The organism is Sphingobium aquiterrae, assembly GCF_037154135.1.
Taxonomy (GTDB): domain Bacteria; phylum Pseudomonadota; class Alphaproteobacteria; order Sphingomonadales; family Sphingomonadaceae; genus Sphingobium; species Sphingobium aquiterrae.
Genome location: NZ_JBANFL010000023.1, coordinates 1 through 57,433, shown reverse-complemented (window position 1 = coordinate 57,433; position 57,433 = coordinate 1). Strand labels below are relative to the sequence as shown.

General features: G+C 67.0%; 49 protein-coding genes and 1 tRNA gene (1 of these 50 cut by a window edge). 26 read left to right on the top strand and 24 right to left on the bottom strand.

From position 1 onward, the window contains the following. The 6 genes from WFP78_RS20075 to WFP78_RS20050 all read left to right on the top strand — a co-directional run. Positions 1 to 1,595, top strand: the 3' portion of a protein-coding gene (locus WFP78_RS20075) for a DNA translocase FtsK (RefSeq protein ID WP_336966152.1). It extends 721 nt beyond the left edge of the window; the window shows 1,595 of its 2,316 coding nt (coding positions 722-2,316); its start codon lies off the left edge, out of view; it ends in the stop codon at positions 1,593 to 1,595. A gap of 460 nt (positions 1,596 to 2,055) precedes the next feature. Continuing rightward, positions 2,056 to 2,697, top strand: coding sequence for a LolA family protein (locus WFP78_RS20070; protein WP_336966151.1), 642 nt, complete (start codon positions 2,056 to 2,058; stop codon positions 2,695 to 2,697). Between the two features lie 329 nt (positions 2,698 to 3,026). Next, entirely contained in the window at positions 3,027 to 3,824 is a 798-nt protein-coding gene (gene xth / locus WFP78_RS20065; protein ID WP_336966148.1) for an exodeoxyribonuclease III, read from the top strand. A gap of 13 nt (positions 3,825 to 3,837) precedes the next feature. Continuing rightward, positions 3,838 to 4,923: a GTP cyclohydrolase II gene (gene ribA, locus WFP78_RS20060; protein ID WP_419723010.1), complete on the top strand. Its 1,086-nt coding sequence runs from the start codon at positions 3,838 to 3,840 to the stop codon at positions 4,921 to 4,923. Beyond that, a complete protein-coding gene (locus WFP78_RS20055; RefSeq protein ID WP_336966144.1) occupies positions 4,920 to 5,426 on the top strand; it encodes a L,D-transpeptidase family protein in 507 nt (168 codons plus the stop codon). The genes ribA and WFP78_RS20055 overlap by 4 nt, the downstream gene beginning before the upstream one ends. A gap of 99 nt (positions 5,427 to 5,525) precedes the next feature. Beyond that, complete coding sequence (locus WFP78_RS20050) at positions 5,526 to 5,702, top strand: hypothetical protein (protein WP_336966141.1); 177 nt, start codon at positions 5,526 to 5,528, stop codon at positions 5,700 to 5,702. Positions 5,703 to 5,824: 122 nt separating this feature from the next. On the opposite strand, the gene WFP78_RS20045 is transcribed toward WFP78_RS20050, so the two are convergent. After that, positions 5,825 to 8,605, bottom strand: a complete 2,781-nt coding sequence (locus tag WFP78_RS20045; RefSeq protein ID WP_336966140.1) for a [protein-PII] uridylyltransferase — start codon at positions 8,603 to 8,605, stop codon at positions 5,825 to 5,827. Positions 8,606 to 8,706: 101 nt separating this feature from the next. Beyond that, positions 8,707 to 11,358 carry a DNA mismatch repair protein MutS gene (mutS, locus tag WFP78_RS20040; protein WP_336966139.1) on the bottom strand — a complete coding sequence of 884 codons (2,652 nt, stop codon included), beginning with the start codon at positions 11,356 to 11,358 and terminating at the stop codon, positions 8,707 to 8,709. Between the two features lie 174 nt (positions 11,359 to 11,532). Between mutS and WFP78_RS20035 the strand changes: the two genes are divergently transcribed. Beyond that, positions 11,533 to 13,791: an NADP-dependent malic enzyme gene (locus WFP78_RS20035; RefSeq protein WP_336966138.1), complete on the top strand. Its 2,259-nt coding sequence runs from the start codon at positions 11,533 to 11,535 to the stop codon at positions 13,789 to 13,791. A gap of 179 nt (positions 13,792 to 13,970) precedes the next feature. On the opposite strand, the gene WFP78_RS20030 is transcribed toward WFP78_RS20035, so the two are convergent. Beyond that, positions 13,971 to 14,483, bottom strand: coding sequence for an outer membrane protein assembly factor BamE (locus WFP78_RS20030; RefSeq protein ID WP_336966137.1), 513 nt, complete (start codon positions 14,481 to 14,483; stop codon positions 13,971 to 13,973). 223 nt (positions 14,484 to 14,706) lie between these two features. Between WFP78_RS20030 and WFP78_RS20025 the strand changes: the two genes are divergently transcribed. Together WFP78_RS20025 and WFP78_RS20020 are read left to right on the top strand one after the other, a co-directional pair. Next, positions 14,707 to 15,222, top strand: coding sequence for a ubiquinol-cytochrome C chaperone family protein (locus WFP78_RS20025; RefSeq protein WP_336966136.1), 516 nt, complete (start codon positions 14,707 to 14,709; stop codon positions 15,220 to 15,222). An 8-nt stretch (positions 15,223 to 15,230) separates the two neighbouring features. Continuing rightward, on the top strand, positions 15,231 to 15,824 hold the full coding sequence (locus WFP78_RS20020) for a YceD family protein (RefSeq protein WP_419723011.1): 594 nt from the start codon (positions 15,231 to 15,233) through the stop codon (positions 15,822 to 15,824). Positions 15,825 to 15,912: 88 nt separating this feature from the next. Here WFP78_RS20020 and WFP78_RS20015 read toward each other — a convergent pair whose 3' ends face one another. Further along, the gene (locus WFP78_RS20015) at positions 15,913 to 18,921 is read right to left on the bottom strand and encodes a TonB-dependent receptor plug domain-containing protein (protein WP_336966134.1); all 3,009 of its coding nucleotides are present in this window, start codon (positions 18,919 to 18,921) and stop codon (positions 15,913 to 15,915) included. 235 nt (positions 18,922 to 19,156) lie between these two features. Here WFP78_RS20015 and dinB point away from each other — a divergent pair, with 235 nt between their 5' ends. Continuing rightward, the gene (gene dinB, locus WFP78_RS20010) at positions 19,157 to 20,257 is read left to right on the top strand and encodes a DNA polymerase IV (RefSeq protein ID WP_336966132.1); all 1,101 of its coding nucleotides are present in this window, start codon (positions 19,157 to 19,159) and stop codon (positions 20,255 to 20,257) included. Between the two features lie 44 nt (positions 20,258 to 20,301). On the opposite strand, the gene WFP78_RS20005 is transcribed toward dinB, so the two are convergent. After that, on the bottom strand, positions 20,302 to 21,063 hold the full coding sequence (locus WFP78_RS20005) for a DUF1134 domain-containing protein (protein ID WP_336966130.1): 762 nt from the start codon (positions 21,061 to 21,063) through the stop codon (positions 20,302 to 20,304). A gap of 463 nt (positions 21,064 to 21,526) precedes the next feature. Here WFP78_RS20005 and WFP78_RS20000 point away from each other — a divergent pair. After that, positions 21,527 to 21,618 (top strand) — tRNA-Ser (locus tag WFP78_RS20000). 63 nt (positions 21,619 to 21,681) lie between these two features. Here WFP78_RS20000 and WFP78_RS19995 read toward each other — a convergent pair. The 5 genes from WFP78_RS19995 to WFP78_RS19975 form a co-directional block, all read right to left on the bottom strand. Beyond that, complete coding sequence (locus WFP78_RS19995; protein ID WP_336966128.1) at positions 21,682 to 23,229, bottom strand: bifunctional aminoglycoside phosphotransferase/ATP-binding protein; 1,548 nt, start codon at positions 23,227 to 23,229, stop codon at positions 21,682 to 21,684. Between the two features lie 9 nt (positions 23,230 to 23,238). Further along, positions 23,239 to 23,748 carry an Hsp20/alpha crystallin family protein gene (locus WFP78_RS19990; RefSeq protein ID WP_336966126.1) on the bottom strand — a complete coding sequence of 170 codons (510 nt, stop codon included), beginning with the start codon at positions 23,746 to 23,748 and terminating at the stop codon, positions 23,239 to 23,241. Positions 23,749 to 23,792: 44 nt separating this feature from the next. Then, complete coding sequence (locus WFP78_RS19985) at positions 23,793 to 23,993, bottom strand: hypothetical protein (protein WP_336966124.1); 201 nt, start codon at positions 23,991 to 23,993, stop codon at positions 23,793 to 23,795. Between the two features lie 69 nt (positions 23,994 to 24,062). After that, positions 24,063 to 25,073, bottom strand: a complete 1,011-nt coding sequence (locus WFP78_RS19980) for a zinc-dependent alcohol dehydrogenase family protein (protein ID WP_336966122.1) — start codon at positions 25,071 to 25,073, stop codon at positions 24,063 to 24,065. A 16-nt stretch (positions 25,074 to 25,089) separates the two neighbouring features. Then, positions 25,090 to 25,650: an HdeD family acid-resistance protein gene (locus WFP78_RS19975; protein WP_336966121.1), complete on the bottom strand. Its 561-nt coding sequence runs from the start codon at positions 25,648 to 25,650 to the stop codon at positions 25,090 to 25,092. Positions 25,651 to 25,827: 177 nt separating this feature from the next. Here WFP78_RS19975 and WFP78_RS19970 point away from each other — a divergent pair, with 177 nt between their 5' ends. Then, positions 25,828 to 26,865, top strand: a complete 1,038-nt coding sequence (locus tag WFP78_RS19970; RefSeq protein ID WP_336966119.1) for a zinc-dependent alcohol dehydrogenase family protein — start codon at positions 25,828 to 25,830, stop codon at positions 26,863 to 26,865. 33 nt (positions 26,866 to 26,898) lie between these two features. Here the strand turns inward: WFP78_RS19970 and WFP78_RS19965 are convergent, their stop codons facing one another. After that, the gene (locus tag WFP78_RS19965; protein ID WP_336966117.1) at positions 26,899 to 27,573 is read right to left on the bottom strand and encodes a murein L,D-transpeptidase catalytic domain family protein; all 675 of its coding nucleotides are present in this window, start codon (positions 27,571 to 27,573) and stop codon (positions 26,899 to 26,901) included. A 41-nt stretch (positions 27,574 to 27,614) separates the two neighbouring features. On the opposite strand from WFP78_RS19965, the gene WFP78_RS19960 reads away from it, so the two are divergent. Then, positions 27,615 to 28,784 carry a L,D-transpeptidase family protein gene (locus WFP78_RS19960; RefSeq protein ID WP_336966116.1) on the top strand — a complete coding sequence of 390 codons (1,170 nt, stop codon included), beginning with the start codon at positions 27,615 to 27,617 and terminating at the stop codon, positions 28,782 to 28,784. A 65-nt stretch (positions 28,785 to 28,849) separates the two neighbouring features. Here the strand turns inward: WFP78_RS19960 and WFP78_RS19955 are convergent, their stop codons facing one another. Next, positions 28,850 to 29,536 carry a response regulator transcription factor gene (locus tag WFP78_RS19955; protein ID WP_336966115.1) on the bottom strand — a complete coding sequence of 229 codons (687 nt, stop codon included), beginning with the start codon at positions 29,534 to 29,536 and terminating at the stop codon, positions 28,850 to 28,852. Between the two features lie 108 nt (positions 29,537 to 29,644). Further along, positions 29,645 to 30,694, bottom strand: coding sequence for a lysylphosphatidylglycerol synthase transmembrane domain-containing protein (locus WFP78_RS19950; RefSeq protein WP_336966114.1), 1,050 nt, complete (start codon positions 30,692 to 30,694; stop codon positions 29,645 to 29,647). Positions 30,695 to 31,003: 309 nt separating this feature from the next. On the opposite strand from WFP78_RS19950, the gene mgtA reads away from it, so the two are divergent. Continuing rightward, positions 31,004 to 33,577 carry a magnesium-translocating P-type ATPase gene (gene mgtA / locus WFP78_RS19945; protein WP_336966112.1) on the top strand — a complete coding sequence of 858 codons (2,574 nt, stop codon included), beginning with the start codon at positions 31,004 to 31,006 and terminating at the stop codon, positions 33,575 to 33,577. On the opposite strand, the gene WFP78_RS19940 is transcribed toward mgtA, so the two are convergent. Further along, complete coding sequence (locus tag WFP78_RS19940; protein WP_336966111.1) at positions 33,574 to 34,923, bottom strand: ATP-binding protein; 1,350 nt, start codon at positions 34,921 to 34,923, stop codon at positions 33,574 to 33,576. The genes mgtA and WFP78_RS19940 overlap by 4 nt on opposite strands. Positions 34,924 to 34,926: 3 nt before the next feature. Further along, entirely contained in the window at positions 34,927 to 35,652 is a 726-nt protein-coding gene (locus WFP78_RS19935; protein ID WP_336966109.1) for a response regulator transcription factor, read from the bottom strand. 149 nt (positions 35,653 to 35,801) lie between these two features. On the opposite strand from WFP78_RS19935, the gene WFP78_RS19930 reads away from it, so the two are divergent. From WFP78_RS19930 to WFP78_RS19920, 3 genes are all read left to right on the top strand, one after another. Then, positions 35,802 to 36,206 carry a hypothetical protein gene (locus WFP78_RS19930; protein ID WP_336966107.1) on the top strand — a complete coding sequence of 135 codons (405 nt, stop codon included), beginning with the start codon at positions 35,802 to 35,804 and terminating at the stop codon, positions 36,204 to 36,206. 108 nt (positions 36,207 to 36,314) lie between these two features. Then, entirely contained in the window at positions 36,315 to 36,770 is a 456-nt protein-coding gene (locus WFP78_RS19925; RefSeq protein ID WP_336966105.1) for an EF-hand domain-containing protein, read from the top strand. Positions 36,771 to 36,775: 5 nt separating this feature from the next. Further along, positions 36,776 to 37,582 carry a sterol desaturase family protein gene (locus WFP78_RS19920; RefSeq protein WP_336966103.1) on the top strand — a complete coding sequence of 269 codons (807 nt, stop codon included), beginning with the start codon at positions 36,776 to 36,778 and terminating at the stop codon, positions 37,580 to 37,582. A 28-nt stretch (positions 37,583 to 37,610) separates the two neighbouring features. On the opposite strand, the gene cysN is transcribed toward WFP78_RS19920, so the two are convergent. The 4 genes from cysN to WFP78_RS19900 form a co-directional block, all read right to left on the bottom strand. Further along, entirely contained in the window at positions 37,611 to 39,584 is a 1,974-nt protein-coding gene (gene cysN, locus WFP78_RS19915; protein WP_336966101.1) for a sulfate adenylyltransferase subunit CysN, read from the bottom strand. A gap of 142 nt (positions 39,585 to 39,726) precedes the next feature. Next, positions 39,727 to 40,629 (bottom strand): sulfate adenylyltransferase subunit CysD, encoded by a 903-nt coding sequence (gene cysD, locus WFP78_RS19910; protein WP_336966100.1) that lies wholly within the window; start codon positions 40,627 to 40,629, stop codon positions 39,727 to 39,729. Beyond that, the gene (gene cysQ, locus WFP78_RS19905) at positions 40,626 to 41,429 is read right to left on the bottom strand and encodes a 3'(2'),5'-bisphosphate nucleotidase CysQ (RefSeq protein WP_336966097.1); all 804 of its coding nucleotides are present in this window, start codon (positions 41,427 to 41,429) and stop codon (positions 40,626 to 40,628) included. The genes cysD and cysQ overlap by 4 nt, the downstream gene beginning before the upstream one ends. Positions 41,430 to 41,641: 212 nt before the next feature. Further along, positions 41,642 to 42,532, bottom strand: a complete 891-nt coding sequence (locus tag WFP78_RS19900) for a prephenate dehydratase (RefSeq protein ID WP_336966095.1) — start codon at positions 42,530 to 42,532, stop codon at positions 41,642 to 41,644. Between the two features lie 172 nt (positions 42,533 to 42,704). Between WFP78_RS19900 and WFP78_RS19895 the strand changes: the two genes are divergently transcribed. Beyond that, a complete protein-coding gene (locus WFP78_RS19895; RefSeq protein ID WP_336966093.1) occupies positions 42,705 to 43,334 on the top strand; it encodes a cytochrome c family protein in 630 nt (209 codons plus the stop codon). A gap of 41 nt (positions 43,335 to 43,375) precedes the next feature. After that, complete coding sequence (locus WFP78_RS19890; protein ID WP_336966163.1) at positions 43,376 to 43,957, top strand: GNAT family N-acetyltransferase; 582 nt, start codon at positions 43,376 to 43,378, stop codon at positions 43,955 to 43,957. 139 nt (positions 43,958 to 44,096) lie between these two features. Here the strand turns inward: WFP78_RS19890 and ppa are convergent, their stop codons facing one another. Both ppa and WFP78_RS19880 read right to left on the bottom strand, forming a co-directional pair. Next, positions 44,097 to 44,645 (bottom strand): inorganic diphosphatase, encoded by a 549-nt coding sequence (ppa, locus tag WFP78_RS19885; RefSeq protein WP_336966091.1) that lies wholly within the window; start codon positions 44,643 to 44,645, stop codon positions 44,097 to 44,099. Positions 44,646 to 44,665: 20 nt separating this feature from the next. Continuing rightward, entirely contained in the window at positions 44,666 to 46,621 is a 1,956-nt protein-coding gene (locus WFP78_RS19880; RefSeq protein WP_336966090.1) for a M61 family metallopeptidase, read from the bottom strand. Between the two features lie 143 nt (positions 46,622 to 46,764). On the opposite strand from WFP78_RS19880, the gene hisS reads away from it, so the two are divergent. From hisS to WFP78_RS19850, 6 genes are all read left to right on the top strand, one after another. Next, on the top strand, positions 46,765 to 48,108 hold the full coding sequence (gene hisS / locus WFP78_RS19875; protein ID WP_336966088.1) for a histidine--tRNA ligase: 1,344 nt from the start codon (positions 46,765 to 46,767) through the stop codon (positions 48,106 to 48,108). Further along, positions 48,108 to 49,199, top strand: coding sequence for a peptide chain release factor 1 (gene prfA / locus WFP78_RS19870; RefSeq protein ID WP_419723009.1), 1,092 nt, complete (start codon positions 48,108 to 48,110; stop codon positions 49,197 to 49,199). Before hisS ends, prfA begins: the two co-directional genes overlap by 1 nt. A 121-nt stretch (positions 49,200 to 49,320) precedes the next feature. Next, on the top strand, positions 49,321 to 50,145 hold the full coding sequence (gene prmC, locus WFP78_RS19865) for a peptide chain release factor N(5)-glutamine methyltransferase (RefSeq protein WP_336966086.1): 825 nt from the start codon (positions 49,321 to 49,323) through the stop codon (positions 50,143 to 50,145). 257 nt (positions 50,146 to 50,402) lie between these two features. Next, positions 50,403 to 51,299 (top strand): DUF4167 domain-containing protein, encoded by an 897-nt coding sequence (locus WFP78_RS19860; protein WP_336966085.1) that lies wholly within the window; start codon positions 50,403 to 50,405, stop codon positions 51,297 to 51,299. 188 nt (positions 51,300 to 51,487) lie between these two features. Further along, positions 51,488 to 52,915, top strand: a complete 1,428-nt coding sequence (locus WFP78_RS19855; RefSeq protein ID WP_336966083.1) for a DUF4139 domain-containing protein — start codon at positions 51,488 to 51,490, stop codon at positions 52,913 to 52,915. An 11-nt stretch (positions 52,916 to 52,926) separates the two neighbouring features. Then, positions 52,927 to 54,477 carry a DUF4139 domain-containing protein gene (locus WFP78_RS19850; protein WP_336966081.1) on the top strand — a complete coding sequence of 517 codons (1,551 nt, stop codon included), beginning with the start codon at positions 52,927 to 52,929 and terminating at the stop codon, positions 54,475 to 54,477. Here WFP78_RS19850 and WFP78_RS19845 read toward each other — a convergent pair. Both WFP78_RS19845 and WFP78_RS19840 read right to left on the bottom strand, forming a co-directional pair. Next, entirely contained in the window at positions 54,453 to 54,854 is a 402-nt protein-coding gene (locus WFP78_RS19845; protein ID WP_336966079.1) for an acyl-CoA thioesterase, read from the bottom strand. The two genes, WFP78_RS19850 and WFP78_RS19845, sit on opposite strands and share 25 nt — an antisense overlap. Further along, entirely contained in the window at positions 54,844 to 55,143 is a 300-nt protein-coding gene (locus WFP78_RS19840) for a hypothetical protein (protein ID WP_336966077.1), read from the bottom strand. Before WFP78_RS19840 ends, WFP78_RS19845 begins: the two co-directional genes overlap by 11 nt. Before the next feature lie 84 nt (positions 55,144 to 55,227). Here WFP78_RS19840 and WFP78_RS19835 point away from each other — a divergent pair, with 84 nt between their 5' ends. Then, a complete protein-coding gene (locus WFP78_RS19835) occupies positions 55,228 to 55,656 on the top strand; it encodes a CBS domain-containing protein (RefSeq protein WP_336966076.1) in 429 nt (142 codons plus the stop codon). Between the two features lie 87 nt (positions 55,657 to 55,743). Here WFP78_RS19835 and WFP78_RS19830 read toward each other — a convergent pair whose 3' ends face one another. Beyond that, positions 55,744 to 57,228, bottom strand: coding sequence for a lipopolysaccharide biosynthesis protein (locus WFP78_RS19830; protein ID WP_336966074.1), 1,485 nt, complete (start codon positions 57,226 to 57,228; stop codon positions 55,744 to 55,746). Positions 57,229 to 57,433 lie beyond the last annotated feature (205 nt).

Sequence of the window (57,433 nt, the reverse complement as noted above, 5' to 3'; positions counted from 1 at the left end):
AGCCGCCGATCACCATCCAGACGCCCAAGCCCGCGCCCGCCCAGCGGGAGATGGCGCCGGTATCGCGGCAGGACGACCTGTTCGGCCACAGCTCGCTGCCCTCGCCCGACCTGCTTTCGCCGGTGCCGCCGTCGCAGGGCGGGAAGATCGACAAGGCCGGGCTGGAACGCAATGCCCGCCTGCTGGAAAGCGTGCTCGACGATTTCCATGTGAAGGGCCACATCACCGAGGTGCGCCCCGGCCCGGTCGTCACCATGTACGAGTTGGAGCCCGCGCCGGGCATCAAGGCGAGCCGCGTCATCGCGCTGGCCGACGATATCGCCCGCAACATGTCGGCGCTTTCGGCGCGCGTCGCGACCATCCCCGGCCGCACCGTCATCGGCATCGAGCTGCCCAATGCGAAGCGCGAAGCCGTGGTGCTGCGCGAGATGATTACCAGCGAGCAGTTCGCGCAGGATGCGCAGCTGCCGATCATCCTGGGCAAGAATATCTCGGGCGAGCCGATCATCGCCGATCTTGCGCCGATGCCGCATCTGCTGATCGCGGGTACGACCGGGTCGGGCAAGTCCGTCGGCCTCAACTGCATGATCCTGTCGCTGCTCTACCGCATGACGCCCGATCAGTTGCGCCTCATCATGATCGACCCCAAGATGCTGGAACTGAGCATCTATGACGACATCCCGCACCTGCTCTCGCCGGTGGTGACGGAACCGCAAAAGGCCATTCGTGCATTGAAATGGGCGGTGGAGCAGATGGAGGACCGCTATCGCATGATGGCATCCATCTCCGTGCGCAACCTTGCCAATTATAACGAGAAGGTCCGCGCCGCGAAGGCGAAGGGCAAGCCGCTCGGTCGTCGCGTGCAGACCGGCTACGACCCGGAAACGCGCCAGCCGATCTATGAGGAAGAGCAGCTGGATTTCCATCCGCTGCCGCAGATCGTGGTGGTGGTGGACGAGCTGGCCGACCTGATGATGACGGCGGGCAAGGAAGTGGAATTCCTGATCCAGCGCTTGGCGCAAAAGGCGCGCGCGGCGGGCATCCACCTGATCCTGGCGACGCAGCGCCCCTCGGTCGACGTCATCACCGGCGTCATCAAGGCGAACCTGCCGACCCGCATCAGCTTCTTCGTCACGTCCAAGATCGACAGCCGCACCATATTGGGCGAGCAGGGCGCCGAGCAGCTGCTGGGCAAGGGCGACATGCTCTACATGGCGGGCGGCAAGCAGCTGACCCGCGTGCATGGCCCGTTCGTGTCGGACGACGAGGTGCGCGCGGTCGCCGATCACTGGCGCGAACAGGGCAAGCCCGATTATATCTCCGCCGTCACCGAGGAGCCGGAAGAGGGCAGCTTCGCGCTCGACGGCGTCGACCTGGGCGACGACAGCCCGGATGCGCAGCTGTATCGCAAGGCGTGCCAGCTGGTGTTCGAAAACCAGAAGGCGTCGACCAGCTGGCTGCAGCGCCAGCTGCGCGTCGGCTACAACAGCGCCGCGCGCCTCATCGAGCGGATGGAGGAAGAGGGGCTTGTCGGCGCGCCCAACCATGTCGGCCGCCGCGAAGTGCTGAGGGATGAGGCGGGCAATCCGCTATAGTGCATCGTGCGTTTAATCTGATCCGTTCGGGCTGAGCCTGTCGAAGCCTTGTCCTTTTCTTCGGAAGAGAAGGACGGCCCTTCGACGAGCTCAGAGCTTGCCCCGGACCTGATCCGGGGGCGAATGGGGAGAGGTGATCCACATTTACCGCACGATACGCGAGGCTGGGGGTGGACGGTTCGCCAATGTCGGCCTGGATTCATGGCGGCCCCCTAGTCACCGCCGTCATGCCGGACTTGATCCGGCATCCATTGAAGCTACGGTCGAGGTCAGGGACAGCGCTCATGTTCATAGGCCCGGATCACGTCGGGCATGACGAGAAAGGGACGTCCGCTCTTTACCTATGATACCCAAGGCATGAGGCATCGCCCGGCAGGCAGCTATTCGCGGAATCGGCAAGTTCACGGCAGGTTCAATCCCCGCCTTTCATAGCCCCGTCATGAAACGGAGACGTAATCCCATGAAGCCCATCATCGCGGCCACGGCGTTGGCGCTCGCCGCCGCGCCCTTCATTCTTGCCGGCATCGCCACGCCCGCCACGGCGCAACTGCAGCAAGACCCGCTGAAGCAGGTCAACGCCTATATCCGCGCGGTTCAGACCATGACCGCGGATTTCAGCCAGACGGATCGCGGCGGCAACACCGTCACCGGCAAGCTGACCCTGAAGCAGCCGGGCAAGATCCGGTTCCAATATCAGAAGGGCGTGCCGCTGCTGATCGTGGGCGACGGTAAGGCGCTGACGATGATCGACTATGAAGTGCGGCAGGTGCAGCGCTGGCCGATCGGCAATTCGCCGCTGGGCGCGCTGCTCGATCCCGATCGCGACCTGTCGAAATTCGGCCGCGTCGTCCAGACCGGCGATCCCGATGTGCTGAGCGTCGAGGCGCGCGACCCCAAGCGGCCCGAATATGGCACCATCACCATGATCTTCCAGCGCCGCGCCGGTGCGCCGGCGGGGCTGGAACTTTATGGCTGGGTCGCGCTCGATTCCCAGAACAACCGGACTTCGGTGCGTCTGACCAACCTGAAATATGGCGTGCCGGTGCCCGATTCGGCCTTCCGCTGGACCGATCCGCGCCCGCGCGGCAGGCCGGGCGGCTGAGGCACGGCGCCCGGGCAACCGCGCAATCGCGGGCGAAGCGAGCCGCGCGCGCGATGGGCGGAAAATCATTCGGTTTTGTTCATCTGCCGCTCATATGCCGGTCGCTAGAAACAAATCCACAACGCGAGTGGCTTCCGGGGATTTCCCCCCTGTTACCCCGGCCCCGCTCCCGTTGCGAAGCGCGTCAAGGCGCTGTCGAGACCCCCGTTCCACGCCCCCGGAGCGGGGGTCTTTCGCGTCCGGCGCCTCTGGACATGGCCGGGTGGCGGGTGGATGTCATCGCCCTCACGCCCTTGCGCCACGGGTCATTTCCCCCTAGCGGGATGCCCATGTCTCAGACTCTCAGCATCGCTTCCTGGAACATCAACAGCGTCCGTGCCCGGCTCGATATCGTCGAACGCTTCCTGATGGAGGAGCGCCCCGATATCCTGTGCCTGCAGGAAACCAAGGTGGTGAACGACACCTTCCCCGCCGGGCTGTTCCGCCAGCATGGCTATAATCATCAGGTGCTCAACGGCCAGCCGATGCACCATGGCGTCGCGATCGTCAGCCGCATCCCCATGCGCGAGGATGCCCGGCTCGACTGGCAGGCCAATGGCGAGGCGCGGCATGTCGGCGTGCGGCTGGACAATGGCGTGCGGGTCGAGAATGTCTACGTGCCCGCCGGCGGCGACGTCCCCGACCGCAATGAGAACCCCAAATTCGGCCAGAAGCTGGATTTCATCGAGCGGATGATCACATGGTCGTCCGGCCTTTCCGACAAGCCGACCGTGCTGACCGGCGATTTCAACATCGCGCCGCTGGAATGCGACGTGTGGAGCCACAAGCAGCTGCTGAACGTCGTCAGCCACACACAGGTCGAATGCGATCTGCTGGACCGCCTGCAGGCGTCGCATGACTGGGTGGACCTGGGCCGCAAATTCTACCCCGCGCCGGAGCGGCTCTACACCTGGTGGAGTTATCGCGCGCGCGACTGGTCCGAATCGGATCGGGGCCGCCGGCTCGACCATATGTGGGCCAGCCCCTCCATTGCCGACAATGCGACGTCCCATCGCGTGGTGGAGCCGTGCCGCGGTTGGGCAAGGCCGTCCGACCATGTGCCCATCATCACCGAATTCTCCTTCTGATGGGTCTGCGCCCGTGACCGGGGGCGCCGCCGATCCGCGTGCCGCCGCGCGCGCCATCGACGCGCTGCGCCGCGGCTGGCCGGTGCGCATTTCGGCGGGCGACGGCGCGCTGCGGCTGATGGCGGTGGAAGGCGCCAGTCCGGTGACGCTGGACGGCTTCGATGCCGCGGGCGCGGCCGATATCCTGATTTCCGCCGCGCGCGCCGAAACATTGAAGCTGACCAACCAGCGCGACGCCGCCGACCCGGAGCAGCCGGTGCTGGTGGCGCGCACGCCATGGATCGACCGCGACGTGGCCATGGCGATGGCCGATCCGGTGCGCGACCTTGGTTCGCCACTGAAGGGCCCCTTTGTGGCGCGGCACCTGATAGCGGCCGATGCCGCGCGCGCGGCGCTGCGCCTTGCGCGCCTGGCCGGCATCCTTCCCGCCTTTTTCGTCAGCGCGGGCGCGCATGCGGGAGAGGATGTGGAGGCGCAGGCTTCGGCCGGGGATGTCGCCGCCTATGACGATGCCGCCCGCCTGGCCATCGCGACCCGTGCGCGCCTGCCCGTGGAGGTCAGCGAGCGGGCGGAGATCGTCGCCTTTCGCAGCCCGGAGGAGCCGCGCGAGCATATCGCCCTCGTCATCGGCGAGCGGGACGGGACGCCGCCGGTCGTCCGGTTGCACAGCGAATGCCTGACCGGCGACGTGCTGGGGTCGCTCAAATGCGATTGCGGGCCGCAGCTGCATGAAGCGATGCACCAGATCGCCGATGCGCGCTGGGGGGTGCTGTTGTACCTGCGGCAGGAGGGGCGGGGCATCGGCCTTGTCAACAAGCTGCGCGCCTATGCGCTGCAGGATCAGGGGTTCGACACGGTCGACGCCAATGTGCGGCTGGGCTTCGCCATCGATGCGCGCGACTTTTCGGTCGCGGCGCGGATGCTGGACCTGCTGGGGATCGGCACCGTCCGCCTGCTCACCAACAATCCCGAAAAGGTGAAGGGGCTGGAGGCGGCCGGCATTTCCGTGGCGGAGCGCCTGCCGCTCGCCATTGCGCCCAATCCGCATAACGAGCATTATCTCGTCACCAAGCGCGACCGGACGGGGCATCAGCTATGAGCCTGATCCGGGTGGACATAGCCGCCCGCCGGCTGACCATCGGTGGCATGGAAATCCCCTGCGCCATCGGCAGGGGCGGAGCGTGCCCGGCGAGCGCCAAGCGCGAGGGCGATGGCTGCACGCCGGTCGGCACATGGCCGGTGCGCGGCATATTGCTGCGGCCGGGCCGCGTGCCGGACGATGTGCGCCCGCAGGCCCCCTGGCGCTGGACCCGCGCCGACGACGGCTGGTCGGACGATCCCGCCGATCCGGCCTATAACCGCCCGGTCATCCTGCCGCGCGCGACCTCCGCTGAAACGCTGCAGCGGGAGGATCATGCCTATGACGTCATCGTGGTCCTCGGCCATAATGACGCGCCGCCGGTGCCCGGTGCGGGCAGCGCCATCTTCTTCCATATCTGGGTCGAGGGCCGCCCGACCGAAGGCTGTGTCGCGGTCGCCAGGGACGACATGCTGCGCATCCTGCCGATGCTGACGCCCGGCAGCACGCTGGAGATCCGCTGATCCCCTTGCGGCTGTAATCGCGCCATTATGGTGAGATCAGAACCATTGCGCCCATGGCACGTTGCTGTCCTGAAAAGATCGGGAGGAAGGATGGGCATGATGGGTGAAGCCGGAGAGGATGTCGTTTCCGAACGCGCGGAACTCCACTTTCTTGCAGCGCTGGTGGACGAGCTGATGCGCAAGCTGCGCATCGCCGGCATCCTGACGCAAGCGGAACTCAACGATATCGAACAGGAGGTCGCCAAACGCATCGGCCATGTCCCGCGCGCCTGGTGAGCAAACCGGCGGGCAGGCGCGCCGCAGGGCGATGAGCGCATGTCAGGGCATTTTCCAGCCAGATGAAATCAGCTGACGGCGCGGAAAATGCGTCAAATCAAAAACATGGAGCGGCCGCGCCATCATGCCGGCACCCGCTCCCGCTCGGCCTCCGACATTTCCTCGGGCGTGGCGCCGGCGGCTTCCAGCAGGCGGCGTTCCAGCGTCTGCAGCCGGGCCTTGCTCTCGATCTTTCCGCCCAGCAGGTCGGTGACGTAGAAGGTGTCGACCGCGCGCTCGCCATAGGTGGCGACATGGGCGCTGTGGACCGTCACCTTCGACTGGAACAGCGCATTGGCCAGCGCGAACAGCAGCGCCGGCCGATCGCGGGCGTTGATCTCGATCACCGTGAAGCGGTTGGATGCTTTGTTGTCGATCAGCACATTGGGCACGATCTGGAACGCTTCGGCGCGGGTGCGGGTCAGCGGTCGCGCCTCCAGCTTGGTGATGAGCTTGTGCCGGTTGGCGAGCGCATCCTCGATCATCCGCTTGATGCGGGCGAGCTGATCCGGATTGTCGAAGCGGCCGCCCAGCGGGTCCTGCACCAGGAAATTGTCGATCGCCATGCCGTCGCGCATCGTGTGGATGCGCGCGTCGATGATCGAGCCGCCGGCCAGATGGATCGCGCCGGCAATGCGATAGAAGAGGCCCGGATGGTCGGCCGCATAGACGGTGACGAGCGTCGCCCCGCGCTCGGGATAGACTTCCGCCGCGATCGCTAGGGACTCCTTGCCCGCGGCCATGATGTGGCGGACATTCTGTTCCAGGATATCCTCGGGCTCGGCCACCCAGTAGGATTCGGGCAGGCGCTTCTTCAACGAGGCAAAGGCGCTGTCCGACAGGGAGAGCGCCGCGCGCAGCGTGTCCTGCTTGGCGGCGACCCGCTCGCCGCGCCCCTTCTGCTTGTGGCCAAGGCGCAGCACTTCTTCCGCCTGCTCGTAAAGATCGCCCAGCAGCTGCCGTTTCCAGCTGTTCCACACCCCCGGCCCCACGGCGCGGATGTCCACGACGGTCAGGATCAGCAGCAGGCGCAGGCGCTCGGGGCTCTGCACCGTCTCGATGAAGTCGAGGATGGTCTTGTAGTCCGACAGGTCGCGCTTGAAGGCGGTGGCCGACATCAGCAGGTGATAACGCACCAGCCAGGCCACGGTCTCCGTCTCGGCCGCGGTCATGCCAAGGCGCGGGCACAGTTTCAGCGCCACGTCCGCGCCCAGCAGGCTGTGGTCGCCGCTGCGCCCCTTGGCGATGTCGTGCAGCAGCACCGCGACATAGAGCGCCCGGCGGGAAATGAGCTTGTCCATCAGGACGGTGGCGAGCGGATGATCGTCCGGCAGTTCGCCCTTCTCGATCCGCGCGAGCAGGCCGACGGCGCGGATGGTATGCTCGTCCACCGTATAATGATGGTACATGTCGAACTGCATCTGCGCCACGACGCGACCGAAATCGGGGATGAAACGGCCGAACACGGTCGCCTCGTTCATCCAGCGCAGCACCGTTTCCGGGTCGCGCGGCGAGGTCAGCACGTCGAGAAAGGCGGTGTTGGCGCGCGGGTCCTTACGGACGCGGCGGTCGATGAGGCCCGCGTCGCGGCTGGCCGCGCGCATCGCGGTGGGGTGGATGGCGAGCCCATGCCGGTCCGCGACCGCAAAGATCTCCAGCAGGCGCACCGGGTCCTTCTGGAAGAAATCGTCGCTCGGCAGGCTGAGGCGCCCGCGATCGAGGATGAAGCCGTCCAGCTTGCGCGGGCGGCGGAAGAAGCTGGGGATATAGCGGCGGCCGCGCGCGGCCCAGATGTCGTCCAGATGGGCGAGGAACACGGCGGTCAGGTCGCCCACCGTCTTCGCGTTCAGGAAATAATAGCGCATGAAGCGCTCCACGGACGAACGCCCGCCGCGCGCGAGAAAATGCATGCGCGCGGCCAGCTCCAGCTGCAGGTCGAAGGTCAGCCGATCCTCGGCGCGGCCGGTGATCATGTGCAGGTGGCAGCGCACCGCCCACAGGAAATCCTCCGCCTTCTGGAACTGGCGCAGCTCGTTGCGGGTCAGCAGCCCCACGTCCACCAGCTCCGCCACGGAGCGCACGCGGTTCACATATTTGCCGATCCAGAACAGCGTGTGCAGATCGCGCAGGCCGCCCTTGCCTTCCTTCACATTGGGTTCGACGACATAGCGGCTGTCGCCCATGCGCTTGTGCCGCTCGTCGCGCTCCGCCAGCTTTTCGGCGACGAAGCTGCGCGCCGTGCCCTGCATCACCTCCGCGTCGAAACGGGTGGCGACCTCTTCATAGAGCGGCCGGTTGCCCCAGATATAGCGCGCTTCGAGCAGCGCGGTGCGTACCGTCAGGTCGGCCCTCGCCATGCGCATGGTTTCGTCGATCGACCGGCTGGAATGGCCGACCTTCAGCCCCAGGTCCCACAGCGAATAGAGCATCGATTCGATGATCTGTTCGGTCCAGCCCGTCGGTTTCCAGGGGGTGATGAAGCCGATGTCGACATCGCTGTGCGGCGCCATCTCGCCCCGGCCATAGCCGCCGACCGCGACCAGCGTCACCCGCTCCCCGGTGGAGCGGTTGCTGGAGGGGTAGAGATAATGGACGGTCGCGTCGTAGAGCAGGCGCAGCACCTGATCCATCAGGAAGGCCAGCGCCGACACCGTCTCGCGCCCGCGCGTGGGCCGCGCGGCAAGGCGTTTCGCGGCCTCCGCCTGCCCGGCGGCGATCGCTTCGCGCAGCACGCCGACCACCGCTTCGCGCAGCGCCGCCGTGTTCGATCCATGCACTTCGGCCAGCGCGGCGATGCGATCGGCGAGAATCCTGCGGTCGATGATCGCGCGGCGATTGCTCAGATTGTCGAACATGGTGGACATGGATGCGTTATGTAGGTGCAGAAGCGCCGTGAAACCAACGCTTTCTCAGGAGGTTTTGTCGGGGCTTGGGCCGGGGCCTGAGCCGGGGTTGGGGCCGGGGCTCAATCGGGCGCATGCGCGTTGGCGATCTGCTTGAGGCGATAGAGGATATCCAGCGCCTCGCGGGGGCTGAGCGCATCGACGTCGATGCCGGTCATCGCCTCATGCAGGGGGTCGCGCCGCACCTCCGGCAAGGGTGCGGCGGCGGCGAACAGCGGCAAGTCGTCCAGCCCCGCCGCGATGCCGCCGGTCTTCGCCTTGCCCGCTTCCAGCCGCGCCAGCACATCCTTGGCGCGCGCGAGCACGGCCGGCGGTACGCCCGCCAGCCGTGCGACGGCAAGGCCATAGCTGCGGTCCGCCGGCCCTTCCGACAATTCGTGCAGCAGGACCAGATCGCCCTTCCACTCGCGCGCGCGGACATGGTGGAGCGAGAGCGCGTCCAGCTTTTCGGCCAGGCGGGTGAGTTCGTGATAATGGGTGGCGAACAGGCAGCGGCACTGGTTCATGCCATGCACCGCCTCCACCACCGCCCAGGCGAGCGCCAGCCCGTCATAGGTGGACGTGCCGCGCCCGACCTCGTCGAGGATGACGAAGCTCTGCGGCGTTGCCTGCGCGAGGATGGCGGCGGTCTCCACCATCTCGACCATGAAGGTGGAGCGGCCGCGCGCCAGATTGTCCGATGCGCCGACGCGGCTGAACAGCCGGTCCACCAGCGAAAGCCGGGCGGCGGTGGCCGGCACGAAGCTGCCCGCCTGCGCCAGGATGACGATCAGCGCATTCTGGCGCAGGAAGGTCGACTTGCCGCCCATATTCGGGCCGGTGATCAGCCACAGCCGGTCATCATCCGCCAGCGCGCAATCATTGGCGACAAAGGCCGCGCCCTGCTTCGCGACGGCGTCTTCCACCACCGGATGGCGCCCCGCCGCGATGTCCAGCACCCGGCCGGGCATGAAATGCGGGCGGCACCAGCCCCCCTCGGCCGCGCGCTCTGCAAGCGCGGCGGCGACATCCAGCCGGGCGAGCACATGGGCGGCGGCGGAAATCGCCTCGCGCCGGGCGAGCACGCCCTCGATCAGTTCCTCCAGATGCGCGGCCTCGGCGGCGAGGGCATGGGCGCCGGCCTGCGCCACGCGCGTCGCCTGTTCGTGCAGGTCGACCGAATTGAAGCGCACGACGCCGGCCAGCGTCTGGCGATGGCTGAAACCTGATCCGTCGCGCATCAGCGCGTCGCCATGCCGGGCCGACACCTCGACATGATAGCCCAGCACCGCATTGTGCCGGATCTTGAGGCTGGCGATGCCGGTTTCCTCGCGATAGCGCGCTTCGAGCGCGGCGATGGCGCGGCGGCCATCGCCCGACAGGCGGCGCAGTTCGTCCAGCGCGGCGTCATAGCCATCGGCGATATAGCCGCCGCTCGCCGTTTCGGTGGGCGGGCTGGGCACCAGCGCGCGGGAGAGCGCGTCGACCAGCGCGCCATGGCCGTCCAGCGCGGGGAGCAGGGCGGTCAGCAGCGGCGGCGGTTCGCTGATGGCGCCCAGCCGCTCGCGCAGCAATCGCGCTTCATTGAGGCCATCGCGCAGCTGGCCCAGGTCGCGCGGCGACCCGCGGCCCATGGCGATGCGGCCCAGCGCCCGGCCGATGTCGGGCAGCGCACGCAACGCGGCGCGCAGCCCCTCCCGCAGGCCGGACTGGTCATGCAGATGCTGGACCAGGCCAAGCCGCCGCTCGATCGCGCCCTCGTCCAGCAAGGGCGCGGAAAGGTCTGCCGCCAGTAGCCGCGCGCCCGCTGCCGTCAATGTGCGGTCGACCGAGCCCAGCAGGCTGCCCGCCCGCTGCCCGGCCATGGTCTCGACAATCTCCAGGCTTTCGCGCGTCGCCGCGTCGATCGCCATATGGCTGCCGGTGGTGCTGCGCTGCGGCCGGGCGAGGAACGGCATGCGCCCCTTGCCGGCATGGTCGAGATAGGCGATCAGGCCGCCCATCGCCGCGATCTCCGCGCGGGAAAAGCCGCCAAGCCCATCCAGCGTCGCGACGCCGAAATGCTGTTTCAGCCTAGTTTCGGCGCGCACGCTGTCGAATGCCGCGCGGTCGAAGACATGGCCTCCCTCCGCCGGGATGTCGGCGCCATGGGGGATCACGATCTCGCTCGCGCGCAGCCGGGCCAGCTCGGCGGCAAGCTGCGCCACGGGCACCGAGAGCGTTTCGAATCGCCCGGTCGAGATGTCGACGGCCGCGATGCCGATCTCCATGGTGTCGCCCGCGCCCGCGCGCGCCAGCGCCACCAGCATATTGTCGGCGCGGGCATCCAGCAGGCTGTCCTCGGTCAGCGTGCCGGCGGTCACATGCCGCACGATGGCGCGGGCGACCAGCGCCTTGCCGCCGCGCGCCTTGGCCTGCGCGGGCGTTTCGATCTGTTCGGCGATGGCGACGCGATGCCCGGCGCGGATGAGCCGCGCAAGATAGACCTCCGCGCTGTGCACTGGCACGCCGCACATCGGAATGGGCTGGCCGCCATGCTCGCCCCGGCTGGTCAGCGCGATGTCGAGCGTTGCCGCCGCCGCCTTCGCATCGTCGAAGAACAGTTCGAAGAAATCGCCCATGCGGTAGAACAGCAGGCTGTCGCCCGCCTCTTCCTTGAGCGTCAGATATTGCGCCATCATCGGCGTTACGGGCGCGTCGGGCGCGCGGGTGGGGGACGGGGGGGAACTGGTCATCGCATCCTGTGCGATAGCGGCTGGCGCCCGCAGATCAAAGGGGGACATGCCGGTCGCCGGGCTTCCCTGTCGCGGTTCATCCATTCGCGCGCACAAAAAGGCGTGCGGGCTGCTTGTCCTCGCGCGGGAAATGCCGTTAGGGCATTGGCGGCGTCAGCGCAGGAGGCAAAAGGCATGTCGGAAAAACAAAGCGTGGAATTTTCAGAGCGCGAGGCGCTGTTTTTCCACTCCACCGGCAGGCCCGGCAAGATCGAGATCATTGCGTCGAAGCCGATGGCGACGCAGCGCGATCTGTCCCTCGCCTATTCGCCCGGCGTCGCCGTGCCCGTGCGCGCGATCGCCGCAAATCCCGCGACCGCCTATGATTATACCGCCAAGGGCAATCTGGTCGCCGTCATCTCCAACGGCACGGCGATCCTGGGCCTGGGCAATCTGGGCGCGCTCGCCTCCAAGCCGGTGATGGAAGGCAAGGCGGTGCTCTTCAAGCGCTTTGCCGATGTCGATTCGATCGACATCGAACTCGACACCGAGGATGCGCAGGCGATCATCGACGCCGTCGCCTTGATGGAGCCGAGCTTCGGCGGCATCAACCTTGAGGATATCAAGGCGCCGGAATGCTTCATCATCGAGCAGGCGCTCAAGGAGAAGATGAACATCCCGGTCATGCATGACGACCAGCATGGCACGGCGATCATCTGCGCGGCGGGGCTCATCAATGCGCTGTACCTCACCGGGCGCGACATCCGCGACATTTCGGTGGTGGTGAACGGGGCGGGCGCCGCCGCGATCGCCTGCACGGAACTGATCAAGGCCATGGGCGCGCCCGCCGACCGCGTCATCATGTGCGACCGCAAGGGCGTGATCTATCAGGGTCGCGAGAATATCGACCAGTGGAAGTCCGCCCACGCCGCCAAGACCGACGCACGCACGCTGGAAGAAGCGTTGAAGGGTGCCGACGTGTTCCTGGGCCTGTCCTCCGCCGGCGCGCTGCAGCCGCATATGGTGAAGGACATGGCGCCCAAGCCGATCATCTTCGCCATGGCCAATCCCGACCCGGAAATCACGCCGCCGGACGCGAAGGCCGCGCGGCCCGACGCGATCGTCGCCACCGGCCGGTCGGACTATCCCAACCAGGTCAACAATGTGCTCGGCTTCCCCTTCATCTTCCGCGGCGCGCTGGATGTGCGGGCGACGGCGATCAACGAGCACATGAAGATCGCCGCGGCGCAGGCCATCGCCGAACTCGCACGCCAGCAGGTGCCCGAGGAAGTGGCCCATGCCTATGGCCGGTCGCACAGCTTCGGGTCGGACTATATCATTCCCGCGCCCTTCGACCCGCGCCTGATGGAAGTGGTTTCGGCCGCCGTCGCGCAGGCGGCGATGGACAGCGGCGTGGCGCAAAAGCCGATCGCGGACATGGCGGAATATCGCCAGAGCCTGAAGGCGCGGCTCAATCCGACCACCTCCGTCCTCACCCTTGCCTATGAAAATGCCAAGGCGGAACCCAAGCGCGTGGTCTTTGCCGAGGCGGAAGAGGAAGTGGTGCTGCGCGCTGCTATCCAGTTCCGTGACGGCGGCTATGGCATTCCGGTGCTGGTCGGCCGGCAGGACGTGTACGACAAGCTGCGTGACCTTGGCGTCGCCGATCCCGAGAGTTTCGAGCTGCACAACAGCGTCAATTCGCCGCTGGTGCCCGCCATGGTCGACCTCGTCTACGAACGACTGCAGCGGCGCGGCTATCTGCGCCGCGATGTCGAGCGGATGGTGAACCGGGACCGCAACATCTTCGGCGCGGCGCTGCTGAAACTGGGTGAGGCGGACGCGATGATCTCCGGCGTGACCCGCCCCTATGCGCAGACGATGCGCGAAGTGCGCCGGGTGATCGATCAGGCGCCGGGCCGCACGCCCTTCGGCATCCATGTGATGGTGGGGCACAGCCACACGGTGTTCATGGCGGACACGACCGTCAACGAACGCCCCAATGCGGTCGAACTCGCCGATATCGCCGAAGGCACGGCGGCCGTCGCCCGGCGCATGGGGCATGAGCCGCGCGTGGCCTTCCTCTCCTATTCCACCTTCGGCAATCCGGCGGGCACCTGGCTGAAGAATCTGCGCGAGGCCGTGGCCATTCTCGATGCGCGCGGCGTGGACTTCGAATTTGAGGGCGAAATGGCGCCGGATGTCGCGCTCAACCCGCGCGTGCTGAAAAACTATCCGTTCGCCCGCCTTTCCGGCCCGGCCAATGTGCTGGTGATGCCGGGGCTGCAGTCCGCCAACATCTCGGCCAAGCTGCTGCGCGAGCTGGGCGGCGATTCGGTGATCGGGCCGATGCTGGTGGGCATGGAAAAGTCCGTGCAGGTGGCGACGATGTCGTCCAACGCCAGCGAATTGCTGACGCTGGCCGTGCTCGCCGCGGGCGGCGTGGCGCTTTAGGGTTTCCGGAGCAGTTGATCCGACGGGATCGGATCAACCGCTCGATGGCCCTGGTTGACCGCGATGTCTTGCCAGCGATCGATTCGGGTCGCCTGGAAATCGCTCTGATATGGTTCAGCCCGCAAGCGCCTGTGGCGTTGCGGGCTGAATCATTCTCTTACCATATTGGATACGGCAGATCAGCTGCCGTTGGGGCCAGGGCCGGTGGGGCCGGTGCCCGCGCCGCCCATGCCGCCGGCGCCCACCGCGCCGATATTGCCGAAAACCTCATCGAACAGGCTGCGATGGCGGCCCAGCGTCGGCGTCTTGTCGCCCGATGGCGAGACATGCGCCACCTGGTCAAGGCCGGTCCGGTCGATGGAGGCGACGTTGCCGGCCTTGTCGAACTTGATGTGCAGCACGGTCTGCGCATAGGGGCGCGGCGAGGAGAAGGCGAGTTGGCGCATGTCGCGCGCGACATAATACCATTCGTCCTGGCCGAACTGCGTGGTGAAGGTGGGGCGGCCCAGCGTGCCTTCCACCGAAGCGCGGTTGTCGATGCCCGGCTGGACCGAATCGACCAGCAGCTTGTCCACCACATAGCCCTGATGCGTGCGGATGCGGGTGCATCCGCCGGTTGCGGCAGCCATGGCGACCAGGCCGATGGCGAGGACAAGCCGCCCCTTGCTGGACTGACGGCGGGATGAGGGCATGAAAATCTCCTGAGCGGCCCCTGGCCGGTTCATTCGCCGCACGGGCGGCAGGGCTCTGTCGTGGCCATTGCATTGCGCGACGCACCAATCAATATGGAAATGCGCGCCGCCAGACAAGGCTTCAGAGATGGAGCTTCTGAAAAGAGCCCGGCGCGCACCGACATCAGGCTGGCTGGCGCCATGGCGCGTCCGGCCACCCAACAGGATCATATCGGCCCATATCATGACGTTCCTCTCCCGCCTTTTCCACCGTGCCGATCCGCGAACCGCGCTGGCGCCCCTCTATGCCGCCTGTGTTGCCGAGGGGCGGCAGCCGCACTGGTATCTGGAAGGCCAGGTGCCCGACACGCTGGACGGCCGCTTCGACATGATCGCCGCCGTCACCAGCCTTGTGCTGCTGCGCCTGGCGGATTGCGATGCGAAACAGGAAAGCGTGTGGCTGACCGAAGTGTTCGTCAGCGATATGGACGGGCAGTTGCGGCAGATCGGCATCGGCGATGTCGTCGTGGGCAAGCATATCGGGCGGATGATGAGCGCGCTGGGCGGCCGCATCGCCGCCTATCAGGCCGGCATGGCGGCGGGGGGCGACCTGCCCGGCGCTCTGGTCCGCAACCTCTACCGAGGCGAAGCGCCCGATGAGGCCGCGCTTGCCCATGTCGCCGAGCGCCTGCGCGCGTTGCGCGGGGATCTGGATGCCGTTGCCTTGCCGGCGTTGATTGCAGGAGGTCTGAGGCCATGAGCGGAGAGATGACGCCCCCCGAGTCCGGCAGGCCCGAGTCCGATAGGCCCGAACCTGGCAGGCCTGAACTGAGCAGGCCCGAACTGAGCAGGATCGTGCGGCTCGACCAGGCGCATGGCAATGCCGCGGGCACGACCATCAGTGCCGATGAGGGGGAACGCGCGGCGCTGGTCCGCCGTTTCGGCCTGTCTTCGCTCGACCGGCTGGAGGCCGACTATCGCCTGATCGAGGAGAATGGCGTGCTCGTCGCCCGGGGGCAGTTGCGCGCGACGCTCGCCCAGCCCTGCGTCGCGACGGGCGAGCCGGTGCCCGAGACGATCGACACGCCCTTTGCGATCCGTTTCCTGCGGGAAACCGACGCCGCTCCGCAAGAGGAGGAAACCGAGCTGGACGAGGAGGATTGCGACACGATGTTTTTCTCCGGCGAGGCGATCGACATCGGCGAGGCCGTGGCGCAGACGCTCTCGCTCTCCCTCACCCCCTATCCCCGCGCGCCCGATGCCGACGACTATCTGCGCAAGATGGGTGTGCTGAAGGAGGAACAGGCAAGCCCCTTTGCGGCGTTGCTGGGCCTGAAGGGCATGGGGAAGGGCGAAGACTGACCGCTCCCGACCCGGCAGCCCTATGCAGGAGATACAAAAAAGGCGGCCTGTGAGGGCCGCCTTTTCCGTTGACCCTGCAAGGGAAGGGTCAGAACTTGAAGTTCGCGCCCGCGCGGAACGTCCGCCCGATCAGGCCGGCATAGTGCCAGGTGGTCAGGAAGTTGGGCGAGCTGGCATAGGATGCCGGCGCGATCGGTGCATGGGCACCGAAGACATTGCCGACATTGGCGAAGAAGGTGAACTGGTCGTTCACTTCCACCGTTGCGTTCATGTCCACATTGATGAAGCTCTTGATGTGACAGAACTGGTCGCCGGTTCCGTACAGATTGCTCTTGGCGCAGGACAAGTCGTAGACGCCGTTGGTCGGTGAGACCTGGTCGGCGCTGACCGCCTTGATCCTGCCGACATAATAAGCGGTCGCGCTGAGCGAGAATTTGCCCGCCTGAACCGTGTTCTGCCAGTTGCCGCGCCAGTCCGGCGTGCCGTTGCCCGACGAGAGGTCGTAGGGCCCAAGCGTACCGGCATATTTCTGCACGCCCGACGAGGTGTGCAGATCATAGTTGATGATATGGGTCACTTCGATGCGGCTGGTGAAGGTCACATTGTCGGAGACCGGCACCTTCGCCGTGGCCGAGAAATCGATGCCCGAGGTGATCGCATAGTTGGCGTTCACGAACGGGACATTGATGATCAGCACGCGCGGCAGGGCAGAGGGGTACAGCGGGTCCACCCCGTCGACGGTGTTGACCGAATAGCCCGGGCCAACGGCCGCCACGGCCGCCTGTGCCGCAGCAAGGTTGGCGGCTGCATAATAGGCAGACGTTGCCTTCGCGACATCGGGACCTGCGATGATCAGGTCGGACTTCTTCACATTATAATAGTCGGCGGTCAGGCTGAGCCACGGGGTGGGCTCTACGATGATGCCGGCGGTGAAGCTGCGCGACTTCTCAGGCTTCAGATCGGGATTGCCGACCACGCCGCGACCAAGCGAATAGGCCTGGCTGTAGGGGTTGCTGGCGCCACCGTGCAGCGCCTGGAAAGCGGCCGGCGGTGTGGTCGTCACGAAACCCGCATATTGGCTGCGCGCACCCGATTCCGCGAAGGTCGGGGCCCGGAAACCCTGCGAGTAGGTGCCGCGCAGGGCCACCTGCTTGATCGGGGTGAACTTCACGCCGACCTTCGGCGAGAAGTGGCTGAAGCCTTCCGAATAATGGTCGTAACGGCCCGAAGCATTGACTTCGAGCGTGTCGAGCACTGGCGCCTGGATTTCAAAATAGGCGGCCGAAACGGTATGCTTGCCGAACGCCGACGACGTGGTCAGCGACCAGGTGTCGAGCGCGGCATTCTGATTGTTGTTGACCAGCGCTTCATGCCGCACCTGGCCACCCACGGCGACCATCATCGGGCCACCGGGCAGATCGAACAGCTGCTTGGTGATCGATGCGTCGACCGAGTACATTTCCGAATGCGAAGGCGTGACCACGTCCGGCGCGATGAAGTCGCGCACGGCCTGCGAGTTCAGCGACGGGTTCACGAAATTATAGGCGCCGGTGTTGATCGCCTTCAGCGTGTTGGCGATGTTGAGATAACCATGCTGGGTGATCTCCAGATTGTCGCGGGCATAGACGCCATCGACCTTCCAGTTCCAGTCGTCGCCGATGCTGCCGTTGAGGCCGGCGGTGAAGCGCCACACTTCGTTGGTGCGATCGCTGCCCGCTGCGATGTCGCCGAACAGATAGTAGATGCGCGCCGCGCCGTTCGTCGGGTCATTGGCAAAAGCTGCGGCATAGGGGTTGTTCGGGTTGAGCTGACGATCGGTAGCCGTTGCGCAGTTCACGCCCGAGGCGCAGATATAGACCGGCAGCACGATACCCGGGTTGCTCGAAGCGACGGCCGGTGCTGCGCCGAAGGGCTGCGTATTACGCAGCGGGCGCGGCGCGTTTTTGATGCTCACATAGCTGTTCGAATAGCTTCCCGTCACATAGCCTTCGATGTTGTCGGACAGGCGAACGCTCAGGCGGCCGTTGACCGAATATTTGCGCTGCAGCGGGGCGAGCTGGAAATACTCGTCCTCGATATTGTGCTTGCAGCCCACGCCACGCGCACCGCCGCCGGCGATGGCGTACGATCCAAATGTGCAGTTAGGGTCCAGCGTCGTATAGTTGCTGTAATTCTGGGTCTTGCCTGCAGAATCGATATAGGTGCCGTTCGCGATGGGCGAGGTGCCCCCGGAAAGCGGATTGTTGAGATCGCTTTGCGTGGTGCGCACCACCACGGCATTCGGCGTCGCCGTGGTCAGCGAGCTGTCGGCGGCGTTGAGATCCTTGCCCCCGATCGAGCTGAGGTCGCGATTGTTGTAGGGGAAACCGCGGCTGTGGTTCGATACGCGGCCATCGCGCTGATATTCGCCGTTCAGATAGACATTGAAGCCCTGGTCGTCATAGTCGCCATAGCCCACGGTCAGGTTGGCGCGCTGGCGGCTTGCGTCGCTGTGGCTGCTGATGCCGCCCTCGACGGTGCCGGCAATGCCGGTGAACTGCTTCTTGAGGATCAGGTTGACGACGCCGCCGATGGCGTCGGCGCCATAGGTGGAGGAGGCGCCGTCCTTGAGGACTTCCACGCGCTCGACGAGGCTGAACGGAATCGAGTTCAGGTCGACATAGGCGTTGTGGCCGTCGTCATTGATCGGGAAGTTGGTCGAACGCAGGCCGTCCACCAGCACCAGCGTCGAGGAGACGCCGAGGCCACGCAGCGAGACGGCCGAGCCGCCCGCGCTGAAGCCGCTCTGGAAGCCAACGCCGATCGAACCGGCGCTGTCGGCCGAGACCGAGCGGATCGCGTCGGAGGCGGTGGTGATGCCCGCCTTCGCCAGGCTCTCGGAGGTCAGGACGGTGACGGGCGAAGGCGTTTCAGTGTTCGTGCGGCGGAAAAGCGAACCGGTGACGATGATTTCTTCGCCGTCCGATGCCTTGTCTCCGGCATTTTGAGGTGCGGCCTGCGCAAAGGCGGTGCCAGAGATGGCGCCAGCGCCCATCAGAACGAATGCGGACAGGGCAGCACCCTGGCCAAATTTCGCCAGTTTCGAAAAGGTCTTCATATATTCCCCCTGGGATCGAACAGTATTTGCAACGGCGCTCCACCCGAAACGATAAATCGTCCGCCTTGCGGATCGAGCGCGTGACTGCAGTTTCGTTGCCCCCCTGTCTTATTGTTGTAAAGCGCCACCCCGATCGTCCTGATGCAATTTGTCGGAATGTAGCAACCGCGCAACAGGGTGTTGCAGCCGCGTTTCCCCTTTTGTTCCGGTTCCGGCCGTGGCATAGGACAGGGCCATGGGCGACGAGGCGCTGCCGCTGCGGAAGATCATCCATGTCGACATGGATGCCTTTTTCGCGTCGGTCGAGCAGCGGGACGATCCGGCGCTGCGCGGCAAGCCGGTGGCGGTCGGCGGCGGTGGGCCGCGGGGCGTGGTGGCGGCCGCAAGCTATGAGGCGCGGGTCTTTGGCGTGCGCTCGGCGATGCCCGGCGCGCGGGCGCGCAGGCTCTGCCCGGACCTTGTCTTCGTGCCGCATCGCTTCGATGTCTATCGTGCGGTCTCGGCCCAGGTGCGGGAGATTTTCCTGCGCTTCACCGACATCATCCAGCCCCTGTCACTGGACGAAGCCTATCTGGACGTGACGGTGAACAAGCCCGGCATCGCCTCCGCCACGGTGGTCGCCAGGGAAATCCGCCGGCTGATCCGCGCGGAAACCGGGCTCACCGCATCGGCCGGCGTCTCCTACAACAAGCTGATCGCCAAGCTCGCGTCGGACCAGAACAAGCCCGATGGCCTGTGCGTCGTCCGCCCGGAAGAGGGGGAGGCGTTCATCGCCGCCATGCCGGTGCGCCGCATCCACGGCATCGGCCCGGTGACGGCGCGGCGGATGAGCGCGCTCGGCATCGAGACCGGTGCCGACCTCAAGGCTCGCGACCTCGGCTTCCTGCAGCAGCATTTCGGCCGCGCCGCCGCCTTCTATCACCGTGCGGCGCGCGGCATTGACGACCGGCCGGTGCATGAGCGGCAGGAGCGCAAGTCGGTGAGTGTCGAGGACACCTTCTTCACCGATCTGGTCGACGCTGAAACGCTGCTGCGCGAAGTGGACAGGATCGCCGACAATCTGTGGCAGCGCATCGAGGGCAGCGGAGCGCATGGCCGGACGGTGACGCTGAAGATCAAGTTCGCGGATTTCCGCATCATCACCCGCTCGCGCTCCTTCGCGGCGCCCGTCGCTTCCCTGCCGCAACTGGCGGAGGTGGCGCGCGCGCTGCTGGTCGCCCAACTGCCGCTGCGCATGGGCGCGCGGCTGCTCGGCCTTGGCATCCACAATCTGGAAGACGAGGATGAAGAGGGCGCATCGACCGGCGTGGCGCGCCAGCTGGCGCTGGCGATCTGACCGGCGGAACGTCCGTTGCCGGCGCGCGCCGCCGCCGGGAGGGATCAGAAGGGCAGCCAGTTCCGCTTTTCGGTGAACTTCATATAGCCCGCGTTCACGCCCAGCCGGTATCCCACGCCAAGGCGGATCGGGATCAGCACCACATTGCCCCAGCGCAGGTAGCTCGCGTTGAAACCGCCGACCAGATAGGCCGCGCCCTCGCCCGCCGGGAAGCGGTGGTAGATGTCCTGCGTGTCGTAGAGATTGTAGACGAGCACGAAGGTCTTGGAGGCATTGCCGCCCACGTCGAAGCCGATGGACGGGCCGGTCCAGTAGATATCCCGCTGCCCCTCGATCTTGTGGTTGAGCGTGCCGGAGCCGTAGCGCAGGCCGACGACGAAGGCGCCCGATGCCTCGCGCCCGGCGATATAGGCATTGGGCTGGCCCTGATCCTTCAGGATCTTCTCGATGATGCCGGCAAGGCCCTCCGCGCCCTTGCCGAACACCCCCTCGGCCGCGCCGATCAGGTCGTCCTTCTGGTAGGAGGCGGCTGCGCTCGTCTGCGCGGCGAGCGTGCTGTTGCTGACCGGCGCGCCGGTGGCCGCGGGCGGCGGCGGGTTTGCCTGCGCGGCCGCCGCCATTGGCGATTGATCGGCGGCGACAACGCCCGGATCGGTCGGCGTGGACGGCGCTGTGGGGGCCGGGGCCAGATCGGAATCGATCTGCGTATTGGGATCGACCGTGCGGATTTGCGCGCCGGCGGGCGCAAGGCTCAGCCCGACCGCGGCCACCCCGAATGCTGCCGAGCGCCCGAAGCGCAAGGCCATGTCACATATGCTGCGGCTCATCTGCCTGTTCCCCGACTTCCCGTCCGGAGCATGATCCGATCGGATGGGACCGGGCCATGCTCTCCTTGTCTTTTGTTGTCCGCATTTCCCGAGTCGTCAGCTGAGTCCAACTGATGTGAAAATGCGATAGAATCATGCAGACCTATCGGCATGCCACATGAAGCGGCAATGAACTGACGCCAGCCCGAGTCCCTTTTGCGTCAGACCGAATCGGCGGGCAGGCAAATGGCGCCCGGAAGGGATGCTTCGGGGCTGACGGAGGATCGCCTTCGACCGGGCCCATGCCTGCCTTCCCCCTCCATGGTGCTTTGCGCCCGCGATCGGGCATCGGGACGACTCTGCAGGAAAGCGCGAATGTGCCGTTGCCATGGCGCACACGCCTCGCTATAGCCCGACCTCGCTTAGCCCCACCCGTGCGATATGCCGGGTTGCAAGGCCATGCGGAGACGTGGGTGAGTGGCTGAAACCAGCGGTTTGCTAAACCGTCGTGCCCTGAATGGGGCACCCCGGGTTCGAATCCCGGCGTCTCCGCCAACATATCACTGAATTGAGCCATGCCATCGCCTCTCCGGAGGGGCGGTGCGATAGCTGTCCTGCCTATGCCATGAGCAGGGCGAGCGCCCTGGCGCGCAAGGCGTCGAAGGGGCCGCCGGTTTCGACGATGGCCCAGTCCGACGGTTGGGGCAGGTGCCTGTCCGATTGCGCGCGGGCGACTGCTGCATCCGCGTCGGAGGCATCGGGCGGGCGGTGGTCCACGCGGTGGATGCGTTCGGCGTCGGGCGCATGCAGCCACAGACCGTCGAACCGGCAGCCTTGCCGCGCGGTCATCGCGGAGATGGCGCTCCGGTCGGCGGGCTGCATGAAGGTGGCGTCGGCGATGACGCTGATGCCGGTCGCCAGACTTGCCTCGGCCAGCCGCGCGATCTCGGCATGGACCGGCGCGCCCGTTCCTGCGCCATAGGCCGAGGCGGGCAGGCGCACGTCCGGTCGGACGCCGGCCAGGCGCTTGCGCAGCACGTCGCTGCGAAGGATACGCGCGCCGGGCGCGCCGCCGATCTCCCCGCCGACCGACCGGGCCAGCGTGGATTTGCCCGTGCCGGAAAGCCCGCCGATCGCGACCAGCCGCGGCGGCGTGGGTGCGGCCAGGGCCGTCGCCAGATCCAGATAGCGGCGCGCGCGCGCCGCGCGCCCTTCCGCATCCGGATGCTGAGCATATTGGGCCGCAAGCACATGCGCCCGGATCGACGCGCGCACGGCCATGAACAGGGGGATCAGGCCGATGCCCGGCTCATCCTGCGCCGAAAGGTCGAGATAGCGGTTGAGGACGAGATTGGCGGCATGCCGCAATCCCCGTTCCCACAAGTCCATCAGCAGGAAGGCAAGATCGTAGAGAATGTCCGTCGTGGCGAGCGCGGGATCGAATTCCAGACAGTCGAAGGGCGTGGGGATGCCGTCTAGCAGGGCGATGTTCGCCAGATGCAGGTCGCCATGGCAATGGCGGATGCGACCGGCCGACGCCCGTGCATCGAGCAGGGCCGTATGCCGCTCCACAGCCGCGAGCAGCCTTTGGGTCAGCGCGCGGGCCTTCCCTTCGTCCAGGACATCGCTGACCCGGGCGAAGCTGCGCGCATTGCCTTCGATCACGGCGCGGATCGGCCCCGCGCCATCGTCTGATGGGCAGACGGCCGCATCCGCGTGGAAGGCGACAATGCCGTCGGCCAGGCGCAGGAGAAGATCGTCGTCCAGCGCGCCCCGGTCGGCCATGCTGGCCAGCAGCGCCTCGTCGGGAAAGCGCGTCATCTCCAGCAGCCAGTCGACTGGCGCGCCCGGACCGCCGATGCGCAGCTGCCCATGCATGTCGCGGGTGACGGGATGGACGGCGCGATACAGGCCGGGCGCGGTCCGGCGGTTGAGGCGCAGTTCCGCCTCCAGCGCCTTCCTGCGCCGGCCGGGAGTCGAGAAATCCAGATAGCCCAGATTCACCGGCCGCTTGAGCTTCCAGGCGCGATCGCCCTTCAGGAAGATCATCGCGGCATGGGTGTCCACGCGGCGGACGGAGCCGTCGCCCGGCAATGCCTGCCCGCTGTCAAGCCATGCAGCGACATCGGCGGCCTGTTGCTTCCTGGGTGCCGATGTCGCTGCCATGCGCCTTTTTCAGCGTTCGATCGCGATCTTGCGGGATCGCGGCGCGACCTTTTCATCCTTCCCCAAGGTGATCGACAGGACGCCATTTTGGAACTTCGCCTTGATCGCTTCTGGATCGACATCGGCGGGCAGGGCGATCTGGCGGGTGAAGCTGCCATAGCGGCGTTCGTTCAACAGATAACCGCCCTCCTTGCGCTCGGATTCCTCCTTTTTCTCGCCGCACAGGGTGAGCACGCCGTCGGCGACGTCGATCTGCACATCCTGGTCGCTCAGGCCCGGAAGCTCGACCGAAAGGCTGTATGCCTTGCCGCCGTCGGTCAATGCCATGGCGGGCACGGGGCCATCGCTGCGTGTCGCGAAATGGAAGAGGCTCTGCCCCGGCCCGCCGAGCCCCGGACTGCCGAAATCATCGAACAGCCGGTCGATCTCGCCGCGCAGCCAGCCCAATGGGCCGCCCTCCGGCAGCAGGGAACGGTTCGAAGCTGTACGGGCGGGGGTTGCCGTGGTCATCTCATTCATCGTTCGACTCCATTGCTTGATTGCCTGTGGACAGCCGGGAAGGATCAGGCAAAAAGCCCGTGTTCGTCGTCCAACTCCAATGGTTCGGGCACGACCAGCTGGGCATGTTCGTCATGGACGGGGGCCGGAACCGCTGCGTGCGGCCATGGCCCGCCGGCGAACGCCGCCCACCATTGGCTGGCGACGACGAACGGGACCTGCCAGATGCTTTCCAGGCTGCTCAGCAGCGCTTTGGCAAGGTCCATCTGGGCGACTCCTCTCAAGCGGGCACAGCGTAGGCGCGGGGCGATCCCGCTGCCTATCCGGAGAGCTACCTATGCCGGGGGAACGAGCACCGCCGCGCCGACCAGCGCCCCCGCGCGCAGTTGCGCGAGCGCGGCATTGGCCTCTTCCAATGGAAAGGCGTGGGTGACGGTCTTGATGCCGGCCCGTTCGGCGATGGCGAAAAAGGAGGTGCCGTCCTCCCGCGTCAGATTGGCGACGGAGAGGATGTGCCGCTCCTGCCACAGATCGGCATAGGGGAAGCCGGGGATGTCGTTCATATGGATGCCCGCGCAGACGACCCGGCCGCCCTTGTCCACGCATTTGAGCGCGGCGGGCACTAGCGCGCCGACCGGCGCGAAGATCAGCGCGGCGTCGAGCGCCGTGGGCGGGGTTTCCGACGAGGCGCCCGCCCAGCAGCAGCCGAGCGTGCGGGCGAAATGCTGCGCCTCGACATCGCCTTCGCGGGTGAAGGCATAGACCTCCCGCCCTTGCCACACCGCGATCTGGGCAAGGATGTGGGCGGCGGCGCCAAAGCCGTAAAGGCCGATCCGGCGCGCGTCGCCCGCCAGCCGCAGCGCCCGCCATCCGATCAGCCCCGCGCACAGCAGGGGCGCGGCCTCGACATCGCCGAAGCGGTCCGGAATGGTGAAGCAGTAACGCGCATCGGCGACGACATGGGTGGCATAGCCGCCATCGCGCGTGGCCCCGGTGAACTGCGGATGATCGCACAGATTCTCGCGGTGCGACCGGCAATAGGGACAGGCGCCGCAAGTGTAGCCGAGCCAGGGGATGCCCACCCGCTCGCCGATGGAAAAGCCCGTCACGCCCGCGCCGATCGCCAGCACATGGCCGACGATCTCATGCCCCGGGACGATCGGATAATGCGCCTCCACCTCGCCATCGGCGACATGCAGGTCGGTGCGGCACACGCCGCAGGCCGCGACCCGGACAAGCAGTTCCGTGTCGGCGGGGCGGGGCACCGGGCGCTCGACCCGCCGAAGCCTGTGCCCCGGCGCATCAAGCTGCATGGCCGTCATCGTCATCGGCAGGGTTTGCGCCATGCGTCGCTCCCTGTCGTCAGATGTCCGCCGACCGCAGCGTGAAGCCCAGGAGCATCAGGCTGATTCCCTGGAACAGCAGGTCGATCGCCAGGATCAGGCCGAGCATCCAGAGCGCGTTGACGGGCCAGCCGATCGCGATCACGACCGCCGCGGCAAGGCTGACGAGGCCGGAGGCGAGCACCCATCCCCGGCCCTTCGTCGATGTGCCGATCGCGAGTGCGACGCGGACGATCCCCGATGCGCCGAGCGAAATCGCGACGAACAGGGTGAGCAGCGCCGCCGCGAACAGCGGATCGTAGAGGATGCCGGCGGCGGCGATGAGATACAGCAGCCCGCTCAGTGCCCAGAAGACCACGCGGCCCCGGCGCCGCACGCCAAAGGCATGCGCAAGCTGCAGGACACCACCAGCGAACATGAAGCCGCCGACCATGAATGTGGCCGTGACGGTCGACAGCAACAGATTGGCCGATGCGATACCACCCAGGAGGGTGAGGGCGGCACCGACCGCGACAAACCAGCCCCAGACGCGCCGCTCCGCATTGGAGACCCGCGCGGATTCCACGATATCTGTCGACATGAGAGGTCCCTTCGATGTTGGACGGGATGATGGCGCGCATCCTATCCTGCTGGCGGCGGGCATGGCTGTCCGGGATTCTACGCATGTGTTCGCGCGCCGATCGCGCGCATCACAGTCATAACGGGGTGCGTCCGGCGCGCTCCTGAACATCCCGAAGCATAGGATGGAGACCGTTACATGAAAGCACTTGTCTATCATGGCCCTGGCCAGAAATCACTGGATGACCAGCCCATGCCGGAGCTGCAGAACGGCAGCGACGCGATCGTGCGGATCACGCATACGACGATCTGCGGCACCGACCTGCACATCCTGAAAGGCGATGTGCCCACGTGCACGCCCGGCCGCATCCTGGGGCATGAGGGCGTGGGCGTGGTCGAATCGGTGGGCGCGGGCGTCGCGTCGTTCAAGCCGGGCGACCATGTGCTCATTTCCTGCATCACCGCCTGCGGGCGCTGCGATTATTGCCGGCGCGGCATGTATTCGCACTGCGCCACGGGCGGCTGGATATTGGGCAACAGCATCGACGGGACGCAGGCCGAATATGTCCGCATCCCCCATGCCGACACCAGCCTGTATCCCATTCCCGCCGGCGCGGACGAGGAAGCGCTGGTGATGCTGAGCGACATCCTGCCCACCGGCTTCGAATGCGGCGTGCTGAACGGCAAGGTCGCGCCGGGTGGCAGCGTCGCGATCGTCGGCGCCGGCCCCATCGGCCTGGCCTGCCTGCTGACCGCGCAATTCTATTCGCCCGCGCAGATCATCATGATCGACCTGGACGACCGCCGGCTGGAAACGGCGCGGCGCTTTGGCGCGACCGACACGGTCAACAGCGGCACGGCCGACGCGATCGCGTCGGTCAAGGCGCTGACCGAAGGACGCGGCGTCGATACGGTGGTCGAGGCGGTGGGCGTGCCCGCGACCTTCGAACTGTGCCAGGACCTGGTCGCGCCCGGCGGCATCATCGCCAATATCGGCGTGCATGGCGCGAAGGTCGACCTGCATCTGGAACGGCTCTGGTCGCAGAATATCGCGATCACGACGCGGCTGGTGGACACGGTGACGACACCGATGCTGCTGAAGACGGTGACGTCGGGCAAGGTCGACCCCGCGCGGCTCATCACGCACCGCTTCTCGCTCGATGATGCGCTGGCGGCCTATGACACTTTCGGGCGCGCCGCCGAGACACAGGCGCTCAAGGTGATCATCACGCCCTGACGATCCTTGTCGCGGCCCTTGCAGCGGCGAGAGTCATGCCTTGCCGGCGAAGAGCAGGCGATTGCTGCCCAGACGTGCCAGGACATGGTCGATATTGTCCTGTGCCACGGCGAAGCAGCCTTCGCTGCGGCCGATCTTGCCGGTGTTGCGGGCAAGGTCGTCGCTGACATAGCTGGCCGCATGGACGACGATGGCACGCGACCGGGCATTGTCGTTCTCCGGCTCAAGGCCGATCAGGCGGCGGGAACGGCCATGTTTCCCGACATAGACGTCGCCGGTCCGATAGGCGCCAGCGGAGGACGCATTGGAGCCGGGAAGGTTGGAAAAGCGCTGCAGCCAGCCGCTATGGCCCGGGTCGGACCCCCGGCCATGGGCGACGAGCAGCGCGCGGCTCTGGCCGGACAGCGGATCGAGCAGATAGAAGCGCGGGGCGGATGACGGCGCGGAAAAATCGACCAGTCCGATCATGTCGCGCTGCAACCCGTTGCCGATGGCAGAGGACAGGGCGGCGCGCGCCCGTTCCACCAGCGCGGGCGGCGGCCCGGCAGCGGCGGTCGCGGCCCGCGCGATGCCGGACCTGAAGGCCAGGGCCGTGGCGCTGGCGCCCAGGATCATGTGGCGGCGGGAAAGGCGGAGATCGGCGGGGGTCTTGTGCGGCATTGATGTGAAGATGGGTTTTCCGGGCTTCGGGCGCGATATCCGTATCATCACTGATAGGCCCCTTGCGCCGGGCGGGTGATAGCGGCGGCATGAAACGCTTTTGCCTTGCAGCGCTGTGCGCATTGCTCGTCGCTGCCGGCCTCGCTTCCGCGCCAGCCTCCGCTCCGGCCTCTGCGCCCGCCGACATGCCACATTGGCGCGGGCATCAATTGGCCTTGTTGCTGGAGCGGATGCGGGCGGCGCCGGCCGATGGCCTTTTCCATGTCGCCGATGCCGTCGGGACGGTCGAACGCGCGCAGGCGTCCGGTGATGCCGCCCGGATCGACGCGGCGGCGACGCAGGCAGCCATTGCGCTGCTCGATGCGGAACGTCATGGCTGTTGCGGCAGCGCGCGCGATGCCGGCTGGCAGATCGGCAACGGCCTGCCGACGGGGGATCACAGCGCCGAACTCGCCACCGCGCTCGACGCGGACCGGCTGGAAGCGCTGCTTGACCGCAGCGCGCCGCAGCACCCCAATTTCCTGGCGCTGAAACAGGCTTATCAGGAAGAGCGGGACCCGGCGCGGCGCGCGACGATCGTCGCCAATATGGACCGCTGGCGCTGGATGCCGCGCGATCTCGGCCCGCTCTACCTGCTGGTCAACACCGCTGCGTTCGAAGCGACATTATGGGAAAAGGGCCGGCCGGTCGGGCGATGGGAAGTGATCGTGGGCAAGACCAGGTCGCCGACGCCGGTCTTTGCAGCCAGGGTGACGGGCGTGGTCCTCAACCCCTGGTGGGAAATCCCGTCCAGCATCGTCGCCGAAAGCGTCGGCGCGCTTGTCCGCAACCATCCGGCAGAGGCCGCGCGGCGCGGCTATGTCGTCCAGAACGGCCGGTATCGCCAGCGGCCCGGTCCGGGCAACTCGCTGGGGCGCATGAAGCTGGTCATGCCCAATCCCTACAGCGTCTACCTGCACGACACGCCGGCGCAGGGGCTCTTCCAGCAGGATGTGCGCGCCTATAGCCATGGGTGCGTGCGGGTGGGGGATGCGCTGGGGCTGGCCGCGACGGTGCTGCGACAGGAACGCGCGAAGGTGGACGAGATCGTCAAGGCCGGCAAAACCGTGACATTGCCCGCGCCGCAATCCATCCCGATCTATATGACCTATTTCACCGCCGAGCCCGATGAGCTGGGCAATCTGCGCTTCTTCCCGGACGTTTATGGGCGCGACAAGCGTGCCGGCGCGGTTGCCGCCGCCGAAGGATGCACGCGGTAGGATTTCGAGACAGGCAGGAACACGCCCTCGGCGCCACCCCTATCCGGCCCCAGCGCGGTGGCTCGTCAGTGTACCTTGGACCGTTCGGCAAGCGGCGGACTGTCGAGGGACGCGATCTGGCCCGCCATGCGACAGGGCGCACCATGCCGGGACCGGCGGTGGCTGAATGCGATCTCCAGCGCTTCGGGCAGGCTGGCGACGCCCAGCTTGCGCATCAACCGTGCCCGATGCACCTCCACCGTGCGATGGCTGATGCCAAGGTCGAGGGCGATCGCCTTGTTGGTGAGGCCGGCGGCCAGGCCATCCAGCACGTCCCGCTCGCGGTCCGACAGCCGGTGGAAGCGCGAGACGCCGGGATTATGGGCGGAAAGGGCGGCGCGCTGCTGGCGGCCCGCCCGGATCGCCTGGATCAGCGCGTCGCGGTGGCAGGGCTGCACCAGAATGTCGACGGCGCCCTGATGCACGGCGGCCACGGTGAAGGGCACGTCGGCGGTCGCGGTCTGGACGATGACGAACTGCGCCGCCTTGCGCGCCGCGATGGTGGCGATGTCGCCGGTGCCCTGATCCGGATCGAGCGCGATCAGCACGCCGGCGGCCGTCAGCCGCGCGGCCGCGTTCAGAAATGCCGCCGCCGTCTCGAAATGGCGTGGCCGGAACCCCAGGCCAGCAAGCATCACCGATGCCTCGTGCAGCAGGGGCTGCGGGCCTACCAGATAGAAGCGTTCTCCTGTATAGCCGATGGCTTGGCGCACAACGGTCTCCTCTCTCCCCCTTATCTGGGCCGGGGAGGCGGGCATCGAAATACGCAATTGCCCGGTTTTGCAGGGGTTGCCCGCCGAAAGGACAGGGTGCGGCTGGGTTCAGGACGGGGGCACTATGCGCCCGCCTTCCCGCCCCGATGTCCCGGCACGGGCCCGGTCCTTCCGCCGCCGCCTGGCGAGGGAGCGGCGCAGCAGCAGCAGGCCGGGGATCAGGGGCAGCCACAAGGTCAGGCTGCGCAACAGCATTGTGCCCGCAAGCGCGCCGGCGAGCGGTGTGCCCAGCAGATGCAGCACGGCGGTGCAGCTCGCCTCGAAACTGCCAAGGCCGAGCGGGATCGGCCCCAGCGTCATGACCACCGATGCGGCGATGAGCGCGATGAAGGCGCCGGTGAACCCCACCGGCTGGCCGAGCGCCGCCATGCATGCCTGTAGCGTCGCCGCGTCGAGCAGGAAGACCAGCCCGTTCCACGCCGCCACCGTCGCGATCAGCCGCCGGTCGGTGACAAGCCGCCGGGGCGCCTCGCCCATCACATGCAGCAGGGTGGACACCAGGGGAATGGCCTCGATCCGCCGGGGCAGCGGCTTGCTGCCCCGGCCGCGCAGCCACAGCGCCAGCGAGGGAATGGCGAGCGCGACGAGCAGGAAAGTGGTGACGACGCCGACCAGCAGCGGTGTCGCCGCATGATGCAGCCACAGCAGCACCAGCATCGCCAGCGCGAGCAGGGCGTATACGGCATAATAGCCGACCATCGAGATGATGAGCGCGGCGACGGCGGCGCTCCGCCGGCATCCAAGCCCGGTAAGCTGATCGATGAGCAGGATGTTGCCGCCCATGCCGGCGCCGGGGATGACCTGATCGGCGAACAGCTTGGAGATTGCGATGGGCACGAGCCGGCGCAGCGGTTGCGGATCGCCCGCCTTCGCCAGCACGGCGCGCCAGCCGGACGCGACGCAGGCATAGGTCGCGCCCTGCAGCCCGACCGCCAGCAGCAGCCATGCCGGTTCCGCCCGGCGGAGCGTGACGACCAGCGCCGCCAGATCGCCGAAGCGCAGGACCAGCGCGGCCAGCGCCGCCAGCGCGATGAGGCCGAACAGCAGAGAGGCGACGCGCATCCTGCCGCTGCCCTGGGAACGGGGGTGTGCTGCCATGCGGACCGTCCATCCTGTCATATCGACGCAGCCGGGCGTCCATGCGACTGTGGCAGATTGGCCGAGTGAAGGCATCCTGCAAGCCCGGAGCTTTTTCGAAGCAGGTGGAAACGCGGTTCGGCGCAGCCAATACCCCGCTGACTCGGCAAACGCGTAAAATCAAAAGACGAGAGCAGCCGAGCCGATGCCATCGGATCGGAACCCGCTCTAGGTAGCATTGCGGATTCTGGCTGGACGTGATCCAACGCAGCATGGCGCCCCGGGGAGCAAAGCCATGTCGGACGAAAGTGAAATGCGCACGTGCCGGCCATGAGCGAACCGTTCTGGCAGGGTTCGCCCGACAGCATTCTGCAGCAGCTCGCCAGCAACGGCGACGGCCTGTCGAGCGCCGAGGCCGCCGCGCGCCTGCTGCGCGACGGGCCGAATATGAGCGTCCAGGCGCGCCGCCGCCACATCCTGGGCGAATTGCTGCGCCGGCTGGCCAATCCGCTCGTGGCGTTGCTGCTGGCGGCGGCGGCGATTGCGGGTAGCACCGGCGATATGGTGAGTTTCGGCCTCATCCTCTCCATGGTCGTCCTCTCGACCGGCCTCGACGTGCTGCAACAGCGCCGGGCGGAAGCGACGGCGGAGGCGCTCAAGCGCTCCATCGCCCTCAAGGTGGAGGTCATGCGCGACGGCGCGGTGCGGCAATGCCCGGCGGCCGATCTGGTCGCGGGCGACGTGGTGCAGCTGGTGGCGGGCGATCTGGTGCCGGCCGACGGCATCGTGCTGCAGGCGAATGCCGCGCAGGTGAATGAGGCGATGCTGACGGGCGAGCCCTATCCGGTCGAAAAGCGTCCGGGCGCGGCCCCCGGCGCCAATCCGTCGGACGCCTTCAGCGGCCTGTTCCAGGGGACGTCGCTGATCGCGGGAACGGCAAGGATGCTGGTGGTCGCGACCGGCGCGCGCACCCGCTTCGGCAGCATCGCCAGTTCGCTTTCGGCGCCGGCGGACGTGACCCCCTTCGAACGCGGCATTCACCGGCTGGGTATCCTGATCGTGCGGATGACGGCATTCCTCGTGCTGTTCGTGCTGCTCGCCCATCTCGCGCTGGGGCGGCCGCCGGTCGAATCCTTCCTGTTCGCGATGGCGCTGGCCGTCGGCCTGACGCCCGAGCTGCTGCCGATGATCATGACGGTGGCGCTGGCGCGCGGCGCGCAGCGCATGGCGCGGGCGCAGGTGGTGGTGAAGCGCTTGTCCGCGATCCATGACCTGGGCGAGATCGACATCCTGTGTACCGACAAGACCGGCACGCTCACCGAAGCGAAGATCGCGCTGGTCGGCCATCCCGGCATCGACGGGGAGGATGACGAGCATGTGCTGGCGCTGGCGGCGGTCAATGCCCGGTTCGAATCGGGCCTGAAGAGCCCGCTGGACGAGGCGCTGCTTGTCCATGGCGGCGATGGGGCGACGGAAGGCTGGACGAAGCTGGACGAACGGCCGTTCGATTTCGAGCGCCGCCGCGTGTCGGTCCTCGCCGAGCGGGACGGCCGGCGGATCGAAATCGTGAAGGGCGCGCCGGAAACCCTCCTCTCCCTCTGCGCGCAGGCGCAGGCGCGCGATGGCGCGCTGGTGCCGCTGGATGCGGCGCTGCGCGTGCGGATCGGGGCCTTGCAGGATGCGTCCGCCGCGCAGGGGCTGCGGCTGCTGGGGGTCGCGTGGAAGCCCCAGCCGGGCATCACGCGCATCGGGGACGATGGGGATGACGGCCTGATCTTTGCCGGGCTGTGCCAGTTCCTCGATCCGCCCAAGGCCAGCGCCACCGGCGCCGCGGCGCGGCTGGCGGCGGAGGGGATCAAGGTCAAGGTGATCTCCGGCGACGCGGCGGCGATCGTGGCGCATCTGGTCGCCGCGCTCGGCCTGCCCGCCCATGGGCTGCTGACCGGCGAGGAGATCGCGAAGCTCAGCGACGTGGCGCTCGCCGCGCGGGTGGAGCGGACCGACCTGTTCGCGCGGGTGACGCCGGACCAGAAGACGCGCATCGTCCATGCGCTGCAGGCCCGTGGCCATGTCGTGGGCTTCCTTGGCGACGGCATCAACGATGCGCCGGCCATCCGCGCGGCGGATATCGGCCTGTCGGTGGACGGCGCCACCGATGTCGCGCGCGAGGCGGCGGACATGATCCTGCTGTCGAACGACCTGTCGGTGGTGGCGGACGGGGTGGGCGAGGGGCGGCGGACCTTCGCCAACATCATGAGCTATATCCGCATGGGCACCAGCTCCAATTTCGGCAACATGTTGACCATGGCCATCGCCTCGCTCTGGCTGCCCTTTCTGCCGCTGACGCCGCTGCAGGTGCTGCTCAACAATTTCCTCTACGATCTTTCGCAAACCGGCATTCCCTTCGATCGCGCCGACCGCGACGATCTGGAACGCCCGCATGGCTGGGACATGACGGCGCTGCTGCGCTTTGCCCTCATCATGGGGCCGCTTTCCTCGGTCTTCGACATCGCCGCCTTCGTGCTGCTGCTCCAGGTCTTCCATGTCGATGTGGCGACCTTCCGGGCCAGCTGGTTCATCGAATCGATGGCGACGCAGATCCTGGTGATCTTCCTCATCCGCACCAGCCTGCCCTTCTGGAAGAGCCGCGCGCATTCCGCGCTGGTGGGCAGCGCGGGCGCGGCGCTGATGGTGGCCTGCCTGCTGCCCTTCCTGCCGCTGGCCCATTATCTGGGCTTTGCGCCGCCGTCCCTGCCGGTGATGGCGATGATCGGCGGCCTGTTGATCGCCTATCTGGTCGCGGCGGAGGGGTTGAAGCATGTCGCGCTGCGCGCGGAACGTCATGGCCGGGCCCGCCGGCGGCAGGGGCACCCGCATCGGCGCAGGCCCCGCCATAAGGGTTAGATGCCAGCCGCCCCGCTTGCCGGGGCAAGGGCGATCTCCACGCTGAGCCCGCCCGCGTCGCTGCGGCCGAATGCCACCGTGCCGCCCATCGCTTCGGCCAGCGCGCGCACGATCGCAAGGCCAAGGCCGGCGCCGCCCGTGCGCCGGTCGCGCGAGGGGTCCAGCCGGTCATAGGCGCGGCCGAGGCGGGCGATCCGGTCGGCGGGGACGCCGGGGCCATCGTCCGCGAAATGCCAGACGACGCCATCGCCTGCCGCGCGGATGCCGATATCGACATGCGCGGCGTGGCGCAGGGCATTGTCGACCAGATTGCCGAAGATGCGCTCCAGCCCGGCGGCATCGGCCATCACCATGGCGGGAGGGCCGGGGGACAGGCGGATGCGGTCGAGGTCGATCCGCGCGTCGGCAAGGTCGCGGGTGAGCGCGGCGAGGTCGATGGCCCTCAGCTGCGCCATGCCCGCCCGGTCGATGCCGGCGAACAGCAGGTTGTCGTCCAGCAGGGCGGACATCTGGTCCAGATCCTGCCCGGCCCTTGCGCGCTGCCCGGCGTCGCCGATGAATTCGGCGCGCAGCCGCAGGCGGGTGAGGTAGGTGCGCATGTCATGCGCGATGCCGGCAAGGATGAAGGTGCGTTCCTCCACCAGCCCGGCGATCCGCCCCTTCATGTCGTTGAAGGCGCTGGCGAGCGCGCGGGTTTCCCGGCTGCCCTCCACCGGCGCGTCGAGCGCGCGCAAATCCTGCCCCAGTGCCTGCACGTCGCGGGTCAGCCGCCGCAGCGGCCCGGTGGTCTGGCGCAGCGCCAGCCACAGCACGGCCAGCAACAGGCCGCCGCCCACCAGCCCCAACGTGCTGCGCCTGAGCAGATAGGCGCGCAGCCCGCTGGAGGGACGCCCCGTCAGCACCATCACCCGCCCGTCGCGCAGCCACACTGTCACCCGGATCGGGATCAGGAAACGCAGCGGCCGCGCGCGATCGCCCAGCAGCCGGTTGAGCCGGCCCGGCCCGCCATCCACGACGACATTATGATCGGCCAGCGCAACGCGATAGCGGCGGGCAAGGTCGCCCATCGACGGCGGCACCTCGCGGAAGTCGCGCGGCGCCTGCGGCTGGATGCGGACGGTGAAGAGCGATCCGTCATAGCTGCTGGCAAGGAGATCGGCGCCCTGCGGCCCGGCCCGTTCCATCGCATCGATTATCTGCGCCATGGCCGCGGGCGCGGGCAGGCCGTAATCGCCGCGATCGCTGGCCCCGCCGGGCCATTGCAGCGCGATCACCAGCATCAGCTGCAGCAGAACGAACCCGGCCAGCATGATGACCCCAAGCCGGAAGGACAGCGTCGTTCCCATGGATCAGGCCCGGCGCACCGGGGCGACGAACACATAGCCGCCGCCGCGCACCGTCTTGATCAGTGCCTCGCCATCGGGATGCGCGGCGAGCTTGCGGCGGACGCGGCCCAGCTGGACGTCGATCGTGCGGTCGAAGGGGGCGGCCTCCCGCCCGCGCGTCCAGTCGAGCAGCTGGTCGCGCGACAAAACGCGCTGCGGCCGCTGCACCAGGCAGAGCAGCAGGTCATGCTCGCCCCCGGTCAGTTCCACCGGCGTGCCGTCGGGCGCGGTCAGGCGGCGGGCATCGACATCCCAGACCCAGCCTTCGAAGGCATAGCGATGGTCGCCGGGGGCAAGGATGGCGGTTTCGCCAAGGCGCGACCGCCGGATGAGCGCGCGCACCCGCGCCACCAATTCACGCGGGTTGAACGGCTTGGGCAGATAATCGTCGGCGCCGATCTCCAGCCCGACGATCCGGTCGACATCGTCGCTGCGGGCGGACAGGATCATCAGCGGCAGATTGCCCGCCGCCCGCACCCGCCGGCAGAGCGAGAGCCCATCCTCGCCCGGCAGCATGATGTCGACCAGCGCCAGGTCGACGGGCTGCCGCGCCACCAGCGCGTCGAATTCGGCGGTCGTGCGGCACGGATGCGCGGCCATGCCCTCCCGCGCCAGCAGCGCGGCGACGAGATCGCGAATCTCGTCATCATCCTCGATCAGCGCGATCTGTGGGCGTGCCCCCGGTTCCATGGTTGCGACCATGCCATGCGCGCGGACGCGTGCAAGCGACCGTTACACTTTGTCACACTCTGATTCCGTGCCGTCGCGGGCCGATTACCATGGGAGCCTAGCCCTGCAGCGAGAGGGGCGAGACCGCCCATCCTGTGAGGAGACATGAGATGAAGACCATCCTGACGGCCGCCGCGATCGGCCTTGCCTTTGCCGGCACCATCGCCATTTCGCCGCAGGCCGATGCCCGCAGCCGTGCCCGCAGCGTCAGCGTGCAGGGGGCTGGCGGCCATGGCTATAACCGCAGCCGCGCCATCAGCCGCGCGCCCGGCTCCGTTGCGGGAAGCCGCAGCCTGCAGACGAACAGCGGCCGCGGCATCGCGTCCAGCCGCAGCGGCAGCTGGGGCGATGGCAGCTATTCGGGCGGCGCGACCCACGTCACCAACAACGGCACCAGCTGGGGCCGTTCCACCAGCGTCGTCAACAATGGCGACGGGTCCTATACCGGCACCGTCACCCGTACCCGCCCCGATGGATCGACCGGCACCGCCACACGCACCGCCACGCGCAACTGATCCCTCTCCCCCCGCTCCGGGGAGAAGGCGCGGCCCGGCGGCAACCCGACCCCCTCCACCGCCGCCGGGCCGTTTTCTGTGCCATTTTTCTGTTCAGGAACCACATTCATGACATCTGCTTCCCGATATCTGCTCGCCGCTCTGACGATCGCCGGCCTCGCGGCGCCGGCCGCCGCGCAGTTCGGCATGGCCGGCCGGGGCGATCGTGGCGACTGGTTCGCCAAGGCGGACAGCAATCGCGACGGTGTCGTCACGCAGGCGGAATTCGCCGCCTTTCGCAACGGCACCTTCGATCAGCTGGACCGCAATGGCGACGGCGTCGTCAGCCCCGCCGATTTCCCGCGCCTGGCGAAAGTGCGGCCCGATGCCTATGCGCGCCTCACCGAAATGCTGGGCCGGGCGGACAGCAATGGCGATGGCGCCACATCCCGCGAGGAGCTGGCCCAGTCGCCCCCGCGCATGTTCGCGCTGGCCGACGCCGACAATGACGGCCGGGTGACGAAGGCCGAGTTCGACGCGGCGCGGGAACGCACCAGGGCGTTCCTGGCCGAACGGCGGAAATAGCGGCCATGGCCCAGCGGCATTCCCCCCTGTTCCTTGCCGTCGCACTGGCCGCCATCCTGGCCGAGCTGGTCTGGCGGCTGCGCAGCGGTCGCGGTTATGACGGCCGGGCGGCGCTGACCACGCTTGGCCTTGTCGTCGGCAATATCGCCGCATCGGCCATCAACGGCGTGGCGCTGGGGGCGATCTTCGGCGGCGTCTGGGCGATGGTGCCGCACCGCTTCCCGGTCGATCGCTGGCAAAACTGGGCGCTGGGCTTCCTCGCGGTGGAATGCGCCTATTACGGGTTCCACCGCGCGAGCCATGAGATCCGCTGGCTGTGGGCCAGCCACAGCGTGCATCACAGCGCCGAGCAGCTGACCTTCCTCGCGTCGCTCCGCCTGGGATGGACCAGTCTGCTGTCGCTGGGCTGGCTATGCTATCTGCCGCTGATCGCCATCGGCTTCGATCCCCGGATCGTGACCGTCCTGCTGGCGATCAACCTCAACTACCAGTTCTTCCTGCATAGCGAGGCGATCCCGAAGCTGGGGCCGCTGGAATGGGTGCTCAACACCCCGCACCACCACCGCGCCCATCATGCCAGCAACCCGGAGCTGCTCGACCGCAACTATGGCGGCATGCTGATCGTCTGGGACCGGCTGCTGGGCACGATCGCGCCGGAGAGCGACAGCCCCAGGCGTTACGGGCTGGCCGGCAAGGAGCGGGAAAGCCATCCGGTCAGGCTGGCGTTCCGCGAATGGCGGGCGATGCTGGGCGATCTTGCCGCCGCGCGCGGATGGCGGGCACGCTGGGCGGCGGTCACGCACATGCGCTGATCGCCGCCCGCGCGGTTGCCCATGGTTTTCAGGGGATGAGCCTTGCGACGATGGCGTCGGCGGCTTCCTCCGGCGTCATCGCGGTGGTGTCGATGCGGATCTCCGGGTCTTGCGGCGCCTCATAGGGGCTGTCGATGCCCGTGAAGTTCTTGAGGTTGCCCGCGCGCGCCTTCTTGTAGAGGCCCTTGACGTCGCGGGCTTCCGCTTCGGCCAGCGGGGTGTCGATATGCACCTCGATGAATTCGCCGGGCTGCATCATCTGCCGCACCATCTCGCGCTCTGAACGGAAGGGTGAGATGAAGGCGGTGATGACGATCAGCCCCGCGTCGGTCATCAGCCTGGCTACCTCGCCCACGCGGCGGATATTCTCCACCCGGTCGGCATCGGTGAAGCCCAGATCCTTGTTGAGGCCGTGGCGCACATTGTCGCCGTCCAGCAGGAAGGTGTGGCGGTTCATCCGCGCCAGCTTCTTCTCGACAAGGTTGGCGATGGTCGATTTGCCCGCGCCCGAAAGCCCCGTCATCCACACTACCGCCGGCTTCTGGTTCTTGAGCCCCGCATGATGCTCGCGCGTCACGTCGGTCGGCTGCCAGTGGACATTGTCCGCCCGGCGCAGCGAGAAGTGCAGCATGCCCGCCGCGACCGTGGCGTTGCTCATCTTGTCGATCAGGATGAACCCGCCCAGATCGCGATTTTCCGCATAGGGCGCGAAGGGGATCGGCCGGTCGGTGGCGATGTTGACCACGCCGATGGCGTTGAGGTCCAGCGTCTTGGCCGCCAGATGCGCCATATTGTTGACGTTGACCTGATATTTGGGCTCGGTGATGGTCGCGCTGACGGTCTGCGTGCCGATCTTGAGCCAATAGGGGCGGCCGGGCAGCATCTCCGCCTCGTCCATCCAGACGAGCGTCGCCTCGAACTGGTCGGCGACCTGCGGCGGATTGTCGGCTGCCGCGATCACATCACCGCGCGAGCAGTCGACCTCGTCGGCCAGGGTCAGGGTGATGGACTGGCCGGCAATGGCCTCCTCCAGATCGCCGCCGCCGGCCTTTCCGGGCATCGTGACGATGCGGCCGACCGTCGATGTCTTGCCCGAGGGCAGGATGCGGATGGCGTCGCCCGGCTTCACCGTGCCCGTCGCGACCAGCCCGGAAAAGCCCCGGAAGTCGAGATTCGGGCGGTTGACCCACTGCACCGCCATGCGGAAGGGCTTTTGCGCGTCCAGCGTCGCGTCCACCTCCACGCTTTCCAGATGCTCCATCAGCGCCGGGCCGCCATACCAGGGCGTGTTCGCCGAAGGGGCGGTGATATTGTCGCCCTTGAAGCCGGAGATCGGCAGGGCGACGAACCGTTCGATGCCGATCGACTGCGCGAACGCGGTATAGTCGCTGACGATCGCGTCGAACACCGACTGGTCGTAATCGACCAGGTCCATCTTGTTCACCGCCAGCACGATGTTGCGGATGCCGATCAGATGGGCGAGGTAGCTGTGCCGCTTGGTCTGCGTCAGCACGCCCTTGCGCGCGTCGATCAGGATGACGGCAAGGTCGGCGGTGGACGCGCCCGTCACCATGTTGCGGGTATATTGTTCGTGGCCGGGCGTGTCGGCGACGATGAACTTGCGCTTTTCCGTCGCGAAGAAGCGATAGGCGACGTCGATGGTGATGCCCTGTTCGCGCTCGGCGGCCAGGCCGTCGACGAGCAGGGCGAAATCGATCTCCTGCCCCTGCGTGCCCACGCGCTTGCTGTCGGCTTCCAGCGCGGCCAGCTGATCCTCGAAGATCATCTTGCTGTCGTAGAGCAGCCGCCCGATCAGCGTCGACTTGCCGTCGTCCACCGACCCGCAGGTGATGAAGCGCAGCATCGTCTTGTGCTGATGCACCTCCAGATAGGCGTCGATGTCCTGCGCGATCAGGTCGTCGGTCTTGTAGACCGGGCCAGGGGACTGGACGCCGGACCGGGTGCCGGATTGGTTGCCGGATTGGTTGAGGGTGTCGGTCATATCGCTACCTCGTCATCCCGGCGAAAGCCGGGAGCTCGTTGATCTGGGCGGGAGGGCCATTGATCCGGGGCGTCCCAGGAGGCCCGAGGCCCCGGCCTTCGCCGGGGTTGACGCTTCGGAACGCTTCGCATTCCGTGGCGCGTCAAAAATAGCCTTCCTGCTTCTTCTTCTCCATGCTGGCATCGCCCGCGTCACGGTCGATCGCGCGGCCCTGGCGTTCCGATGTGGTGGTGAGCAGCATTTCCTGGATCACCTCCGGCAGTGTCTTCGCCTCGCTCTCCACCGCGCCGGTCAGCGGATAGCAGCCCAGCGTGCGGAAGCGGATGGAGCGTTCGACCGGCACTTCGCCGTCGTTCAGGCGGAAACGGTCGTCATCGACCATCAGCAGCAGCCCGTCGCGCTCCACCGTCGGGCGCGGCGCGGAGAAATAGAGGGGAACGATCTCGATCCCTTCCAGGTGGATATATTGCCAGATGTCCAACTCGGTCCAGTTGCTGATCGGGAAGACGCGCATGCTCTCCCCCTTCGCCTTGCGGGCATTGTAGAGGTGCCACAGCTCCGGGCGCTGGTTCTTGGGGTCCCAGCGGTGGTTGGCGCTGCGGAAGGAGAAGATGCGTTCCTTGGCCCGGCTCTTCTCCTCGTCGCGCCGCGCGCCGCCGAAGGCCGCGTCGAAACCATGGAGGTCCAGCGCCTGCTTCAGCCCTTCGGTCTTCCACATGTCGGTATGCAGCGGGCCATGGTCGAAGGGGTTGATGCCCTTCTCCACCGCCTCGGGATTCTGATAGACCAGCAGCTCCATGCCGGCATCCGCCGCCGCCTTGTCGCGCAGTGCGTACATGTCCCGGAACTTCCAGGTCGTATCCACATGCAGCAGCGGGAAGGGCGGGGGCGAGGGATAGAAGGCCTTTTTCGCCAGATGCAGCATCACCGCGCTGTCCTTGCCCACGGAATACAGCATCACGGGGCGTTCCGCCTCCGACACCACTTCGCGCATGATGTGGATCGCCTCGGCCTCAAGCCGCTGGAGATGGGTCAGGGTGGTCACGGGCGCGTCTCCACGGCGAAGGGGTCGAAGCCGCCATGGGCGACGAACCAGGGGTTGGCGAAATCGGCATCGTCGGCCTGATGGCGCTTGCCGTAGAGAAGGTCGTTGCCGTCGAGGGTGCGCACGCGGCCGCCGGCGGCGCGCAGCACGGCGTCCCCCGCCGCAGTGTCCCATTCCATGGTGCGGCCCATGCGGGGATAGAGGTCTGCGGCCCCTTCGGCGACGCGGCAGAATTTGAGCGACGAGCCGGCCGAGACAAAGGCGCCGACGGGAAAGCGATTGCAATAGTCGCGCGTTTCCGCCGTCAGGTGCGAGCGCGAGGCGATGACGCGCACGCTCTCGCCCGCCTGCGCGCTCTGCACCGGCTGCCAGTCGATGACATGGCCGTCCTGCACCTGGCCCCGGCGGGCGCCGTCGGCATCCCCGGCATAGATCGCCCCGGTGGCCGGGCTCAGCACCACGCCCATCACGGGCACGCCATGGTCGATCAGGGCGATGTTGACGGTGAAATCGCCGCTGCCGCCGACAAATTCCTTCGTGCCGTCCAGCGGATCGACCAGCAGGAAGCGGTCGGCGGTCACGGGGGTGTTCCCGGCCGCGCACTCTTCTTCCGCGACGATGACGATGCCCGGCGCGACGCGCGCCAGCACGGCGACCACGGCGCGTTCGGCGGCTTCGTCGGCGATGGTGACGGGCGATCCGTCATCCTTGCTGCGGGTCTGGCACTGCGTCAGGTCGCGGTAGATCGGCAGGATCGCTTCGCCCCCTGCGATCGCGGCTTCGATCAGCCCTTTCAGCACCCTCTTCTCCCGTTCATGCGTCCACCGTTGCGGGGAGCATATCATTTCAACGGCGAAAAGGCGCAAATAAGCTCTGCATGCGGGCGCTAAAGCAAAGGTTTTGCAGGATGGCGGCCGCCGGCATGGGCGCGGCCGCCATGCCAGGCCGCGTGGGCAAGGCCGCTGTCCATATGATCAGGCGCCTGCGTCGGGTTCCCCTGGGCGCCCCTGCGTCAGGTGCGCGGGCGTGCCTGGCGATAGCTGCCCAGCATCCGCACCCATTTGGTGTGGAACTCCAGCTCGGCAAGCGCGCGGTCGACGGCGGGGTCGCCGGGCATCCCCTCGATATCGCAATAGAATTCGGTCGCCGCGAAGCTGGCGCCGCGCTGATAGCTTTCCAGCTTCGTCATGTTGACGCCGTTGGTCGCAAAGCCGCCCATCGCCTTGTAGAGGGCGGCGGGCACGTTCTTCACCTCGAACAGGAAGGTCGTCATCACCGGGCCGACACCGGGCTGCGGCATATGCGGTTCGCGCGCCAGGACGACGAAGCGCGTCATATTGTCGTCGCTGTCCTCGATATTCTCCGCCACCAGCCGCAGGCCGTACAGTTCGGCGGCAAGATAGGGGGCGATGGCCGCGGCGCCCGGCTCATGCTTTTCGGCGACCAGCGCGGCGGCGCCGGCGGTGTCGGCATAGGAGACCGGGGTGATTCCCTTTTCCCGCAGATAATGGCGGCATTGGCCCAGCGCCTGCGGGTGGCTGATCGCGCTCTTCACCGGCGTTTCGTCCACCGCCATCAGGCAGTGGCGGATGCGCAGGAAATATTCGTCGATGATCGACAGGCCGGATTCGGGCAGCAGGAAATGCATGTCGGCCACGCGGCCGTGCAGCGAATTTTCGATCGGGATGATCGCCCGCGCCGCCTTCCCCTCGCGCACGGCGTCGATCGCATCCTCGAAGGCGAAGCAGGGCAGGGGGATGCAGCCGGGGGCATAGCCCAGCGCGGCCAGATGCGAATTGGCGCCCGGCGCGCCCTGATAGGCGATTGCGCTGGCCGGATCGGCCGCCGCCTTCGCGGACATTTCGGCGACAAGGCGCCGTGCGGGCAGGGGATAGTTTTCCATGGGCGTCAGCGCGCTTAGGCACTTGGCCGGATGCACGCAAGCACGGCGTGCGGGAAAGGCCCGCAATCCGTGCTGACGCGGGTTGCGTGTTCGCACTTGCGCCATTATGCCATCGCGCTAAAGGGGGCGCCAAATAACGGCGCCAGAACATAAGTCGAGGGAAGTCGGACGCATGGACGATCGTTTCAATACCATTGCCGGCTGGGCGCTGTTTGCAGGTATCATTGCCCTTGGCGGTTCGATCGTCGCAGGCAAGCTGTTCCATCAGGAACGCCCCGAAACCATGGGTTATGCGATCGAAGGCGTCGAGGCCGAAGGCGGCGCCGCCGCTGCCGCCGGCCCCTCGCTCAACACCCTGCTTGCCAGCGCGGATGTCGCGGCGGGCGAAAAGGTGTTCGCCAAGTGTGCGGCCTGCCACACCATCGCAGCCGGTGGCGCGAACGGCATCGGCCCGAACCTGCATGAGGTCGTCGGCGATGCGGTGGCGACCGGCCGTGGCGGCTTTGCCTTCTCCGACGCGCTGAAGACGAAGGGCGGCAAGTGGACGTTCGACGCGCTGAACGCCTGGCTCACCAGCCCGCGCGAATATGCGCCGGGCACGAAGATGACCTTCGCGGGCCTTGGCAATCCGGTCGATCGCGCGAATATCATCGCCTATCTGAACACGCAGGGTTCCAACCTGCCGCTGCCCGCCGCCGATGCGGCGCCGGCCGCCGGTGGCGACAATGCCGCTGCTGGCGCGGGCAATGAAGCGGCAAATGCTGCTGCACCTGCGAACGAGGCGGCACCGGCCGCCAAATAAGGGCGCGGGCGGTGGGCCATCCCGCCGTCACGATTCGCGCTCTGGCAGGCGTGGCCCTGGTCGACCGGCTGGACGATCTGGCCGACCTGCGAATCGCGGTGTTTCGGGACTTCCCCTATCTCTATGACGGCGCGGGCGCGCAGGGGCGCGCCTATGAGCGCGATTATCTGTCCGCCTATGCGCGCAGCGGTGGCGCGGTGATCGTCGGCGCCTTTGCCGGCGACCGGCTGGTCGGGGCCGCCACCGCTGCGCCCATGGCCGACCATGCCGGGGCCTTCGCGGCGCCTTTTGCCGAACGCGGCATGGATCTTTCGCGAATCTTCTATTTCGGCGAATCGGTGCTGCTGCCGCAATGGCGCGGCCATGGGATCGGCCACGCCTTTTTCGACCGGCGCGAAGCGGCGGCGCGCGCGGGCGGCTTTGCCATGGCGGCCTTTTGCGCGGTCATCCGCCCGGCCGATCATCCCGCACGCCCCGCCGATTACAGCCCGCTCGACCCCTTCTGGCGCAGGCGCGGCTTCGCGCCGGTCGATGGCCTGATCGCGCGCTTCGACTGGAAGGCGCCGGGCGATGACGAGGCGGTTGCCCACGACATGCAGTTCTGGGTGAAGGTGCTTGCCTGATCTTGGCGCCGAACGCTGAGGCGCGATGTCCGGGACCATGCCGCTTTCCGGGCACCGCATATTTTCGGGCATCGCACACGAAAAGGCCGCCAACCGGAATCCCCGGTGGCGGCCCTTTTCCGTGTTCAAAGTCCGCGAATCAGGCGGCCTTGCTGGCCTTGTCCGCCTGATAGCGCTTGATCGCCTCCAGGGTGATCTGCCGTGCATCCTCGGCGCCGCCCCAGGTGCCGATGCGCACCCACTTCTGCTTCTCCAGATCCTTGTAATGGGTGAAGAAATGCTCGATCTGCTGCATCACGATCTCGGGCAGATCGTCCTTCTCGCCCACGTCGGAATAATAGGGGAAGGTCGAATCGACCGGTACGCAGACCAGCTTTTCGTCGCCGCCGGCCTCGTCTTCCAGGTTCAGCACGGCGATGGGGCGCGCGCGGACCACGCAGCCCGGCACGAAGGGCGAGCGGGCGATGACCAGCGCGTCCAGCGGATCGCCATCGGGCGACAGGGTATGCGGCACGAAGCCGTAGTTTGCGGGATAGCGCATCGGCGTGTGGAGGATGCGGTCCACGAACAATGCGCCCGACTTCTTGTCGAACTCATATTTCACGGGCTCGCCACCCACCGGCACCTCGATGACGACATTGAGGCTGTGCGGCGGATCGTCGCCAACGGGGATGAGGTCGATGTTCATGTCTGTCCTGTCTCTCGCTACTATGATTTCGCCGGGATGGTTGATGTTTTTGGCCGCAGCAGCATGTCGAGGCTGCCGTCACCCTCTCCTGTTTTCTCAAGGCGCGGATAGCGCAGGCCGCCTGAATAATCGAGCGTTACATTGCGAAATGCCTTGCCCTGTTTCACAATCAGGCTGACCGGTTTCTTCGGGTCCTTCGCATCGGTTAGCGCAGTCTTGAAGGCATCGCCCGAAAATTCCTGTCCATTTACGGCCAGAACCTTCATGCCGACGGCAAGCCCTGCCTTGAAGGCCGGGCTGTTCCACACGATGCTGGCGACATCGCCGTCATTCTTCATGAACAGGCCGACGCCGAAGCTCTGGTCGACGCCCTTTTGCAGGGTTTCGACATATTTGGTCGTGCTGCCCGGCTTGTCGCCATAGACCAGCCTGTAGCCGGCAAGGGTGAAGCCGCCCTTCGTCACTTCCTTCGTCGGCCTGTCGACGCGATCGGCCAGGAAGGTCGCCCAGTCATAGGGCGCGATGCTATTGAGCGTGTCGATCACATCCTTGCGATTGTACGTCACCTGCCCCCAGTCGCCCGGCCTGATGCCGAAAAAGGCGTGGGCGAAATCATCGAGACCCCTGGCGCCGGCCGTCTGCTTGCGGATGATCGCGTCCGCCTCCAGCCAGATCATCAGGCCCTCATTATAATAATCCTCGGACCGCTGCCAGCTTGCCCAGCCCTTGGGCCGGCGGGCGGAAATGACGGGATCGAGCGTGGTGTCCTCCATCGGGCGCCATTCGCGGCCGCGCGTCGTATCCAGCTTGGCGGCGATATGGGCATAGGCGTCCAGCGTCTGCTCCTTGGTATAGAGGCCCGAGCGGGCGCCCAGCACATAGCCCCAGAACTGGGTCTGGCCCTCATAGACCCACAGCAGCGTGTCCTGCATCGGCGTGCGATAGTCGGGCGTCCACAGCAGTTCGGGGCGGCGGAACTTGCCGTCCCAGCTATGGGTGAATTCATGCGGCAGCAGGTTGCGCTCGCCCGGACCGTCATTCCATTTGGGGAAATAGCCGGGGTCGACGCCATTTTCCGAGCTGCGGTGATGCTCCAGCCCGATCGACCCCATTTCGTCGGTGATCGAGAGCAGGAAGTCATAATGGTTGAAATGCTTGGCGCCGAACAGCGCGATGGCTTCATCCACCAGCTTCTTGTGGGCGGCGATCTGCTCGGGCTTGGCGTCCAGCTCGGCGGCGCTGTCGGCGACCATGTTGAGCGTCACGTCATTGCCAAGGTCGACGGCCTTGAAGAATGTGCCGGCGAAGACCGGCGAATCGACCAGCGCTTCATAGTCGATGGGGTCATAGGCGACGGTCGAGCCCGTCGCCTTGCCGCGCAGCGCCGTCGCCGCCTTCCAGCCGTCGGGATAGGTGACGGTCGCCTGCACCGGGATCTGCCGGGTGTAATAGCCCGCCGGATAGAGCGAGACCGCTTCCCATTGCAGGTTCAGCATCTTGTCGGTCATGACGACGCGGCCCTGGTTGCCGGCGGTGGCGGACAGGAACTGGAACTCCGCGACGACGGCCTTCGTGCCGGCTGGCACGTCCAGCCGGAAGGCATAGACGTCAAGCGGATCGCGCTTCCAGGCCAGCGGCTTGCCATTGGCGGTGAAGCTGATGCCGGCGAGCTTTTCGATGGCGCCGCGCGGGGCGTGGTTGCCCGGCAGCCATTCGGGCATCAGCAGGGTCAGCGGGCCGGTGGCGGCGACGGGGATCGTCTCCTTCACCTTGAAGATGCGCTGCACGGTGTCGGTTGCGTCCACCTGCAGCACGATGGTGCCGCCGGGATAGGGGGTGTCGGCGGGCAGCGGGGTTGCATTGTTCAGCTGCGGCGCCACCGGCTTTGAACGGATGTCCTGCGCCAGGGCGATGTTGGCGGTGGCGGCGGAAAGGGCGGTGGAAATGAGCAGGATGGCGGCAAAGCTGCGGCGCATGGATACCTCTTGACGAAATGCTGACACCGGATGGTGTGATGGCGGCACAATACGCCCTCCGCCGCCTGCGTCCAGCCCCCCGAAAGTCTTGGGCAGCGGCGGCATATTTCCATCCCGCGCAAATGCCGCTACAGGCCCGCCTCATGGCGAAAATCGAGACACCGCGCCCGGTACGGGGCACGCAGGACATGCTGGGCGGCACGCCCGAAGGCTTTGCGGAGCGCTTTGCGCACGTCGTGGCGACATTCGACCGCGTGCGGCGGCTCTACGGCTTCCAGCGGGTGGAGGTGCCGGTGTTCGAATCCACCGCCGTCTTCGCGCGATCGCTGGGCGAAAGCACCGATGTCGTCTCGAAGGAAATGTACACGTTCGAGGATCGCGGTGGCGACAGCATCACCCTGCGGCCGGAATTCACCGCCGGCATCGCCCGCGCCTATATCACCGAGGGCTGGCAGCAATATGCGCCGCTCAAGGTCGCGACGCACGGCCCGCTGTTCCGTTACGAGCGCCCGCAAAAGGGCCGCTTCCGCCAGTTCCACCAGCTCGACGCCGAGATCATCGGCGCGGGCGAGCCGGGGGCGGACGTGGAGCTGCTGGTGTTCGCCGACCAGTTGCTGAAGGAACTGGGCATCAGCGAGGGCGTGACGCTGACGCTCAACACGCTGGGCGACGCGGAAAGCCGCGAGGCTTGGCGCGCGGCGCTGATCGCGCATTTCGAAGCGCATCGGGACCAGCTTTCGGAAGAGAGCCTGGATCGCCTGCACCGCAATCCGCTGCGCATCCTTGACAGCAAGGACCCGCGCGACCGCCCGGTGGCCGACAGCGCGCCGGACATCGACGCTTATCTGACGGACGAGGCGCGAGGCTTCTTCGAGAAGGTGACGGCGGGGCTGGATGCCGCCGGCGTTGCGTGGGCGCGCAATGCCCGGCTGGTGCGCGGGCTCGATTATTATCGCCACACCGCGTTCGAATTCGTCACCGACCGGCTGGGCGCGCAGGGCACGGTCCTGGGCGGCGGACGCTATGACGGGCTGATCGAGAATCTGGGCGGCCCGGCGACCCCGGCGGTCGGCTGGGCGGCGGGCATCGAGCGGCTGGCGATGCTGGTGGAGATGCCGGCCTTAGAAATGGCGCAGGTTGTTGTCATACCCGAAAGCGCCGACGCCGAAACGGATGCTCATGCGATTGCCACAGCCCTGCGTCGTGCTGGATGGGCCACTGACATAGTGTTTCGGGGCAATGCCAAGCGGCGTTTTGAAATCGCCCGGAAAAATCCTCCGAAGTTTCAGTTGTCCGTGATTGCCGCTCCGCAAGAGATGGTGCATCTGAGGTTTAAGGCGTTCGGAAACAGCGGAATTGCGACCGCAGAAGACTTCGCTGGTGTCTTGGAAGCTCTCTCGGTTCTGTTCAAATTTCGGCAGAATATCCCAGACACCGAACATGGCGTTTTCAAAGCCCATATTGCACGAAGAGCGCTGACGCTCTGATGCACATCTCCCCCGAACGCATTGCGCAGATCGAGGCGCGCCGGGATGAGGTGCAGGCGAGCATGACGCGCGCCGATCTGGCGCCCGAGGATTTCGTGCGGCTGTCGAAGGAATATGCCGAGCTGGAGCCGGTCGCCCGCGCTGCGCATGAAGTGCGACGGTTGCGGCAGGAGCTAGCCGCGCTCGATTATATGGCCGGCGGCGACGATCCGGAGAGCGATCCGCTGATGCGGGCGATGGCGCAGGAGGAAATGCAGCTTCTCAAAGCACAGCTGCCCGATGCCGAGCGCGCGCTGGCATTGCAGCTGCTGCCCAGGGATGCGGCCGACCAGCGCCCCGCGATGCTGGAAATCCGCGCCGGCACGGGCGGCGACGAAGCCGCGCTGTTCGCCGGCGACCTGTTCCGCATGTATCAGCGCTATGCCGATACGCAGGGGTGGAAGGTGGAGCTGATCTCCGCCAGCCAATCCGAAGTGGGCGGCTTCAAGGAAGTGATCGCCAGCATCAACGGCATCGGCGTGTTCGCGAAGCTGAAGTTCGAAAGCGGCGTGCATCGCGTGCAGCGCGTGCCGGCGACCGAGAGCGGCGGGCGTATCCATACCAGTGCGGCGACCGTCGCCGTCCTCCCCGAAGCGGAGGAGGTGGACGTGCAGATCAACGACAACGACCTGCGGATCGACGTCTATCGCGCGTCGGGTTCGGGCGGACAGCATGTGAACACGACCGACAGCGCCGTGCGCATCACCCACCTGCCGACGGGCCTCGTGGTGACGCAGCAGGACGAGAAGTCGCAGCACAAGAACAAGGCGAAGGCGCTGAAGGTGCTGCGCACCCGGCTGTACGAGGCGGAGCGCGAGCGCACGCAGAGCGAGCAGGCCGGCGCGCGCAAGGCGATGGTGGGATCGGGCGACCGTTCCGAACGCATCCGCACCTATAATTTCCCGCAGGGCCGCGTGACCGATCACCGCATCAACCTGACCCTGCACCGCCTGCCCGAAATCATGGAGGGGCCGGGGCTGGCCGAAGTGATCGACGCGCTGATCGCCGAGGATGAAGCGGCGCGGCTGGCGCAGCTGGACGGCGTGGGGTGACTCTTTCTTCTTCTTCCTTTTGCTTCCCGTCATTCCCGCGCAGGCGGGAATCCATCTCCCATATGCAGCATCCAGGCGGGAGGGCCGGAGATGGGCCCCCGCCTGCGCGGGGATGACGAGTATGGGGATTGCCGACGCCCTGCGCGACGCCGCCAACCGGCTTGCGCCGGCCAGCGCCACGGCGCGGCTCGACGTCGAACTGCTGCTCGCTCATGCGCTGGGGATGACGCGCGAACAGATGATCTTGCGCCAGCACGATCTTGCCGTGCCGCCCGGTTTCGGCGCGTTGCTGGAACGGCGGCTGGCGGGCGAACCGCTGGCCTATATCACCGGCGAGCGGGATTTCTGGACGCTGACCCTGCGCGTGACGCCCGACGTCCTGATCCCGCGCCCCGACAGCGAGACGCTGATCGAAGCGGCGATCGGCCATTTCGGCACGGGCGGCCCGGCGCGCATCCTGGACCTGGGCACGGGATCGGGCGCGCTGCTGCTCGCCGCGCTCGATCAATGGCCGCGGGCGACGGGGCTTGGCGTGGATGCATCGGAGGCGGCGCTGGCGGTGGCGCGCGACAATGCGGCGCGGCTGGGTTTTGCGGTGCGCGCCGATTTCCGGCCGGGCGACTGGGGGGAGGGGATCGACCAGCGTTTCGACCTCATCCTCATCAATCCGCCCTATATTTCGACCGCTGCGATGCTGCCGCGCGACGTGCTGCATCATGAACCGCATGGCGCCCTGTTCGCCGGCGCGGATGGGCTGGACGATTATCGCCGGCTGGCGCCGCAGATGAAACGCCTGCTGGCCCGGGGTGGGCTGGCGGCCATCGAAATCGGTTTCGATCAGGGCGAAAGCGCCGCCGCGCTGTTCCGCCCCGAAGGGCTCGACGTGACGGTGCGCGCGGATCTGGCCGGCCGCGACCGATGCCTGTGCGTCGCTTTGCCGGACTGATCCTACGCAATTGCCGCAGCCCGACGAATTTCGCTTGGTTTCTGCGCCCCGAATGATTACATGGGCCTCAGGGGCGGCCTTTTCCTGTATTTTCGAAATGGCCCTACCCCGCTCCCAAAGTCATGACGGCGCTGCTGTCCGGCGCCTCTGGCAGCTGAGGGCTCGGGTTCGCGCGGTGCGTGCGCCCGCTCCCGGCGGAGCCGTGCATCCGGCCGATGGCCGCGATTAGGGATAGCAGTGAAAGCAAGGACTCACCATTGATCAATAATCGGCAGGCCGGTCGCCGCAATCGCGGCCGGAACAACGGACGCCCCAACGGGAATAACCGTGGCGGTGGAGACAACGGCAACCGTATCGACAGTCGTGCGCGTGGCAATGCCACCCAGCTCCTGGAGAAGTACAAGAACATGGCCCGCGACGCGCAGCTCGCCGGGGACCGTGTGAATGCAGAATATTATCTGCAATATGCCGACCATTATTTCCGCGTGCTCGCCGACAATCGCGCCCGCATGGAAGAACAGCAGGCACGCCACCGCCGCCCCGACGACAACAGCTTCGATGACGATGGCGACGATTTCGACAACGCCATGGACAATGGCGACGATTTCGGCAGCGATTTCGAAGAGCGCGCCCCGGTGCAGAACCAGCGCGATGGCTATCGCCAGTCCCAGCCGCAGCCCCAACCCCAGCAGCGTGACGACCGCAACCGCAATCGCAACACCAATCGTCGCGATCCTGAGGCGCGTGACGTCCGCGAGCCGCGCGATGGCCGCGAGCGTGACAATCGTGAACGGGATGGGCGTGACCGGGATGGTCGCGAACGGGATGGACGTGATCAGGCGGCTCGTCCGCCGCGTGAGCGCGAAGCGCCGCGCATCGTTGCCGATGCGCCCGCGCCCGTGCAGGAAGAGATCGCACCCGTGCAGGCGCCCGTCGCCGAGCAGCCCGTGGAAGCACAGGTCGCACCGCGCCGTCGCGGTCGCCCGCCCAAGGTGCGCACCGAAGCGGTGAGCGAGGATCTGGTGCTGGACATCGCCGTGCTGCCGCCCGCCATCTCGCGCGCGGATAATGACGCCGCCGAGATCGCCGAGGAGGACGCGCCCCGCAAGCGCACCCGCCGCGTGCGCCGGCCGGCCGAGGAAGCCGCCGAATAAGCGGCGTTCCATGCGGGGCATTCATGCCCCTGTCATGGACAGATCATAGCAAAGGGGCGGCGCCGCAAGGGGCCGCCCCTTTTGCATGTCGCGAAGGCCGGGCTTCCCTTGCCGCCGGGGATGCGGCAGGGTCTGCATCCAACAAGGGGAGGACTCCAATGTGGGGAAGGCAGGCCATGATCGGGGCCATGACCGCAATTGCACCGCGCCTGGGGCTGCTGCTGATCGCGGCCGGGGCCGCGCCGTTGCTGGCGCAGGATGCCGTGCCGGTGGCTGGGGTGGGCCGCAGCGCGCAGGGCGATGTCGCCGTCACCATCTATAATAATGATCTCGCGCTGGTGCAGGATGTGCGCCAGCTGGCGATCGGGCGGGGCACCACCCGCATCGAATTCCCCGATGTGTCCGCGCGCATCCGCCCGGAAACCGTGTCCTTCGCGGCCGACGGCACCGCCATTGTCGAGCAGAATTTCGATTTCGACCTGCTGACGCCCGGCAAGCTGATGGAAAAGGCGGTCGGCCAGACGATCACCATCGTGCGCACCAATCCGGCGACCGGGGCCGAAACGCGCGAGCAGGCGAAGGTGCTGGCGGTGAACGGCGGCGTCGTGCTGCAGATCGGCAGCCGGATCGAGGTGCTGCGCGACGATGGCATGCCCGTCCGCGTGATCTTCGACAAGGTGCCGGACACTTTGCGCGCGCGCCCGACCCTGTCGGTGACGGTGCGGAGCGACCGGGCCGGCACCCGTCCGGCATCGCTGCGCTACCTGACGCCGGGCCTTGGCTGGAGTGCCGATTATGTCGCGCTGTTCGATGCGAAGGCGGGGCGTATCGATGTGCAGGGCTGGGTGACGCTGACCAACGCCAGCGGCACGACCTATGGCAATGCGCGCACGCTGCTGGTCGCGGGTAGCGTCAACACGCAGGCACAGCAGGGCGGCTATTATCCGCGTCCGCCGCAGCCGGGCGGCATCCGGCGCGCGGGCACCGAGACGGCCGGTCGCGAGCGGCTGGGCGACTATTATCTCTATCCCATCGCCGCGCGCACGACGATCGCCGACCGCCAGACCAAGCAGGTGAGCTTCCTTGACGTGCAGGGCGTGCCGGCCAAGGCGATGTATGAATATCGCAACGGCTGGCTGGCGAGCGCGGAGCAGCCGGCGAGCTTCAACAGCGTCGTGCGCTTTTCGACATCGGGCACGGGCGGGCTGGGCGATGCGCTGCCCGCCGGCACGGTGCGCTTCTATATGAAGGATGCCGGCGGCGCGCCGCAGTTCATCGGCGAAAGCGCGGTGGGGCATACGCCGATGGGCAGCGACCTGTCGCTCGCCACGGGCGAGGCCTTCGACGTGAAGGTGCAGCCGGTGGTCGACAAGCGCGAGCGGCTGTCCGCCAGCAAGTGGCGCACGGCGATGCGTTACGAGATCAGCAATGCGAAGCCCGAGCCGGTGACGGTGGATCTTGTGCAGGCCGGGCTCGACTGGGGTTGGGAGGATACGCGGATCGTCAGCGAAAGCGTGGCCAGCACGCGCCGGAACAGCGATTCGACCATGTGGACGGTGAGCGTGCCCGCCAATGGCCGGACCAGCGTGACCGCTGTTTTCGAAACGCGCTATTGATCGGCGCCCCGGTGCGGTCGTCCTTTGCCCCGATGCTGCTGCTGCTGGCGGCGGCGGCGGTGCCTTTACCGGCGCTGGCGCAGGCCGTCGTCACCTCCAGCGGCGCCGAATCGACATCCGTCACCGTCTATCGCGATCCCGACCGGGGAGAGGGCGCGATCAATGCCCGTTTCCCGCAGGGCTTCGCCCTGATCAGCGAGACCCGGCGCCTGTCGCTGCCCGCCGGCGAATCGGTGGTCCGCTTCGAAGGGGTGGCCGATGGCATGATCGCGGTCAGCGCCGTCGTCACCGGCCTGCCGGGCGGTGTCGCCGAACAGAATCGCGATGCGCGGCTGGTCTCGCCGGCCGCGCTGCTGGATGGATCATTGGGCAATCAGGTCCATCTGCGCCGCACCAATCGCGCAACCGGGGCGGTGAGCGAGGAGGATGCGGTGATTCGTTCCGGCCCGGACGGGGCGGTCGTGCTCGACACGGCGCGCGGGGTGGAGGCGCTGCGCTGTTCCGGCCTGCCGGAAACCATTGTTTACGACGCCATCCCCTCGGGTCTTTCCGCGCGCCCGAGCTTTTCGGTGAACACGGTCACGGGGCAGGCGACGACCGCCCTCGTCACGCTCACCTATCTGGCGACCGGCTTCGACTGGGGCGCGAATTATGTCGCCCGGCTGGCGGAGGATGGGCGCCATCTCGACCTGTTCGCCTGGATGACGGTGGCCAATGGCAGCAGCGTGGGTTTCGCGCAGTCGCAGCTGCTCGCGGTTGCCGGGCGGCTGAACCGCGAATCACATTATGATGCGCTGGTGGCCCGCGCACCCGCGCCGATGCTGCGCCTGGCCTGCTGGCCGATGGGGACCACCACCACCGGGCTGCCATCGGGCCTTCCGCTACCCCCGCCGCCCGCGATGGAAGATATCGTGGTGACGGGCGCCCGGCGGGAGGCGATGGCGGTCATGGCGCCGGCTCCTGTCATGGCGCGGCAGGAGGAGCTTGGCGATCTCAAGCTCTATCGCGTGCCCGTGCGCGTCGATGTGAATGCCAGGGGCATGAAACAGGTGGCGCTGCTGGAGCGGCGGTCCGTTCCGGCCACACCTTATTATATGGCGTCGCTATGGGCTGTGCCCGTCGACGATCCGGGCGGGCGGGCGATGCAGCGGATGCTGCGGCTGAAGAACAGCGTGAAGCAGGGCCTGGGCCTGCCGCTGCCGGCGGGCGGCGTCGCCCTGTTCGCGCCGGCCGGCCCCGAAATGCTGCTGCTGGCCGATTCGCCCCTGCGCGACCATGCCGTGGAGGAAGAGGTGAACATCGCGGCGGGCCAGAGCGATCAGGTGCGGATCATCCTGTCGTCCGTGCCGGGTGGATCGGCCAGGCGTGCAGCCTATCGCGTGGAACTCACCAACGCGCTGGATCGGGCGATCGTCGCGGAGGTCAGGGTCGCCCCGACGGACCGGGTGGGCTTCAAGCCGTCGCGGCCATTGTCGCGCAAGGATGGCGCCTGGCTGTGGACGGTGGGCATCCCCGCCAACGGACGCGCGGCGCTGGACTATATGGTGACGACGGAAGAGTGATCGCCGGGTGCGGGCAAGGGCCGGGGGCGATGATTCTCATCCAGCGCGACGAAGGTGAACACGCCATGCGTCACCGGCACCACATGCCGGTCCAGATCGCGGATCGCCTCCACCTCGATATGGATGGCGATCGACGTGCGGCCCCGCCGGACCTCGCGCGCATAAAGGGAAATGACGTCGCCCAGCAGGATCGGGCTGATGAACTGCATCGATTCGATGGCGACGGTGGCGACGGCCCCCTGGGCGAGGCGCCCGGCGACGATGCCGCCGGCAATATCCATCTGGCTCAAGACCCAGCCACCGAAGATATGCCCGTTCGAATTGATGTCATGCGGCCGGGGGACGGTGCGCAGCACCGGGTCGCGATTATCCGTCAATATCAATCTCCCGACTGACGCGATCGTCTATCGATTCGTCATGGCCCGTGCCGCTGGACAGGAAGGCGAGCGCCATCAGGCCGGTGCCCAGCATGAAGGTACACCACACCCCTGCCGATGTGGCGATGACCATGTGCAGGGGCAGCGGCGATCCGTGCCACCACAACATCCCCAGAACCGCCAGCACACAGGCGATCCCGCCCAGCGCCATCGCCGCCATCAGCCGCCGATACCGCCCCCAGGCTGTCGCCGCGATTTGCGGATCATCAAGGCCGGACATGCGTGTCATCCCTTTCCTTTGGGCGCGAGACATGGGATCATCAAGACCCCGAAAACAGAAAAGAACGGGCAGGGCAGCATATGGGAGAGCGATATGACGATTGCAGCGATATTGCAGGGCAAAGGCGACGAGGTAATAGAGGTCTCGCCACAGGAAAGCGTCCTTTCCGTCATCAAGTTGCTGGCTGAACGGCGCATCGGCTGCGTGCCGGTGGTCGAGAATGGAGAGGTGATCGGCATCTTTTCCGAACGGGACGTCGTCTATCGCCTTGGGCATGAAGGCCCATCGGTGCTCGATGCGCCGGTCGGCACGGTGATGACCTCGCCGGCACACACCACCGATCCGCAGACAGCCGTGATCAGCGCCTTGTCGACCATGACCAAGCGGCGCATCCGCCACCTGCCGGTGATTTCCGGCGGGGCGATGATCGGCTTCGTCTCGATCGGCGATCTGGTGAAATACCGCATCGACCGGATCGAATCGGAAGCGGCGGCGATGCGCGACTATATTCAGAACGCCTGAGCGCGTTCCACGGCGGGCGAATCGTGGATTGAGCACGATTCGCCCGAACAGACCGCCGGGGGTCACGCCTGCCGAAGTGCCGGCCAGTCAGGCGGTGGCCGGCGCCTGGCCCTTGCGCAGCACAAGGCGCAGGATGTCGTCCAGCGTGGCGCGGGCGAAGCAGAAGAGGATCGCGCCGAAGCCGACGCCGCCGATTGCGACGAGCAGGCCAAGGCGCATCGGCGCGGCCATCGGTGGCAGGCCCGAATCGACCGCCTTCACCAGCAGCGCCATGGCGATGGAACAGGCGATGGCGGGCGCCGCCGCATTGGCGACATCGCGGACGCCAAGGCCCATGGGCGCGCCCGCCACCCGAATCGTCAGCAGGGTGAAGAGCGGGAAGGCCAGCAACCAGGCCCAGGCCAGGCCCAGAGCGCCGAACCGGATGCCGATGAGGAACGCGATGGGCATCACCACCGCGCCGATGGCGGAGATCCGCACCGTCAGCCCCGGCCGTCCCAACGCATTGCAGACCGGCGCGAACATCACCTGCAAGGTCATGAACGGCATGGCGAGCGCGAGGATGCGGACGAAGGGCGCCATCGCCAGCCATTTCGGCCCGAACAGCGTCTCCACCAGCGGCTCCGCCGTTGCCGCCATGCCGAAATAAATGGGGCAGGAGATCAGCAGCAGCAGGCGCGCCGCCCGGCAGAAGGACCAGCGCACCTTCGCCATGTCGTTCTGCAGCCGCGCATAGGCGGGGAAGGCGACGTCGTTGAGCGGCGGGATGAACTTGCTGACGAAGATCTGGGTCAGGAACAGCGCCTCGGCATAGAGGCCAAGGTCATGGGGGGAGAGCAGGCGGCCGGCGATGAAGATGTCCGCCTGGCTCTGGATGATCCAGAGCAGCTGGCTGCCGAGCAGCGATGCGCCAAAGGCCACCATCGTGCCGGTGCCGCGAAAATCGAAGCTGGGCAGCGGCAGGAATCGGGTGGCGACGACATAGCCGATGCCCTTCACCCAGAATCCGGCAATTGGCGCCCACACCAATGTCCATACGCCCCAACCCGCCATCGCGCCGCCGATCGCAACCCCGGCCGCGGCCGCGGCGGCGATCAGGTTGACGACCGCGGGCCTGCGGAAGTCCAGGCTGCGGCCCATCAGCACTTCGGGGATCGCGATGAAGGGGGTGGAGAGGTAGAGCAGCGCCTGCACCCGCAGCAGGTCCGCGACCATCGGCTGGTGGTAATACTGCGCCGCGACCGGAGCGATGAAGAGCTGCATCGCGGCGAGCGTGCCATTGAGCAGCAGCATGATGCCGAATCCCTGCCGCAGCCGATGCCGGTCCAGGGATTCGCTCTGCACCAGGGCGCTCACCAACCCATAGCCATTGAGGAAGGCCATGAAGCTGAGAATCACCTGGGTCATGGCGAAAAGGCCGTAATCCGCGGGTTCCAGGATGCGGATGACCGCCAGGGTCGCGACCCAGCTCACGCTCTGGGCCACGATCTGGCTGCCCGAACGCCAGAAGACGGCACTCCTTATACGCGCGCCAAAACCGGCATCGTTCGCGTCGGCGTCCTGCAAACCCATGTTCTTTGCGGCCTTCCATTATGTTTCCTGCGGCGGAATCGGGTCTACGCGGGAACCTTCAAATTTTCTGAAATAAAATTGCAAAAAGCGTTTGACGGGTCGGACCTCCCTCCATATATGCCCCTTCACCGGACGGGGCGCTGCCTACTGACAGCGTCTGGTACGGCCGCCAACATAGACGGACGATATGTCCCCCGGTAGCGAT

Coding starts and splice junctions, on each gene's coding strand:
- WFP78_RS20070 (WP_336966151.1), top strand. CDS start 2,056: ATGAAGCCCATCATCGCGGCCACGGCGTTGGCGCTCGCCGCCGCGCCC.
- xth (WP_336966148.1), top strand. CDS start 3,027: ATGTCTCAGACTCTCAGCATCGCTTCCTGGAACATCAACAGCGTCCGT.
- WFP78_RS20055 (WP_336966144.1), top strand. CDS start 4,920: ATGAGCCTGATCCGGGTGGACATAGCCGCCCGCCGGCTGACCATCGGT.
- WFP78_RS20050 (WP_336966141.1), top strand. CDS start 5,526: ATGGGTGAAGCCGGAGAGGATGTCGTTTCCGAACGCGCGGAACTCCAC.
- WFP78_RS20045 (WP_336966140.1), bottom strand. CDS start 8,605: ATGTCCACCATGTTCGACAATCTGAGCAATCGCCGCGCGATCATCGAC.
- mutS (WP_336966139.1), bottom strand. CDS start 11,358: ATGACCAGTTCCCCCCCGTCCCCCACCCGCGCGCCCGACGCGCCCGTA.
- WFP78_RS20035 (WP_336966138.1), top strand. CDS start 11,533: ATGTCGGAAAAACAAAGCGTGGAATTTTCAGAGCGCGAGGCGCTGTTT.
- WFP78_RS20030 (WP_336966137.1), bottom strand. CDS start 14,483: ATGCCCTCATCCCGCCGTCAGTCCAGCAAGGGGCGGCTTGTCCTCGCC.
- WFP78_RS20025 (WP_336966136.1), top strand. CDS start 14,707: ATGACGTTCCTCTCCCGCCTTTTCCACCGTGCCGATCCGCGAACCGCG.
- WFP78_RS20020 (WP_419723011.1), top strand. CDS start 15,231: ATGACGCCCCCCGAGTCCGGCAGGCCCGAGTCCGATAGGCCCGAACCT.
- WFP78_RS20015 (WP_336966134.1), bottom strand. CDS start 18,921: ATGAAGACCTTTTCGAAACTGGCGAAATTTGGCCAGGGTGCTGCCCTG.
- dinB (WP_336966132.1), top strand. CDS start 19,157: ATGGGCGACGAGGCGCTGCCGCTGCGGAAGATCATCCATGTCGACATG.
- WFP78_RS20005 (WP_336966130.1), bottom strand. CDS start 21,063: ATGGCCTTGCGCTTCGGGCGCTCGGCAGCATTCGGGGTGGCCGCGGTC.
- WFP78_RS19995 (WP_336966128.1), bottom strand. CDS start 23,229: ATGGCAGCGACATCGGCACCCAGGAAGCAACAGGCCGCCGATGTCGCT.
- WFP78_RS19990 (WP_336966126.1), bottom strand. CDS start 23,748: ATGAATGAGATGACCACGGCAACCCCCGCCCGTACAGCTTCGAACCGT.
- WFP78_RS19985 (WP_336966124.1), bottom strand. CDS start 23,993: ATGGACCTTGCCAAAGCGCTGCTGAGCAGCCTGGAAAGCATCTGGCAG.
- WFP78_RS19980 (WP_336966122.1), bottom strand. CDS start 25,073: ATGGCGCAAACCCTGCCGATGACGATGACGGCCATGCAGCTTGATGCG.
- WFP78_RS19975 (WP_336966121.1), bottom strand. CDS start 25,650: ATGTCGACAGATATCGTGGAATCCGCGCGGGTCTCCAATGCGGAGCGG.
- WFP78_RS19970 (WP_336966119.1), top strand. CDS start 25,828: ATGAAAGCACTTGTCTATCATGGCCCTGGCCAGAAATCACTGGATGAC.
- WFP78_RS19965 (WP_336966117.1), bottom strand. CDS start 27,573: ATGATACGGATATCGCGCCCGAAGCCCGGAAAACCCATCTTCACATCA.
- WFP78_RS19960 (WP_336966116.1), top strand. CDS start 27,615: ATGAAACGCTTTTGCCTTGCAGCGCTGTGCGCATTGCTCGTCGCTGCC.
- WFP78_RS19950 (WP_336966114.1), bottom strand. CDS start 30,694: ATGGCAGCACACCCCCGTTCCCAGGGCAGCGGCAGGATGCGCGTCGCC.
- mgtA (WP_336966112.1), top strand. CDS start 31,004: ATGAGCGAACCGTTCTGGCAGGGTTCGCCCGACAGCATTCTGCAGCAG.
- WFP78_RS19940 (WP_336966111.1), bottom strand. CDS start 34,923: ATGGGAACGACGCTGTCCTTCCGGCTTGGGGTCATCATGCTGGCCGGG.
- WFP78_RS19935 (WP_336966109.1), bottom strand. CDS start 35,652: ATGGAACCGGGGGCACGCCCACAGATCGCGCTGATCGAGGATGATGAC.
- WFP78_RS19930 (WP_336966107.1), top strand. CDS start 35,802: ATGAAGACCATCCTGACGGCCGCCGCGATCGGCCTTGCCTTTGCCGGC.
- WFP78_RS19925 (WP_336966105.1), top strand. CDS start 36,315: ATGACATCTGCTTCCCGATATCTGCTCGCCGCTCTGACGATCGCCGGC.
- WFP78_RS19920 (WP_336966103.1), top strand. CDS start 36,776: ATGGCCCAGCGGCATTCCCCCCTGTTCCTTGCCGTCGCACTGGCCGCC.
- cysN (WP_336966101.1), bottom strand. CDS start 39,584: ATGACCGACACCCTCAACCAATCCGGCAACCAATCCGGCACCCGGTCC.
- WFP78_RS19900 (WP_336966095.1), bottom strand. CDS start 42,532: ATGGAAAACTATCCCCTGCCCGCACGGCGCCTTGTCGCCGAAATGTCC.
- WFP78_RS19895 (WP_336966093.1), top strand. CDS start 42,705: ATGGACGATCGTTTCAATACCATTGCCGGCTGGGCGCTGTTTGCAGGT.
- ppa (WP_336966091.1), bottom strand. CDS start 44,645: ATGAACATCGACCTCATCCCCGTTGGCGACGATCCGCCGCACAGCCTC.
- WFP78_RS19880 (WP_336966090.1), bottom strand. CDS start 46,621: ATGCGCCGCAGCTTTGCCGCCATCCTGCTCATTTCCACCGCCCTTTCC.
- hisS (WP_336966088.1), top strand. CDS start 46,765: ATGGCGAAAATCGAGACACCGCGCCCGGTACGGGGCACGCAGGACATG.
- prfA (WP_419723009.1), top strand. CDS start 48,108: ATGCACATCTCCCCCGAACGCATTGCGCAGATCGAGGCGCGCCGGGAT.
- prmC (WP_336966086.1), top strand. CDS start 49,321: ATGGGGATTGCCGACGCCCTGCGCGACGCCGCCAACCGGCTTGCGCCG.
- WFP78_RS19855 (WP_336966083.1), top strand. CDS start 51,488: ATGACCGCAATTGCACCGCGCCTGGGGCTGCTGCTGATCGCGGCCGGG.
- WFP78_RS19840 (WP_336966077.1), bottom strand. CDS start 55,143: ATGACACGCATGTCCGGCCTTGATGATCCGCAAATCGCGGCGACAGCC.
- WFP78_RS19835 (WP_336966076.1), top strand. CDS start 55,228: ATGACGATTGCAGCGATATTGCAGGGCAAAGGCGACGAGGTAATAGAG.
- WFP78_RS19830 (WP_336966074.1), bottom strand. CDS start 57,228: ATGGGTTTGCAGGACGCCGACGCGAACGATGCCGGTTTTGGCGCGCGT.